A 57,671-nucleotide genomic window follows, 5' to 3' on the forward strand; every position below is an offset into this window, starting at 1 on the left:
CGCCCTCGGCACCATATGCGCCCGTAGCTCAATTGGATAGAGCGTTTGACTACGGATCAAGAGGTTAGGGGTTCGACTCCTCTCGGGCGCGTTCTCTTTCGGGAAGTGGCTCAGCTTGGTAGAGCACCTGGTTTGGGACCAGGGGGTCGCAGGTTCAAATCCTGTCTTCCCGATACTAAAAAAACATGGGGCCTTAGCTCAGCTGGGAGAGCGCCTGCCTTGCACGCAGGAGGTCAGCGGTTCGATCCCGCTAGGCTCCACTTTATATGAGTTTTATGGCGGTGTAGCTCAGCTGGCTAGAGCGTACGGTTCATACCCGTGAGGTCGGGGGTTCGATCCCCTCCGCCGCTACCATAAAGGACCTTTAGCTCAGCTGGTTAGAGCAGACGGCTCATAACCGTCCGGTCGTAGGTTCGAGTCCTACAAGGTCCACCACTTAAATTAAATTATATGGAGGTATACCCAAGTCTGGCTGAAGGGATCGGTCTTGAAAACCGACAGGCGGCGAGAGTCGCGCGGGGGTTCGAATCCCTCTACCTCCTCCATTTTCATATTATATATCATCGCGGGGTGGAGCAGTCTGGTAGCTCGTCGGGCTCATAACCCGAAGGTCGCAGGTTCAAATCCTGTCCCCGCAACCAAGGTCCCGTGGTGTAGTGGTTAACATGCCTGCCTGTCACGCAGGAGATCGCCGGTTCGACCCCGGTCGGGACCGCCATCATATAAAGGCTCGGTAGCTCAGTCGGTAGAGCAGAGGACTGAAAATCCTCGTGTCGGCGGTTCGATTCCGTCCCGAGCCACCATTTTGAAATAGCAAGCCGGCTTAGCTCAATTGGTAGAGCAACTGACTTGTAATCAGTAGGTTGGGGGTTCAAGTCCTCTAGCCGGCACCATTTTCAAAATGAGCCATTAGCTCAGTTGGTAGAGCATCTGACTTTTAATCAGAGGGTCGAAGGTTCGAGTCCTTCATGGCTCACCATTTACAATTTTATGCGGGTGTAGTTTAGTGGTAAAACAAGAGCCTTCCAAGCTCTGGTCGAGAGTTCGATTCTCTTCACCCGCTTTTTCTTCTGTGGGCCTATAGCTCAGCTGGTTAGAGCGCACGCCTGATAAGCGTGAGGTCGATGGTTCAAGTCCATTTAGGCCCACCATTATTCCGCAGTAGCTCAGTGGTAGAGCTATCGGCTGTTAACCGATCGGTCGTAGGTTCGAGTCCTACCTGCGGAGCCATTATAGAGAAGTACCCAAGAGGCTCAAGGGGCTCCCCTGCTAAGGGAGTAGGTCGCTAACGCGGCGCGAGGGTTCGAATCCCTTCTTCTCTGCCAGAAATTTGGCCCGTTGGTCAAGTGGTTAAGACACCGCCCTTTCACGGCGGTAACACGGGTTCGAATCCCGTACGGGTCATATGAAAGAGATAGCATTATGCTATCTCTTTTTTCATGTTTCTGAAATAGTAAAAATATAATAATGGTTAATAGTATAAAACATATACTACTTAATATCATACAAAAGATCATTATGCTAAGTTTTTTGGCTTTAACTGCTAAGAGTGAAGCGATGATACATCCAACATCGATTATAGAAAATAAAGTAAAACTTTAATCAGTGGGGGGGCTTCATCCCTCGCTGATTATGGGCCCTCACCAATCGGGCTGTTACGGGCAGCCCTACTCCCACCTATCTTCCTTGCTGCTCTCTGAATCTTGAGGTGGGAGTCTTACTACCCTGAAATAGCGGGATCAAATAATTAAGGTCCATAGATTTAATCTTGTTATAAAAAATATTAGCAATGTAGCAATTATTAAAGAAATACTCCAAAGAATAGGAATGGTTATTGTTTTGCTCTCTTACGAATTCCTCATTATTTCACCTCATTTTTATTGTATCAAATCTAATTACTTGCAGACTATTGAGAAGAAATGGAATATCAAGTAGGGATTCCATAAAGAACATAAGCTTTGGAAGGTATCGAGATCGTGCAGGTAAGGAGAAAAAGAAGTATATGTATATACTAATTGTTTTTTTACAATTAGCAGGCAGATCGAAAAAATGGAATTGATTTCATGGGTAATAGTATAACTTTCTACTATGTGTGAAAAAGTTCACAAATAGGTCATAATTTGTGAACTTTTTCACAATTACTTATGCTACAATATGAGTGTAAGGAAGTTAAACAACATTAAATTAGTACTTTAATTAATTATTAAAACAACAATAATAAATGTTAGTCATAGAGAGGGGAATTCACAATGAAAAAAGGCATTAATCGTGTAGTATTAGTAGGAACAGGAGCTGTAGGTTGTAGTTACGCTTATTCCATGATTAACCAAGGTGTAGCTGAAGAATTCGTGCTTGTAGATGTGAATGAAGCAAAGGCAGAAGGAGAAGCGATGGACTTAAGCCATGCGGTACCATTTGCTCCATCACCAACAAAGATTTGGAAAGGTAGCTATGAAGATTGTAAGGATGCTGACATTGTCTGTATCACAGCTGGATTACCACAAAAACCAGGTGAAACTCGTTTAGATTTAGTGGAGAAAAATGCAAAAATCTTTAAGCAAATTGTTCGTAGTATTATGGATACTGGTTTCGATGGGATTTTCTTAATCGCAACTAACCCAGTTGATATTTTAACTTATGTAACTTGGAAAGAATCTGGATTACCAAAAGAGCGTGTAATTGGTTCTGGTACAACTCTTGACTCTGCTCGTTTCCGCTACATGTTGGGTGATTACTTCGATGTGGATCCACGCAATGTTCATGCATATATCATTGGGGAACATGGTGATACTGAACTTCCAGTTTGGAGTCATGCGACAATAGGTGTTCAAAAAATTGAAAAAATTATGTCTGATAACAAAGAAAAATACAGCCAAAAAGATTTAGAAGATATCTTTGTCAATGTTCGTGATGCTGCTTATCATATCATCGAGCGTAAAGGCGCAACTTACTATGGAATCGGTATGTCACTACTTCGTGTAACAAAAGCAATTTTAAACAACGAGAACAGCGTATTAACTGTATCTGCATACCTTGAAGGCCAATATGGTGAGAAAGATGCTTATGTAGGTGTTCCTGCTATTATTAATCGTCAAGGTGTACGTGAAATTGTTGAGCTCGAGTTGAATGAAGAAGAAAAAGCAAAATTCGCTCATTCTGTAAAAGTATTGAAAGAAACAATGGCACCAGTATTATAAGATAGTTAATAACTGATTTAGAAGCGGGGAACTGCTTCCTGCTTCTAAATTTTATATAAATTCCTTTTCTAGTTCTTGTTGTATATCCCCAAAATATATCCCTTTTTGCTGGAGAAGGATAAAAAAGAGTCCGCCCAAAAGTTATACTTTTGGGCGGACTCTTTTTTTAATAGTTAATGAAGTGACGCAATTTGTTGAAATTGCCGATATATCCTAATCATTTCTTCTCAATCATTAAAGCGTTTTCGGAAAATGTTCGTCAAATTTCGATATATTTCCTTATAAGGTGATGTTTTTTCTCTCAAATGTTATGAAAAAACGGATATTTATTTCAAAAGGAACAAGGATATTTCATCCCTATAGCGAATGTTGAATGTATTGAAAAATTCTGTCATCTTCGTGAGGTGAACATATTGCGTGCCATACATTGTTTAGAAGAAAGGTTAGAACAATTTCATACAGAGAAATGTTATGAGAGCTATCAAATATTTGGAGCACATCTTGCAGTAGAAAATGGAGTGCATGGTGTAAGTTTTACTGTATGGGCTCCTCGTGCTAAAAATCTAAGTGTTGTTGGAGATTTTAATGAATGGAATGAAAAGCAACATAGGATGCAAAAAGTGACAGAAGCGGGGATTTGGTCGCTATTTATTCCTCAAATAGAAGAAAAAGAAATATATAAATATGCTATTGAGACCATCAATGGCGAAGTGATTTTGAAAGCAGATCCTTATGCAACATATGCAGAAGTAAGACCAAATACGGCATCTGTTATTTTGGATATAGAGGGATACGAATGGAATGATAAAAATTGGTTTCGTAAAAAGAAAAAAAAGTCAGTTTATAAAGAAGCAATGGCAATTTATGAATTGCATTTTGGATCATGGAAAAAGAAAGAAGATGGTTCTTTATACTCATATCGTGAAATGGCAGAGGAATTGATTCCTTATATGGTAAATCATCATTTTACTCATATTGAGATTATGCCGCTTGTTGAGCATCCATATGATCGGTCATGGGGATATCAAGGGACGGGATACTATGCAGTGACAAGTCGTTTCGGCACGCCGCATGATTTTATGTATTTTGTCGATGAATGTCATAAATATGGAATCGGTGTCATTTTAGATTGGGTACCAGGGCATTTTTGCAAAGATGCTCATGGCTTATATTTATTCGATGGAACACCAACCTATGAATATAGAGATTTAGATGTACAAGAAAATCGTGTTTGGGGAACGGCAAACTTTGATTTAGGAAAGCGAGAGGTAAGGAATTTTTTAATTTCAAATGCACTATTTTGGATGAAATATTATCATATTGATGGTTTTCGTGTTGATGCAGTTGCGAATATGCTGTATTGGGAGAAAGAGGGGAAAGCACAGAGTAATGAATATGCAGTTTCTTTTTTGCGTGAATTAAATGAAGCAGTATTTGCAGAAGATGGCGAATTTCTAATGACTGCTGAAGATTCAACAGCTTGGCCTCTTGTAACTGCTCCAACTTATGAAGGGGGATTAGGATTTAATTATAAGTGGAATATGGGTTGGATGAATGATGTTTTGAAATATATGGAGTGTGCTCCAGAGTATCGAAAATATATTCATGAAAAAATGACATTTTCTTTATTATATGCTTACTCAGAAAATTTTATTTTACCTCTTTCACATGATGAGGTCGTTCATGGAAAGAAATCATTGCTGAACAAAATGCCAGGAAACTATTGGGAGAAGTTTGCACAACTTCGTTTATTATATGGATATTTCTTTACACATCCAGGAAAGAAATTATTGTTTATGGGAGGCGAATTTGGACAATTTGATGAGTGGAAAGATCTTGAAGATTTAGATTGGAATTTACATGAATTTGAAATGCATCGTCATATGCATGATTACTTTAAAGAACTCATAGCATTGTATAAGCGTTCTAAACCACTTTGGCAGCTCGATTATTCTCATGAAGGATTCCAATGGATTGATGCTGATAATAAAGAGCAAAGTATTTTCTCGTTTATTCGTAAAGGAGATAGAGAAGATGATGTTCTGATTGTGATATGCAATTTTACTAGCATTGTGTACGAAAAGTATAAGGTTGGCGTACCAGAGTTTCAATATTATAACGAGATTTTAAATAGTGACGCGATAGCATATGGTGGTTCAGGAAAAATAAATAAAAAGCGTTTAAAAAGCATTTCACAGCCATATCATAATCAAACTGCTCATGTAGAAATTACAATTCCACCATTTGGCGTCTCTATTTTAAGACCAGTGAAAATGAGAAAGGGGAGCAAAAAACAAGATGGTAAAAAAGCAGAATTGCGTAGCAATGCTACTAGCCGGAGGAAAAGGTAGTCGCTTAAGTGCATTAACAAAAAACTTAGCGAAGCCAGCTGTTCCTTTTGGTGGTAAGTATAGAATTATTGACTTTACATTAAGTAATTGCTCCAACTCTGGAATTGAAACAGTGGGGATTTTGACGCAATATCAACCATTAGAGCTTCATAATTATATAGGGATTGGAAATGCATGGGACTTAGATCGAGTGAATGGCGGAGTAACGGTTTTGCCTCCATACGCAGAAGCGTCTGGAGTGAAATGGTATACGGGCACAGCGAGTGCCATTTATCAAAATATGAATTTTTTACGGCAATATAATCCTGAATATGTCTTGATTTTATCAGGGGATCATATTTATAAGATGGATTATAGCAAAATGCTAGATTACCATATTGCGAAAGAAGCGGATGTTTCGATTTCTGTTATTGAAGTGCCATGGGATGAAGCAAGTCGTTTCGGTATTATGAATACAAATGAAGAGATGGAAATTGTCGAGTTTGAAGAAAAACCACAATTTCCGAAAAGCAATTTAGCTTCAATGGGTATTTATATTTTTAATTGGGCCATTTTAAAAGAGTATTTAGAGATGGATGCACGAAACCCGGACTCTAGTAATGATTTCGGAAAAGACGTACTGCCACTTTTATTAGATGAAGGGAAAAAATTAATTGCGTATCCATTTCAAGGATATTGGAAGGATGTTGGTACAGTAAAGAGCTTATGGGAAGCAAATATGGACTTACTTCGTGATGAGTCTTTATTACAGTTAAATGATCATGAATGGCGCGTGTATTCTGTTAATCCAAATGAACCACCGCAGTTCATTTCTGAGACAGCCAAAGTAGAAGAATCACTGATTAATGAAGGATGTATTATTGAGGGAGAAGTGAGGCATTCTGTGCTTTTTCAAGGTGTAACAGTAGATGAAGGAAGTAAAGTGATCGATTCAGTTGTGATGCCCGGGGCTCATATCGGTAAAAATGTTGTCATTGAAAAAGCAATTGTTGGGCCCGGTATGGTCATTGAAGATGGAGAGGTGATTCGATCAGAGAAAAATACCGACGATGTTGTATTGATTGCAGAAGGAATATAGATAAGGGGATGAGATGGATGGGAGAAACAATGTTAGGAATTATTAATGCAACAGGAAGTTTTCCTTCTTTAAGGAATGTGACAGGACATCGTTCGCTTGCAGCATTACCGTTTGGAGGACGTTATCGTCTGATTGATTTTATGCTTTCTAATATGGTTCATTCCCATATCCATAGTGTAGCGATTTTTACAAGTCATAAAAATCGTTCCTTAATGGATCATCTCGGATCAGGGAAACAATGGGATTTAGATAGAAAACGTGACGGCCTATTTTTATTTCCCCCGAATTGCCAATGTGATCAAGAGGAATTTGGGTCTTTTGCACATTTTCGGAGACATATTGATTATTTTCTGCGCAGTAGACAAGAATATGTGGTGATTACAAATAGTCATCTTGTTACGTCTTTCAATTTTCAAGCAGTGTTAAAGAGGCATATACATATAGGGGCAGATATTACTGAAGTATGCCACGAAGGTATTTCTTTGCAAACTTACGTGCTGAAGAAACAGCTATTAGTAGATTTATTTGAGACATATAAAGGTAAAGAACATTATAGTTTATTTGATGTAGTGAAAGAGAAACGAGGAAAATCATTATATATAGCCACATATGAGCATACCGGATATGTCGCGATCATTGATTCAATTGAAAGTTATTATAAACATAGTTTAGAAATTTTACAGCCTGCTATTTGGAAACAATTATTCACAAAGGAGGCTCCAATCTTTACGAAAGTAAAAGATGAACCGCCAACACGGTATTTAAAGGGAGCGAAAGTGAAAAATACAATGATTGCAAATGGCAGTATGATTGAAGGAGAAATTACGAATAGTGTCGTATTTCGTTCTGTAAAGATTGGAAAAGGTTCAATCATTCGTAATAGTATTATTATGCAAAAGAGTCAGATTGGAGATAACTGTATATTAGATGGGGTTATTATCGATAAGGATGTTAAAATCGAGGATGGTGTAATATTAACAGGGGCGTCTGGTTCTCCACTTGTTGTGGAGAAGGGACAAATAAGAAGTCAAACAATGAAGAGCTATTCGTAAATAGTCTGGCAAGTAAATCCCTATGAAATAGGGATTTACTTGCTCATAAAGAATGGAATGAAAATGTGAAGGGAGGAAGCTGCTAGAAGGGCGAAATCAATAGATGCTTTTTGGCAGTGGATAACACGTGAATATTTTATTTGCAGTATCAGAATGTGTACCGTTTATTAAATCGGGAGGATTAGCAGATGTTGCAGGGGCGCTCCCAAAAGAATTAAAGAAGCTTGGAGTAAATGTTCGGATTATGCTTCCAAATTATAGTCTCATCCCTGCAAACTTACGAGAATCTTTCAAACTTCATAAAGTGATTCATGTGCCGCTTGGATGGCGAAATCAATATTGCGGTATTTTAAAAGGGGAACAAGACGGGATTACGTATTATTTAATCGATAACGAATACTATTTTAAAAGAGATTCTCTCTATGGACATTACGATGATGGAGAGCGATTTTCTTTCTTTTCAAAAGCCATATTAGAAAGTATTCCATATCTTGATTTTGAAGTAGATCTTATTCATAGTCATGATTGGCATACTGCGATGGTCAATTTTTTACTTCATGAAAAATATAAAGATAACCCGTTATATGAAAAAATCAAAACAGTGTATACCATTCATAACTTACAATTCCAAGGGGTGTTTCCGCGGGAAGTGATACATGATTTATTAGAGCTTGGTGATGAATATTTCAATAGTGAACAGCTTGAGTTTTATGGGAATATTAATTTTATGAAAGGCGGCATTATTGCAGCGGACCATATTACAACAGTTAGTTCGACGTATAAGGAAGAGATTCAATATGAATTTTTTGGTGAAAAGTTAGATGGTTTATTGCGTAAATATAATGATAAATTAAGCGGCATTGTAAATGGAATTGATACGAGTGTATATAATCCACGTCTAGATTCTTATATTACAGCCACATATGATGTGGATACTTTATATGCCAAACGGGAAAATAAATGGGCATTACAGCATTATTTCGGTTTACCAGAAAAAGAGAATACACCGATTATTTCAATGGTAACACGGCTGACAAAGCAAAAAGGTCTGGATTTAGTACGCGCTGTTTTTCAAGAAATCATGCAAGAAGATGTGCAGTGTATTATTTTAGGGTCAGGAGATTCAGAATATGAGCAATTTTTTGAGTGGATGGCGTATGAATATTCAGAAAAGGTAAAGGTGTATATCGGATTTAATGAAGAATTAGCACATCAAGTATATGCAGGCAGTGATTTATTTTTAATGCCTTCGTTATTCGAACCATGTGGACTTGGACAACTTATTGCATTGGCATATGGTGTTATTCCAATTGTACGGGAGACGGGGGGATTAAATGATACTGTAAAGTCGTATCATGTGGAGACGAAATCTGGGAATGGTTTCACGTTTACAAACTTTAATGCACATGACATGTTGTATACAGTGAGGCGTGCACTGCGGTACTACGAGGATCCAGCAGTATGGAATCAGCTTGTTAAGCAAGCGATGACAGAAGACCATAGCTGGAAAACATCAGCTCTTGCCTATAAGGATTTATATAATCGTTTGCTGAAACTTTCTTAGGTGGTGAAAACATGTTTACTCATGTGGAAAGCTTTAAGGCAGCGTTTTTAGAAAAACTAGAAACGATGTACGGAAAAAGTTTCAAAGAGTCTACAAGTCGAGATCAATATAATACACTTGGTCACATGGTACGTGAGTATATGAATCAGCAATGGATTGCGACGAATGAAAAATATCGAACAGCAAATCAAAAGCAAGTGTACTATTTGTCCATTGAATTTCTTCTTGGACGCTTACTTGGAAGTAATATGCTTAATCTAGGTATCCGTAATATATGTGAACAAGGACTTAAGGAACTTGGTATTTCATTAAAGGAGTTAGAGGAAAGCGAAGCAGATGCAGGGTTAGGAAATGGAGGATTAGGACGCCTTGCCGCTTGTTTTCTTGATTCATTAGCATCGTTAAATCTTCCAGGACATGGATGTGGCATCAGGTATAAGCATGGTTTATTTGATCAAAAAATTGTTGATGGTTATCAAGTGGAATTACCAGAACAATGGCTTCTTCATGAGAATGTGTGGGAAGTGAGAAGGTATGATCAAGCGGTAGAAGTGAGTTATTTTGGACATGTAGAGCCGATAGAACAAAATGGTCGTCTCGAGTTTCGACATACAGGTGCTGAAGTGATTATGGCTGTTCCTTACGATGTTCCAGTCGTAGGGTATGAAACGGATACAGTAAATACACTGCGGCTTTGGAATGCAGAGCCAGTTCCGTTTCCACAACATTGTAAAGATGTTTTAAAGTATAAGCGTGATACTGAGGTTGTCTCAGAATTTTTATATCCCGATGATACTCATGATGAGGGAAAAATATTACGGTTGAAACAGCAATATTTTTTAGTATCAGCAAGTTTACAAAACATTATTCGTATGCATAGGGAACGCAATGGAACGCTCCAGAATTTGCATGAAAAAATTGCAATTCATATTAATGATACGCATCCCGTTTTAGCAATTCCAGAGCTTATGCGTATATTGTTAGATGAGGAGAAGCTTTCTTGGGAAGAGGCATGGTATATTACAACACATACTATTTCTTATACAAATCATACTACATTATCAGAGGCGCTTGAGAAATGGCCCGTTCATATTTTTAAGCCACTATTACCACGGATTTATATGATTATTGAAGAAATTAATGAGCGTTTTTGTCACGAGCTTTGGGAGCGATATCCATATGAATGGAAGCGGATTGAAGATATGGCGATTATTGCGCATGATCTTGTCAAGATGGCTCATTTGGCGATTGTTGGAAGTTATAGTATAAACGGTGTAGCTAAAATTCATACGGAAATTTTAAAACGGCGTGAAATGCGTTTGTTTTATGAATTTTATCCAGAGAAGTTTAATAATAAGACAAATGGGATTACACATCGGCGCTGGCTTATGAAAGCAAATCCAGAGCTGACTACCCTTATTTCAGAAGTGATTGGAACAGGATGGAAAAAAGAACCGATTCGGTTAGAAGCATTACAAAGCTTTAAAAATAATACTGTTTTTCAAGAAAAATTACATGCGGTTAAGCAGAAGCGTAAAAATATTTTGGCAGAACGTATTCAAAATAAAATGGGGATTCTTATTGATCCACATTCTATTTTTGATGTGCAAGTGAAACGATTACACGCATATAAAAGGCAGCTTTTAAACGTATTACATATTTTATATCTATATAATCGTTTAAAGGAAGATTCTAGTTTTTCATTTTATCCGCGCACATTTATATTTGGAGCAAAAGCATCACCAGGTTATTACTATGCAAAAAAGATTATTAAATTAATAAATGAACTTGCTAGAAAAGTAAATGATGACCCTTATGTTAGTCAATATATGAAAGTTATTTTTCTAGAAAACTATCGGGTTTCCTTAGCAGAAGACATATTTCCAGCAGCAGATGTAAGTGAACAAATTTCTACGGCGAGTAAAGAAGCATCAGGAACAGGAAATATGAAGTTTATGATGAATGGTGCGATTACAATCGGAACATTAGATGGTGCCAACATTGAGATAAGAGATCGTGTTGGTGATGAGGCGTGCTTTATTTTTGGGTTAACAGCAGAAGAGGTACTTCATTATTACCAAAATGGTGGATATCGTGCGAACGATTATTATCATCATAACAGGCATATTAAAAAGGTAGTTGATCAGTTAACAAATGGCTTCTTTGCAAAAGCTGGAGCAGAGTTCGAAGTGATTTACGACTCTCTTATCATCCAAAATGATGAATATTTTGTTCTTCGTGATTTTAGCCCGTATGCTGAAAGACAAGAAGAGGTTGGAAAAGCGTATGAAAATAGAAGAAAATGGCTTGAAATGTCGATTATGAATATTGCACAATCAGGACATTTTGCAAGTGATCGTACCATTTTACAGTATAGTAAAGAGATTTGGGGAATAGGAGATCAAGTAAAACAATCATAAGAAGTGTATGATACTTGTACTTTACTATTTAAGTGCATTTTAATCGTTTGACTCGTTCTTATAAATGATAAATAAAACCAGCTTTAGAGTTACAAAGCTGGTTTTGTATTGTTTACTATGGAATATAATATACCAGTACCACTATATTCCTCTGTAGCAAAATATGAGAATGTAAAGAAACCTGTAACAACAAAAATGAAGATTAGAAAAAGTGCGAAGAAATATTTAACCATGCGTAATCCCCTCATCCCAAAGTAGTTGCATATATTATTATAATATACTGACTTCTCATTTCCAATTATCACCTAGTTAGAAATGAGAAGTCAGACAAGTTTTGTATGTCGTGATAGAGTGATTATGTGTAATAGATTTTGTATTTTTAGTAAATGTCATATTGTGATGAACATGTGTATATTCCCAATCTTGTTCATTAAAATGTACTTTTCGTGGGGGAAGAAGAGGGACTACATCAAATAAATTTACGAATCGAAAGCTGCTAGCCACTTGTAATTTATAGTAGTTGCGAAAAGCCATATCACCAACTTTTGGTGAGGCAAAGCTATAGAGACCATACTGGGAAAAAGCGGTGTTCATGCGCGCATCTAATATGTGTAGTGTAGCAAGTGCTGCTCCTAGACTATGCCCTGTAGCGAGAAGTTTTTTATGTGCCGGTAAGGAAACAAGCATATCCATAATAGTATCGCGGCAAGATTCATAAGTAGACAAGAAACCATGATGAACATTTCCACTATTTAGTGCATAGGGATATGGTTTTTGATGGACAAGTGAGTCTGTAATCCAATCTGTTTCTGTTTGTGTCCCTCGGAATGCCACGATAATCGTATCCTCAGATTCTATTATGAAGCCGAACCATTCTGTCGTTTGAAGCGCTTTCGCTTGAATGCCTTGTACATATTGAAACCCGTCAGGTATTTTGAAAATGCCATTATATTTATATTGCTCATATGCTAGCTCACAGCAAGAGGCTAACAATATAGCAGTATCTTTGTCGAAGGATAAAGGAGCTCGCATGTAAGAAGCCCTCCTTAAGAAGAAGTATAATTCAATATATGAGTGGGAGAGGTAAATCATTCTTTGCGTGCTTTAAGGTAAGGTGAAACTTTCATCAGTGTGTTTTTTTTATCCCACTGACTATGACCCCTCACTAATCGGGCTCTTATGTTTACTTTTTTCCATCTAAAAGTCGTCCTATTCCACTTAAAACGCTACCTTCACCGCTAGTTTGAACTGCAGGGCTTTCAATTCGTCCTGTTAAGCGGCTAAGTGTTAAGGATTGAATCCAAACTGTTCCTGGGCCTTCTAGTGTTGTGAAGAATAGACCTTCTCCACCAAATAGTGCTGTTTTTACGTTACCAACAAATTCAATATCATAATGAATATCTTTTGTCATTGCAACAAGGCAACCTGTATCAATACGTAATCTTTTGCCAGGCTGTAACTCTCGCTTATAGATCGTACCTCTTGCATGCATGAAAGCTAGGCCATCACCTTCAAGTTTTTGCATGAGGAAACCTTCACCACTGAAGAAACCGCTTCCTAGTTTTTTGTAAACTCAATTCCGATGGAAACGCCTTTCGCTGCACAAAGAAACGCATCTTTTTGACAAATTATTTTTCCTTGATATTCTGTTAAATCGACAGGGACAATTTTTTCCGAATATAGTGCAGCAAATGATACGTGACGCTTACCATGACCAGTATTGGTAAATACAGTCATGAACATGCTTTCTCCTGCAATAAGACGTTTACTAGCGCCCATTAGTTTGTCGAATAAACCGGGAGAAGGACCGGAACCATCACCGAAAATTGTTTCCATTTCAATATGATCTTTCAGCATTATCATTGCACTAGCTTTTGCAATGACGCTTTTTTTGGAGCTAATTCAATTGCTACAAACTGCATATCATCGCCGTATAGTTTATACTCAATTTCATGAGACCTCATTCTTTTCACCTCTGTAATGGATAGTACTATTGCACAAAAAAATAAGGCGATAATAAAAATTGGGAGTTTACAGAAAATACATATGCGCACGGAGCAATCTGCTGCGTAATGTAGAAAAAAGTTTGAGAATGAAAGTGTTGTCATTTGACGTTTTCGGTATAGCGTGATATAGTGAAATCACTATTGAGCTACATAATGTGGTACGGAAATAAAGCACGTGGAATTCTAGCTTTACGCTTGTTATGCATTCATGTCCTTTATATCCACCTTTTCATGTGGATTCATAGTTTCATTTTTAATTAGGAGGTACATGAACATGCAAACTGGTAAAGTTAAATGGTTTAACAGCGAAAAAGGTTTCGGTTTTATCGAAGTTGAAGGTGGAGACGATGTATTCGTTCACTTCTCAGCGATCCAAAGCGAAGGCTTCAAAACTTTAGAAGAAGGTCAAGAAGTATCTTTCGAAATCGTTGAAGGTAACCGTGGACCACAAGCTGCTAACGTTACAAAAAACTAATTAGCTAGCGAAGAAAAGCATTCCGACTCTCGGAATGCTTTTTTATTATTCTTTAAAGTGCGATTCATTAATAGATAATTCCCCTTTAAAAGTACGCTCTTCAAAATCATCCAGCATCTGTTCATATTCTTCATGTTCTTCTGTCGCAAAAATTTGTGGGTTTTTCCCATGTATATCTGTTCCGATGAAATTTTCGAAATCCTCAACATATCCGACGTGTTCTTCACCATTGATATACATTTCATTATAGTTTTTGGAATCTCGTCTTTCTAAATCAGCAGGTGTTTCGGATGTTCCATAATTGGCGACATCTTGCCAAGCATCTTCCGCGTCGTATTGGACAGAACGATCTTTGTCGTGTCTACTAAATGACGGTTTTAGAATTTCTTCTTCAACTGGCCGTGTTCTTGTATTGAATTGATTTGTTGTGTGCTCGATGCATGCTGTGGCAGTAGGCATTGCTTCTAGCCTTTCAAGCGGAATAGGTTCGCCCGAAACTTCGCAAATACCATATGTGCCTGCTTCGATTTTTTCTAAAGCATGCTTTGTATCTTGGAGCTGTTTGTTCCAAAATTCAATGAGCCCAAAATCTTTTTCACGTTCATACAATTCTGTTGCCATATCCCCTGGATGATTATCATAAGCGGATAGTTCGCCAACTGATTCCCGCTCAGAAGCACGATCTTCATTTTCATGATTTTGCAACGTTTGTTCTAATTCTTGTTTTTGCTTTTCTAATATGGCTCTAAAATGATTGATTTGTTGTGGAGTTAACATCGTATCCACCTTCCTACAATTCGGTTTCCTTATGTAGTATGAGCCTTGCATGTAGGAATTATGAGGTGGATTTTTATGTTGAAATTTGTCGGTTGGTCGATAAGTGGTGTCGAATCGCCGATAAATTGCCCCGAACCGCCGATAAGTAGTGATGAATCGCCGATAAATTGCTCCGAACCGCCGATAAATAAAAAATGAGCCGCATAAGCAGCTCATTTTTTATAAGAAATATCCAAGTAGTAATCCAATTCCCATTAAGAAACCGAAAATTGTATTTGTTTTCGCTGTTGCTACCATTGCCGGTACCATTTCCATTGGAATGCTCTTTCCAATAAAGCCTTTTGTTGCTTTAAATGCTTTCGGGACACTTAAGAATACAATGAGCATCCATGGAGATACGATTCCAACGATGATAAGTGCAACTGTCCAAATGTAAGAAACGATAAACATCGAAGCAAGAACACCAATTGCTTTTTCACGTCCCACGATAATTGCTAATGTGTTACGACCGTTTTCTTTATCTCCATCTAAATCGCGAATATTGTTTGAAAGTAAAATAGCACCAATTAATATTGCATTTGGGATAGATAAGAGAACAACTTCTGATGTTACAGTTCCAGTTTGAATAAAGAATGAAATTCCAATAATAATAACGCCCATAAATAATCCAGCTGTTAATTCCCCAAATGGTGTGTACGCAATTGGAAGTGGACCACCTGTATAAAGGTAGGCAACAGCCATACAAATAAGGCCGATTGCTGCAAGCCACCAGCTAGAATTCATGCAAATGTAAACGCCTAATAGAATGGAAATACCAAAAAATCCAAAGGCTAAGTTCAATACAGTTTTTGGTTTAATACCGTCGCGGACAATCGCTCCGCCAATCCCAACTGAACCTTCATGATCCAATCCTCTTTTGTAATCAAAGTATTCATTAAACATGTTTGTTGCTGCTTGAATGAGAAGACAAGCAAGAAGCATGATAAAGAAAAGAGGAAGGTGTATTTGATTTATACCGCCGACTTGCATTGCATAAGCTGTTCCAATAAAAACAGGAACAAACGCAGCAGTTAATGTATGAGGACGCAATAAACTCCACCAAATGCGCCAACCTGTCTGTTTCTTCGGTTTTGGCGCCATAGGAGAGGAATTCGTTTCGACTTTCATTTCCATTTTGATTCCTCCTTGGTCACATAATGTACACACTTAAGTGTAGAAAAAAGCATTATATAGTGTCAACGTTTATTTTTTAGGAAGAGCAGACGAATTTCTCAGAAATGCTAATCGTTGACATGACTTTCGTTTGAGGTGTATCTTAAAATCAAGCGTATTTATGACTATTTTTCGCCCATAGGGGGGAGACTTTGTGATTCAAACGAAACAAAAAGACTTGCAAGAAGTACTCACTACAGCGATTGAAAAGAGTACAAATGAACAGACATTGGTTAGTTTTGTAAAACAAATAGATTGGATAGATCCGTTGCTGTTTTATGCGGCAGGAAAAAGGATTGCATCCGAGCATAGATGTTATTTTGCAGATCCAGCAGAGCGCGTTATATTTGCGGGGATTGGTTCTGTTTTCAACATAGTAAACTCTTCAAATGCACGCTTTCAAGATGCTCGTCAGCAGTGGAACAGAGTACAAGAGAAGGCGGTTATTCAAAGAGAAGCGTATGAATTTGGGACAGGTCCGCTTTTATTTGGCGGTTTTTCATTTGATCCAGAAAAGGAACAAACGGAGCTTTGGAAGGAATTTAAAGATACAACATTTTCATTGCCAGCCTTTTTATTAACAGTAAAAAACGAAAAAGCATGGCTTACGATAAATACTTTTGTTTCGGCTAAAGATTCTGCGGATAAGAAATATGAAGAAATTTCTTCTTTAGAGGAAAGAATTTTACAAGAAAGTGAATATCCGCTTGAAGAATCGCGATTAACGGTTACTTCTAAAGTGGAAGTAGACCCGCAAGGATGGATGCATGCAATTGAAAAAGTACAAGAGGAAATGAGAAAGGGAAACATACAGAAAGTGGTATTAGCGCGAGAACTTAAATTAGAAATAGACCAACAAATTGATTCTGCTCGCGTGCTAGAAGCACTTCGTATTGGACAGCCGGATTGCTATGTATTTTCTTTTGATTATAAAGGAGCGTGCTTCTTAGGAGCGACACCGGAACGATTAATCCGTAAAGAAGGGAATAAGTTCACTTCTATGTGCCTTGCTGGATCAATTGGGCAGGGGAATTCTATAGAAGAGAGTCAAAAAAATGGCGAAATGCTCCTTCATGATGAAAAGAATTTAGTAGAGCATGGTTATGTAGTAAATATGATCCGTAGTGTATTACAGGAACATTGCGAATTTGTTAATATTCCAGAGAGTCCAGGATTATTAACAACGAAAAATTTAATTCATTTATATACACCTGTTGAAGCGGAGGGGGATGCTTCCCTTTTAACATTGGTAGAAGAATTGCATCCAACGCCAGCTCTTGGTGGCACACCTCGTCACGTAGCGATGAAATTAATTCGTGATGTTGAATTATTAGATAGAGGATTGTACGGGGCACCAATCGGTTGGATGGATGAGCAAGGGAACGGAGAATTTGCAGTGGCATTGCGCTGTGGATTATTAAATGGTGAAAAGGCATCCTTATTTGCGGGCTGTGGCATTGTAATGGATTCTGTCCCACAGCTTGAATATGAAGAGACAAGTTTGAAGTTTAGACCGATGCTTGGTGCTTTGGAGGAATTGATGAAATGAATAATCATATAGAAGCATTATCATATTATTTAGGCGCGTTTGTTGACGAACTAGCGCGTCTAAATGTATGTGATGTTGTCATTAGTCCAGGCTCGCGATCAACACCGCTAGCCTTATTAATGGAGCAGCATGAACAAATAAAAACATATTTACACGTAGATGAACGATCCGCGGCCTTTTTCGCGCTCGGTATGGCGAAAGCGAAAAAACAGCCTGTGGCGATATTATGTACGTCGGGAACAGCCGCAGCAAATTATTATCCAGCTGTTTGTGAAGCGTATCATGCAAGAGTACCCCTACTCGTTTTAACTGCAGATAGACCGCATGAATTGAGAGATGTAGGAGCACCGCAGGCAATGAATCAATTCAATTTATACGGCTCATTTGTGAAACAATTTATGGAAATGGCACTTCCAGAAGCGAGAGAGCCAATGTATCAATATGTTCGCATGGCAGCTGGACGTGCTGTGGCAAGTGCATCTTTTGCACCAATGGGACCTGTCCATATGAACTTCCCACTTCGCGAACCACTTATTCCAGACTTTTCGTTAGATGGATTGTGGGAACAAGGGTGCGGAGAATATACGAATAGGGTTCAACAAGGAAGCATGACGCTAACGAGTGAATATATCCGTTCTCTTATAAAGCGCCTTTCACGTCTAGAAAAGGGGCTTATTGTTTGTGGAGACGATAGTCACCTAGAGCTTGTAGAAGTGATTGCGGAGTTTGCGGAGAAAACAGGATACCCAGTTTTAGCGGACCCACTTTCAAATCTTCGGACTGGAAGCCATAATCAAACAATGATTATCGATTGCTATGATACCTTTTTGCGAAATGAATTATTAAAAGATACGTGGAAGCCAGATATCATCATCCGTTTTGGTGGTATGCCTGTATCAAAAGCATTAACGCAATATATAAAAAAACAAGAGAGTGCTGTTCATATCATTGTAGATGAATCTGGAAAGTGGCGAGACCCAGCTTTAATGACAACAGAAGTTGTTTCTGCAAGCGATGTGGCATTTTGCAAAGCGATGACAGAACATATGCAAAAACGAGAACAGAATGACTGGTTCAAAAAATGGAAACATATAAACGATAAAACAAAGGAAACACTTCGTGAAGTTGAAGCATATGATACTGCTTTTGAAGGAAAAGTGATTACAGATATTGTTCGTATATTACCAGAAGGTGCGACATTATTTGTAAGTAACAGTATGCCAATTCGTGATGCAGATACATTTTTATTTACAAACGAGAAAAAAATACATGTGATGGCCAATCGTGGTGTGAATGGTATTGATGGAATTATTTCCACTGCATTAGGAGCAAGCACTGTTTGTGAACCACTTGTATTAGTAATTGGTGATTTATCATTTTATCATGATTTAAATGGTCTTTTAGCAGCGAAATTACATGATTTAAATATAACTATTGTTGTTGTGAATAATGATGGTGGAGGTATTTTTTCATTCTTACCACAATATGAGTCAAAAGAGCATTTTGAATCGCTATTTGGAACACCGCTTGGTCTTGATTATGAGCATGTTGTAAAGATGTACGGTGGTTCATTTGTTCGCGTAAGTGGCTGGGAAGCATTTCGTGAGGAAGTACAAAAAGGAATAATAGAAAGAGGATTACATGTTGTGGAAATTTGTACGAATCGAGAAGAAAATGTACAGTTGCATCGTAAATTGTGGGCAAAATCCGTAATAGAAATCAAAGACATGTTGCAAGGTGACACGGAATGAAAGTAACACTAGAAGGTGTGGCGTATGAATATGAAGTGGCTGGAAGTGGGGAGGCATTATTGCTCCTTCATGGTTTTACAGGAAGCATGGAAACATGGCGGTCATTTCTTCCTTTATGGAGCAAACAGTTTCAAGTGATCACTGTTGATATTGTAGGACATGGGAAAACGGAAAGCCCTGAAAGCCTAGTTCATTATGATATTCAAAATGTGGCGGTGCAGATGACAAAGTTGCTCGATCACTTGCAAATTGAAAAGGCGCATATACTTGGATATTCAATGGGCGGAAGACTTGCCATTACAATGTCGTGTTTGTATCCGGAGCGCGTAAAATCACTTATATTAGAAAACTGTACAGCTGGGCTCGAAACAGAGGCGGACAGAAAAGCACGCCGCATGAAGGATGAACAATTGGCAGAGCGAATTGAATTAGAAGGAATCGAAGTCTTCGTAAATCATTGGGAAAACATACCTTTATTTGCAACGCAAAAAACATTGCCACAAGCCATAAAGCAGGCAGTAAGAAAAGAGCGGCTCGCAAATCATCCGAGGGGACTTGCAAATAGTTTAAGAGGTATGGGGACAGGCGCTCAGCCTTCTTGGTGGAATGAGCTGGCAGGACTGAAGATGCCTGTTCTGTTACTAAGTGGAGAGTATGACAAAAAGTTTTTTTTAATCTTAAAAAATATGCAAAAACGCATCCGAAACGCGAAATTTGTCAAAATTGATAAAGCAGGCCATGCAATTCATGTGGAACAACCGCAAAAGTTTGGTACAATAGTAGAGGGATTTTTAAAAACCATACGGTGATGCTTTCTTTTTTTAGAGAAAGTTGAACTTATATTAGCACAACAAAAAGGAGGTAAGAGTAATGGCTATCGAATGGATAAAAGAAGGCAATTACGAAGATATTATTTATTCCACATACAATGGTATCGCAAAGATTTCGATTAATCGCCCTGAAGTACATAACGCATTCCGTCCTGAAACGGTAATGGAGTTAATCGATGCTTTTGCACATGCGCGTGATGATGAAAATATCGGCGTTATCATTTTAACTGGTGAAGGTGGACGTGCATTCTGTTCTGGCGGCGACCAAAAAGTTCGCGGTCATGGTGGATATGTAGGAGGAGACAAAATTCCTCGATTAAACGTATTAGACTTACAACGTTTAATCCGTGCAATTCCGAAACCAGTTATCGCAATGGTAGCAGGTTATGCAATTGGTGGTGGACACGTACTTCATATTGTATGTGATTTAACAATTGCGGCAGACAACGCAGTATTTGGACAAACTGGTCCGAAAGTAGGAAGCTTTGATGGTGGATACGGTGCTGGTTATTTAGCTCGCATGGTAGGTCATAAGAAAGCTCGTGAAATTTGGTATTTATGTCGCCAATATAACGCACAAGAAGCGCTTGATATGGGCTTAATTAATACAGTTGTACCACTAGATCAATTAGAAGAAGAAACAGTAAAATGGGCAGAAGAAATTTTAGAAAAGAGCCCAATGGCATTACGTTTCTTAAAAGCTGCATTCAACGCAGACACGGACGGCCTAGCTGGTATTCAACAACTAGCGGGAGACGCAACGTTATTGTATTACACAACTGACGAAGCAAAAGAAGGTCGTGACGCGTTCAAAGAAAAACGCCGTCCAGACTTCGGACAATTCCCTCGTTTCCCTTGATCAAAAGCGGAATCGAATGTCTATCCCTGACGGCTAATGTTCTTTCGCATGAAGAGTAATTTTTACTTTCCCATGCGGAAGTAGCTCGTTCAGAATAAGAGACTTGATACACATCAAGTCTCTTTCTTTCATGGAAGGAGAATTGGAAATGGAGACAATGCCCAATTGGCTAATGCAACGTGCATTTTTAACACCGGATCGCATCGCAATTGAAACAAAAGAGGAGAAAATTACTTTCTTCGCATTACATGAAAAAGTAGTATCTGTTTGTGAAAACCTTGCTTACTTACAAATAAAAAAAGGTCAAAAAGTGGCTGTTCTGATGAAAAATGGTATGGAAATGATTGCAGTGATTCATGCACTATCTTATATAGGAGCTATAGCTGTATTACTAAATACACGTCTTTCAAGAGAAGAGCTACTTTGGCAAATGGAAGATGCTGAAGTGATTTGCTTATTAACTGATCAAATATTTGAACCAGAGCAGGTGCCTGTCTACACATTTGAGGAAGTGGAGAACGGACCAAAGCAGTCTGTGGTGATTCAAGAGGAATTTTCTTTAGCAGAGGCAATGACAATCATTTATACATCTGGAACAACGGGCAAGCCAAAAGGAGTTATTTTAACATATGGGAACCATTGGGCAAGTGCTGTGGGTTCTTCGCTGAATTTAGGGCTTCGCGATGATGATTGTTGGTTAGCATGTATGCCAATGTTTCATGTAGGCGGATTATCTCTTTTAATGAAAAACATTATGTACGGTATGCGAGTATTGTTAGTTCCCAAATATGACCCAGATTTTATTCATCAAGCCATTCAAACAAAAGGGGTAACCATTATATCAGTTGTTGCAAAGATGTTGACAGATTTGTTAGAGAGACTGGGAAATGAAACATATCCAAGCTCTTTACGCTGCATGTTATTAGGCGGAGGACCGGCACCAAAGCCCCTTTTAGAAGCATGTGTACAAAAAGGAATTCCAGTATATCAAACATATGGAATGACAGAAACATCTTCACAAATTTGTACGCTTTCTGCTGATTATATGTTAACGAAAGTTGGTTCTGCAGGGAAACCTCTTTTCCCATGTCAACTTCGCATTGAGAAGGACGGTAAGGTTATGCCTGCAAATGTAGAAGGAGAAATTGTTGTGAAAGGTCCTAACGTCACACGAGGATATTTTAAGCGTGAAGATGCAACGCGTGAAACAATTGTAGATGGTTGGCTTCATACTGGTGATCTTGGTTATGTAGACGACGAAGGATTTTTATATGTATTAGATCGTCGCAGTGATTTAATTATTTCAGGTGGCGAAAACATTTATCCTGCGCAAATTGAAGAGGTATTACTTTCTCATCCGCTCGTTTTAGAAGCAGGTGTCGTTGGAAAGTCTGATGAAACATGGGGACAAGTACCTGTTGCATTTGTTGTAAAAGCGGGGCAGGTTACCGAGGAAGAAATGATTCATTTTTGCGAAGAGAAATTGGCAAAGTATAAGGTGCCAAAAGCGGTTTATTTTTTACATGAGTTACCGCGTAATGCTTCAAAAAAATTATTAAGACGTGAACTAAGGCAGCTTTTGGAGGAGAAATAAATGAGAATTAACAAGGCAACGCTCTATGTAACAGAAATGCCGCTTGTTATTCCTTTTGCTGCGAGTTATGGCACATATGAAAGACGGGAAAGCATTGTAGTTGAATTGGAGGATACGGACGGATATATCGGGTTTGGAGAAGTTGTCGCCTTTTCAGAACCGTGGTATACGGAAGAAACAATCACAACAGCACTTCATATGCTTCGAGATTTTTTATTGCCAGATTTGCTAAAGCTTGAAATTATGCACCCAGATGAAATTCCTAGTCTCTTTCAACATATAAAACGGAACCATATGGCGAAAGCAGGAATAGAAGGGGCTGTATGGGACTTATATGCGAAACGTCATAATCAGTCATTAGCAACTTTACTTGGGGGAACACAGCCAGAAATTGAAGTAGGGGTTGTAGTCGGGTTAGATACAGTTCCCAATATGTTGAAACGAATTGAAACGTACGCAGAAGAAGGGTATCAGCGCTTTAAAGTGAAAATTAAGCCGGAACTTGATTATGAATTGCTAAAGGAAATACGAAGAGTTTTTCCAAAGATACCACTTATGGCAGATGCGAATTCTGCGTATACGTTAGCGGATATTGAGCGGTTAAAAAGGCTGGATGAATTTCAATTAATGATGATTGAGCAGCCGTTAGCGGATAACGATTTTTTGGATCACGCCAAGCTTCAAAAACAAATGGAAACCCCCATTTGTTTAGATGAAAGTATTCATAGCTTGGAAGATGCAAGAGTAGCAATTACACTTGGAAGTTGTCGCATTATGAATATTAAGCCGGGCCGAGTGGGAGGACTTACGGAATCCATTCAAATTCATGATTATTGTAGGAATCATAACATTCCAGTTTGGTGCGGCGGTATGGTTGAAATGGGAATTTCACGCGCACAAAATATTGCATTAGCATCGCTTCCAAACTTTACGATTCCAGGAGATATTTCTGCTTCTAATAGACATTGGGAGAAGGATATTATTTTGCCAGAAGTAACGCTTCAGAATGGAAAAGTGATTGTTCCGAAAGCTACTGGGCTTGGATATGCTGTGAACCGCGAGAGATTAGAGGAAATAACAAAGCAACATATTATATATAAGAGATAAAAAAAGGATTCATATAGCGGATCCTCTTTTTCTTTGTACATAAGAGCACAAGCCCGTTTTTGTGCCAAACAAGCTTCCCATTTGCCCCAAAAACATAATATAAATTGAATCCCCTCATTTAGAGCAAGATTGGAGATCTTGTTACGAATGATAGTAAAGGAGGAATAGAGCAAATGAGTGAAAAGTGCGATAACAGACATGGGCATGGACATCATGGTTGCGGAGGCGGCTTTGCGCTTTTAATTGTATTGTTTATTCTGTTAATTATTATCGGAGCTAGCTGCTTCGGCGGCGGCTATTGCGGATATGGCGGATATGGTTACGGCTGCTAACAAAAACTATTAAAAATAGCCTTGTGTGTGACGCACAAGGCTATTTTATTCATAATCTAATAGGATGTGATAATTTTTGCATAGAGAGAGAAGTAAAAAGAAAAAGAGAATTTCAACCGATCCAAAAATCGTTAGCACAACTGTGATTTCAGCAGATAAGGATAAGCCTAATATATCTTGCAGCATCTTTGTTGCAAAAAATGTATGAATAGAAGCCATAATATATGGAACAAAGAATAAGATGGCAAGCTGAATGGTAACAGATTGTTTCATCTCGTATTCTGTTAAACCGATTTTGGTAATGGTAATATATTTTTCATGTTCAGTTGCTAAATCGGTGTACATACGGAAATAAAGAACACTTCCAGCACCGATGAAAAAGATTACACCAAGGAATGTACCAATTAAGAAAAAAGAGGCAACTCCTAATTGATACAGTGAATTGCTGGTCTCAGTAGCATGAAATGGAGGATGCTCCGTCTGAACGGATTCGAGATCATGCTGAACGTTTTTCATGTATGAATTGTTTTTGTGATGTTCCTAAAACAGTTAAGATGCCAAATTGTTTCTTGCGTACTTTTAAAAAGGTACCAATAGAATATAGCAAAAAGAAAAAGGAGAGGAAGAGAATGACAACTTCGGAAGTAGCTATCAAGATGTTAAGGGCTTGATTGAGTTCACTATTTTTAAGTTTAGGATGAAATAAATACACAGCAAAGGAAAATGCACTACTTACAAAGTAAGCAAAATAAGCTCTCGAATTGCGCGTTACATTTTTAAATGCAAATTGCAAAAACGTCATCCGCGTCTTCCGCCAAGCAATGCTAATACATCTAATATTTCTTGATAGAACTTCTCACGATACAATCCGCGATGTAATTCATTATAAAGCTCTCCATCTTTAATGAAGATAACGCGATTGCAATAACTTGCGGCAAAAGGATCATGCGTTACCATTAAAATCGTAGCATTCTCTTCTTTATTGAGTTTTGTAAACAATTCCATAACATCGATGGCTGCTTTTGAATCTAGGTTTCCCGTCGGTTCATCTGCAAGTAGAAGAGATGGATGATGAATGACCGCACGAGCTACTGCAGTTCGCTGGGCTTGTCCACCAGAAACCTCAAAAATTCGTTTATCTAAAATATGATCAATTCCAAGTTTCTTTGAGATACTATCAAGTTTTTCATCCATTTCTTTTAAAGGAACATTGTCTAGCGTTAATGGTAAGACAATATTTTCTCCAATTGTTAATGTGTCTAAAAGATTAAAGTTTTGAAAGACAAACCCTAGTTCTTGACGGCGGAATACAGCAAGCTTTTCACGCCGGAACGTATGCGGCTGTTTGCCATTAATAAATACTTCACCAGCAGTAGGAGAATCAATCGTTGAAATTACATTTAAGAAAGTGGACTTTCCACTCCCAGAAGGCCCCATAATGGCAACAAACTCTCCTTTATCTACATGTAAATTAATATTTTTTAAAGCAGTATGAGGGACCTTACCCTCATACACTTTTGAGACATTTTTTATATGCAATACTTCTTCCATAAGAATTCACCTTTCTATTTTTTAAAGCTTAATGTGCTGCGATAACTTTTGTATATACAAGGAACGAATTAAGAAGAAAAAGAGAATCTCGACCATTCCAAATATAATGAGAACAACTGTAACTTCAGTAAATAATGATAAGTTTATCACTTCTTGTAGCATTTTCGTTGCAAACATTGTATGGATGGAAGCCATAATATAAGGAACAAAAAACAAGATAGCAAGTTGAATCGTAGCCGATTGCTGCATCTCTAATTCGGTTAGACCAATTTTGGTAATGGTAATATACTTTTCATGTTCATTTGCTAAATCGGTGTACATACGGAAATAAAGAACACTTCCAGCTCCGATAAAGAAAATGACACCAAGGAACGTACCAATTAAGAAGAAGGAAGCAGCACCTAATTTAATTTGATATAATGTATCACTTGCTTCTTCCATCATATATAAAGGCTCTTCCGATGCAATACTTTTTCGATCTGCCGTTAATTTATCAAGGTATTCCCTAGCGATTACGTGTGTCCTTTCCCAATCTTGTACAGCAAAGTTATATAGTGTCATATGCTTCATATGGCTGGATAATGCATGGACAGTATCATCAGATAAAATTAGTAATTGTGATGTTAATCCAGTCGGTATTACACTGAATGTTTCATATCCTTTTATTTGTAATGTAAGTGAAGCCTGGGACAGCGTAATGTTTGTTTGCTTGAGATCTTTTTGCAGAGGGCTCAATACATTTTGATAACCATGCCCAGGTAGTACATATGTTTCATTGTCTTTTACAAAAAGGTGTTTCAAGCCTAAAGCATCTGCCAGTTTATTATAATCACTTTCCTTTAGTACATATGCAGTTCGGTCGTATGAGATGGTTTCGTCTTTTTGCAATGAAATTTCATATAGATCAGTTTTCAATTTTTTATAGGAAAACTGTTCTTCACTAAGTCGTTTTTCTAGCCAATTCATATGCTGTGAGGCAAATGGATTGGCATCATATGAAATATAAGTGAAAGGAAATGGCTTATTGTTTGCTACATCAAATTTCATAAATTTTCCTAATCCATATATGAATGTAATCATTGTAAATGCAAGGGCGGAGAGCATTGCTACAATAAAGAGCATATTAATATTGGTTCGAATACGACTTGCTAAATCAGAAATCCACAGCATATTAATCCGTTTCATATAAAATTTTCTTTGTCTTTTTAATATACGAATCAGCAGGAAACTAATTTGAGAAAAGAAAAGGTATGTTCCAATCGTAACGAGTGCTGGAATAACAAAAACGCTAGAAGCAATGTATATGGTTCCGATTTCTAAGCCGAGTGATAGAAAGTATTTTGGATTGCCAGCTAATATATATCCTAAAAGTAAACAAGTAATACCAAAAAGAGAAATAAATATAGAAGGCTTACGTTCCTTCTGCTTCATATTCCCTTCTTTTAGTAAGCGTACTGCTTTTCTTGTTCGAATAAGCATAGGAGTAAAAGTTGAGACAACAATAAAGAGACCAAGAAAGATTGTTATAGTTAAAATAATCGCACCAGTGGGCCAATATAAGTATAGACCAGATGCGTGTGTGATTTTGGCTGTTACAAGCAAGAAAAATTGTGAAAAAACGAGTCCGAATTGTATCCCAAAAAAGATAGACAATCCTCCAATTAACATATTTTCCATAAATATAAGACGCTTTAATTGTCTTTGTGAGATCCCTAAGACGGTTAAAATACCAAACTGTTTTTTGCGCACTTTTAAAAAAGTACCGATGGAATAAAGCAGGAATAAAAATGAGAAACCGACAATAATCACTTCTGATAAAATCATTAAGCTTGTTACGGCATCTGATGTACTCATATTTTGTAATCGAGGATGAAATAAATACACTGCAAATGAAAAGAAAGTGGCAATGGAAAACGCACTACTTACAAAATAAGCGAAATAAGCTCTTGAGTTACGTGTTACATTTTTTAATGCGAATTGCCAAAATGTCATGCTGTATGCCTCCTTATAAAAGAACAAAAAATCTTGCTGTAAAAAGTGTATGAGAATGAATCCTCATACACTTTTGTGAAATATGCTATTGTCATGTACTTATCACCGTCTTATTTTCATCAGATACGTTATTTACAGCATGATGGAAAATAATTTTAATAGAAGTGCCTTTGCCTACTTCAGAATCGAGCGTTACGGAATGGCCTAAATAATCACAAATTTTGCTTACAATATAAAGGCCCATGCCGGTAGACTCTCCGAATGTGCGACCATTTTTTCCAGTATAAAATGGTTCGAATACTCTGCGAATATCTTCTTTTGGAATACCGACACCTTCATCGCGCACTTCTAAAACAATGTTTGTCCCATTAGAATAGGCAGATAAGAAAACTTTTTTCCCATGCTCTCCCGAATAGCGGACAGCATTTGTCATTAATTGATAAATGATGAAATTCAACCATTTCGCGTCAGAAGCAACTTTAAAATCAGAGTGCACTTCTAACACGGGGAAGACTCCATTGCGAATCAATAGCTCTTTTAATCCATTAATATTTTTCGTTACAATCTCTTTCAATGATATGGTTTCAACATGGAAGTCTTCGTGGAAGTTATTTAATCTTGCCATATATAATGCCATATCAAGTCCTTGATTTAATCTATCGAGTTCCTTTTTAAACTTAGGAATTAATTGCTCATCTTCCATTTCTAGAACCATAAGCTGCATAACAGAAACGGGAGTTTTCATTTGATGTACCCAGTGATTAATAAATAATTGATGTTCCTGTTGTTTTACTTCATACGTTTGCAATTCTTTTTGAAACAAACGATATTGTGTGCGAACAAGCTCGTTTACACTATGAGGCATAGGAGCTGTTGCTCTTTCAATAAATGCATCTTCCAGTTTATCGGGTGGTTCACTTAAACGATGATACATTCTCCGATTGCGAACATAGCGATAAGCAAGGAAGCAAATAAATAAATATAAACTTAGTACGATAAAATAAAATTTGTTATTTTGAAATCCATCGACAGCGTCATATAATATGAAAATGATACCGAAATTTAAAGCATATAGTAGAAAAAATGCAAAATGATCACGTAAAAATAACCTCATGCTTATTCACTCCAAGTTGCATTTAAGCGATATCCCAATCCGCGCACAGTTTCAATTCCATTTTGAATGCCAAGTTCATTAAACTTCTTACGAAGGCGTGTAATATTTACATTTAATGTATTTTCTTCCACGAAGCTTTCATCATCCCAAAGTGCAGCTAGTAAATCTTCACGGCTTGCTGTGCGTGGGAACTTCGCTAGAAGCATTTCTGCCAAAATGGCCTCTTTTTTTGTAAGAAGAACTTGCTCAGCTTTAAAGTGCATTTCTGGTCGTTCCGGGAATAATTTTAATCCTTCTACTTCAACGATTCGTTCAGAAATATTTGGTGCATAATCGCCATAAATCCGTCGTAATTGTCCCTTTATTTTTGCCATCACAACGTCATAGTGGAATGGTTTTGTAATGTAATCATCCGCACCGCTTTCAATTGCCATAATTTGTTCCATCTCACCTGCACGAGCAGAGATGAAAATGATAGGACAGGTTGATTCATGACGAATTTGACGACACCAGTAAAAACCATCGAATTTAGGTAAATTAACATCAAGTAAGACAAGATGTGGATTTACAGCGTTAAATGATTCTAGAATATCATCGAAATTTTCCGCAATAACAGCTTCATAACCATATTTTTGAATATGAGATTGAAGCAAAGATGAAATATTTGGATCGTCTTCAACGATTAAAACTGTATACATATGTATATTCCTCCTCCAAAAGCCATTGTAGCTATAGTGTAACATGTGTTTCTTGTCTTTTCATTATGTTGCAATAAGTGCTACTAAACAGTATAGGACAAAAGTGGAAAAAGTAAAAAGATACATGTGAATCATTTACAATTATTTATTGTTGGTTAGATATTTAGATAAATATCTAAATGTCTAATTATTGATTCGCATCACTTAAAACTGCTGAATTTATTCAAGATGAAAAAAGAGGACAATTCGTTGTTTACTCTTTAAACACGACTGTATTTCCAGATTTATTAGCGTGGGTGTTTACGTTTACGACTAAAGGGGGAGAGGGAAAATGAAAAGCTGTTTTTCCTTCTAGGGGAAGAACAGCTTTTTTACTTTTACAAAGTTTGGATTCTAGAGTAGCAGGAAGGAAATAACCGCATTTAACATTCCATGTACAATGATATAGGTGCTGTTTAATCTTACAGAAATGTAATGTTCCTGTAAGAAGAATGAATGGATGGTTCTTGATCCTTGGTGTTACAGTAGTAAAGTAGTTATTTCGCAAAGCTGTATTTCGTTTTCTTCTACTAAAAGCCCTTACATAACTGACCTCTTTTTGTAAGAAACATCGATAGTGGCAAAAGTAGAGAGTAGATAGAGTGGAAAGAAAGAATAGAAGAAACGAGGAATGATAGATGAAAACAGTGCTAGAAGCAAGAAATATAAAAAAAATATATGATACAGGTGGAAATCAATTTGAAGCGTTAAAGAGCATTCATTTGGAAGTAAAAGAAGGTGAGTTCGTTGGAATTATGGGACCATCTGGTTCCGGTAAGACGACTCTTTTAAATGTTCTTTCTACAATTGATCATGCGACGAGCGGTGAGATTTTCATTGATGGAAGTGATATTGTAAAGATGAATGATGATACATTGGCTTTATTTCGCCGCAATCATTTAGGTTTCATTTTCCAAGAGTATAATTTACTAGATTCGTTAACAGTAAAAGAGAATATTGCGTTACCACTTGCATTATCAAAGATAAAAGCAAATGAAATTGACCGACGCGTACTTGAAATTGCGAAGAAGTTTGGAATTGATCATATTTTAAATCAATTTCCTTATCAAATATCTGGCGGACAAAAGCAACGCTGCGCAGCTTCTCGTGCTATTGTTACAAATCCAAGTATGATTTTTGGAGATGAGCCAACAGGGGCGCTTGATTCAAAAGCAGCGACTGATTTATTAGAAAGTATGAAATCATTGAATGAATATGATCATGCAACAATTTTAATGGTTACACATGATGCCTTTGCGGCAAGTTATTGTAAACGTGTTATCTTCATGAAAGATGGACAATTATATAAGGAATTACACCGTGGTGAGTTAGATTGTAAACAATTTTTCCAACAAGTTGTAGATGTAATGTCTGCTATTTCTGGAGGATCGGCCCACAACATTATCTAGCGTCGCTTTTTATAACATACAGCGGAAATTTAAAGGAATGAACAAATAGGATCATTCCGTTTCGATTCAGTTGATTCATACTATTAAATATTTGGTTTATAAATGGAGAAAGACTTTGCGGGTGTGCGCAAAGTCTTTTTTACTTCTTCATAAAATCTTAAGAATTTTTGATGCTATTTTTTAAAAAATGATTGATACACTTTGGCTATATGAAATGATATTGAAACAATTGTAGAAATGGCGACGAAGTATGGAATTTATTTCGGTGGTATTATTTTTAGCATTGCTAGTATTTCGTATTTGTGTATACAGAAAAAAAGTACGGTAGTAAATAAATAGGAATGAAATGTTTAAAACTACGTATTTTGTGATATCCTTCATAATAAACTAGCTCCTTTCGTAATGTAGCTCTGATTTGGTTTGTTTTTTATAGTTATTCAGTGTAACCAAATTAACCTACGAAATTACGGGTAAGGAGCTAGTTTCGTTCATGATAACTTTATCGCACGGTATTAGAGTTATAAATCATTGTAAAATGCCCAGGTAACAATTCAATGTGGCATGGTGTGTGCAGGGCACTTTCTCCATCTGTATCCACTTCTTTTTCCTCTTTCGTTTCAATGCGAATAGATTTTGCTTGTGCATGAAAAATATCATTTTCATCAGTGTCTTCAAAGAGTTTCTTGTTAATATAATCTCTAAATGCTTGGAAACCTGTTGATCTTACAGCAAAAATATCAAGGGAACCATCATCACATTGTACATTCGGAATGAAGGAAGGAATTCCACCAAGATATTCTCCATTTCCTATCATTACTAAGACAGCTTCATCCTCGTATATTTGTCCATCATACGTAATCTTGACAGAGAAAGTATCAGCATTTTTAACGGTACGAAGTGTACTTAAATAGTAACCAATTTTCCCAAGCTTTGCTTTTTCCTCTGCGTCAATGTTATGAGATACTTCCGAAACAAGTCCAATTCCCCAAAAATTTAAGAAGTATTGGTCATTTGCTTTTGCAACATCAACTGGCTTTGTATCTCCTTTTACAATCACATTTGCTGCATGAGCAATATTTTGTGGAATGCCAAGTGTACGAGAGAAGTCATTACAAGTTCCTCCTGGAATAATGGCAAGAGTTGGTCTTATTTCAAGAGGAGCTAGTCCATTTGTACATTCAAAAACGGTTCCATCACCGCCAAAGACAATGATTAAATCAACTTCACTTGCAAATTCTCTACAATATTTTGTCGCATCTCCTTGCTCTTTTGTATGAAGGATTCGTAAGTCGGGAAAAGTGGCTGCTAGTGGCGGGACAATTTTTTCTAGATTTGTATGTAAATCACCTTGTCCTGCTTTTGGATTGACAATGAGTAGAACTTTTTCAAACTCTGTCTTATTCATTTGTATCTCTCCCTTTGCCTCTTTAGTAATAATGCATGATAGAAATACACTTTCTGGAAGTGTCAACTTACTTTTCTGTTACAACGGAAGCGATGTATGGCAAGTTACGATATTTTTCTGCGCAGTCAATACCGTATCCAACAATGAATTCATCAGGGATTTGGAATCCTACATATTCTGCTTGTAAGTCTACTTTACGACGTTCTGGCTTATCCAGTAATGTACAGAATTTCAATGTTTTTGGTTTATGCATGAAGAAGTGATCTTTTAAGAAATGAAGTGTTAAACCAGAATCAATAATATCTTCTACAACAATGACATTTTTCCCGGTAATATTGACATCGATATCTTTTAGTAATTTAACTTTCCCCGTTGTTTCCGTTTGGTTACCATAGCTAGATGCAGAGATAAAATCAATAGTTACATCGTTTTTAATATGACGAATTAAATCAGCGGCAAAGACGAAAGAACCTTTTAATACAGCAATAATAATGATTTCTTCTCCAGCAAAATCACGCTCAATTTGGCTTGCTAATTCTTTGACTTTTGCCTGTAGTGTTTCTTCGGAGATTAATGTATCTTTTATTTTAATATTCATGAGAAGCCTCCTACGTTATAAAACTTATGAACATTTCGACTGTAAAGGATAGAGAAAGAAAAGTCAAAACATGATGATGAGAAGTGAAAATTCAATATTTTTTAACAAAATCCTCCGTAAAAGGTCTGATGATATGATATAATAGTGGTAAGGAAAACGTTTTCATGAAAGGTGAGAGTCATGAAAAAGAAACAGTACACAAGTGTTACATTTATAAAAGCATTATTTCTAACAATTGTTCTTGGGTTGCTAGCTTATATAATTGATATTCCTGTGCTTCGAGTTTCGTTAATTGGAATGACTTTAATTCTTGGAGCTATTTCTCATGGAATGATGCGTCAATTATATGAAGCGGGATTAAATAATAATAAAAAATAAAGTATAATGTAAGGCCTTCATTTATAAGAGATGGAGGTTTTTTTATCCCGCTATTTTAGGGCAGCCCGATTGGTGAGGGCTCATAATTAGTGGGGGATGAAGAAAACCACTACTGATTAAAGTTTCACTTTATTTCTTACAAAAATGTAAGGTGAATTGTAAGAATAATCGATAGTTGAGTAATATTATTTCGGGTACTATAAAAAGTGTAAGGAAAGAGACAAACCCATTTTAGGTAAATGTAGTTTTAGGCATTCTATGCGAAAAGGAGTAGGAGGGAATGAAGAAACGTTGGACAAACTTTGCTTTTCTATCTACTAGTAATACTATCATACTAGATGGAGAGATGACTCTTTCTCACTTATTTGATCAATCAGATGATGAAACTTCTTCAACATTTACAATGAGATGGTGTAAATGGGGCGAACATTGTAATTTGGAAGAAGGGACCCCTAATCAAGAGCAAAGAATCATCTTTACTAACCCTATTAAAGCATGGATTGTCCAATATCAGAAGTGTAACGTCAAAAATCACTTAAAGAAAACTGAGCCAAGACAATTTTCTTCGGATACTCCTATTCTAGAATTGCATGAAAGTAACAATTAAGTACTGAGACACGAAAAGGCACTGTAGAGAAAATCTACAGTGCCTTTTCCATTCTGTTCATAAAAAAGGTTGTAGAGAATTCTTTCTCTACAACTTAAAGAATAGCGTTTAGGCGCTCTTATTTTTTGAATGAATAGGATAAGCACGAATGCTTTGGAATAAACGTGGTGACGTTGTATATAGAAGCAATAGCAATACTGTACATAATGCAAAAGAAGCAAGCATTATACTACCATTTACAATGAAAGAGTATAGAAAGGCTGATTGTCCTTTTGGTGCGTATTGTCCCCAGAAAATAATTCCCGCAATAAAATGGCAGAAATAGCGTGCAAAACTGCCGATCAATGTTCCCAAGATTATATACAAGAGAACTTTTTTTCCTTGGTTATTTGAAATGGCTTTTTGAATTGAGCGATAAAATAAGCCAGCAAATCCAATAAAAGCAAAAGCAATGAAGTATTCAATAACCGCTTGTATTGGCGTTAAAATATAGGCATCTCCGAAGACAATTTGTAATAACCCCCAAATAAGCCCTCCTAAAAAGGCCATTTTGAATCCCCAGCGATACGCAATAATAAAAATAGGGATCATAGCAAATGAAACAGAACCGCCTGTTGGGATTTTAATTGATAATGGTAAAATGTCGATGATTAAGGCGAAGGCTGCGAGAATTGCAGATTCAATCATCGCTTGTAAATTGGTGTTACGCATGTTGACATTCCCCCTAAATCCAAGTTGCACAAAAAAGAATTATGTACCATAGGGAGATATAAAATACGTAATGAAGAAGAGGAGATGTATTTTAACGTTTGCACAATCCCTACATTAGCATTAACTAACAGGTTCTAAGGGTCGGAACAAATTGTTCCCTCTCAGCCATATAGCTCCCCCTGTGATAACGAAATTCTTTATTTGTTAAATTTATTTTAATCGAAATGGATGAGAAGGGCAAATGAATCTTGTATTGCCACTATTTCAATATAAGTGTACGAAAATGTTAACAAATAGAATAGAAAAGCTATAGTGTATGATTTATACAGTATGCTATAATTTATTGAAAATAATTATCATTATCTTTTAAGGGGGGAGATTATGAGTTTGGTTGATATTCAAATAGGTGAAAAAGTATTAGTGAAAAGTATGCAGGCATTAGATAAATTGTTAAAACGGAGATTAGTTGCATTTGGTCTTTCAGAAGGAAGTGAATTGCGTGTGAAACAAAAGGCGATGTTCAAAGGGCCGTTTACACTAGAGTGCCGCGGACAATTCATTAGTATTCGTCATTGCGATGCGAAAATGATAAAGGTGGAATTAGTGTGAATAAGGTTGCTTTGTTAGGGAATCCAAATACAGGAAAAACATCGTTATTTAATGCATTAACAGGTTCTTATGAATATGTAGGAAACTGGAGCGGGGTAACGGTAGAAAAAAAGATAGGGAAATTGAAAGATAAACAAGGAACATTAATTGATCTACCAGGTGTATATGATTTAAATCCTGTTTCTCGAGATGAGGGAGTCGTTACTCACTTTTTATTAACAGAGGAATTTCATTATATGTTAAATATTGTTGATTCTTCTCAATTTGAGCGCAATATGCATTTAACATTACAGCTTTTGGAATTTGGAAAGCCTATGTCTATTGGTTTAAATATGATTGATGTGGCAAAGCAACGCGGAATTGTGATTGATGTAAAAAGATTATCAGAAATATTGGGAGTAACAGTTGTTCCTGTTGTTGCAAGAAACGGGAAAGGTTGTGATGAATTACTAGCTACTCTTCATGAAAATAATAGGAAAGAAATGAACTCATTTATTCTTTCATATGGTGAACAAGTAGAGACAGCAATAGCAAGTATCATGACACTTTTTATGAAAGAAAATTATGAGCATTTAAGATGGCTAGCGCTTCAATTTTTAAGCAATAATGAAGTGGTGGAACAAGAGGTAATGGGATTATCTATTTATCATGAATTAGTAACAATACGCTCTCAGTTAGAGAAAAAACTGGATTGTACGTTAGAAGAGCATATGTATAACACGCGTGCAACGTATATTGAAAAGTTAAAAACAAGTGTCATTCAACATAAACAGGAAGGGAAAATTCCTTTTTCAGAAAAAATAGATAAGTTGATTGCACATAAAATTTTTGGACTGCCCATCTTTTTAGCAGTCATGTTTTTCATTTTTCAGGTTACGTTTACGTGGATTGGCACACCATTATCGGATATACTTGATGAATTTTTTAGTGGACAGCTTACAGATTGGGTTACAGCTGGGTTGATTCATATAGGAGCTTCTGATTTTATTCAAGCGCTTATTACGGAAGGAATTATTGCTGGCGTTGGTGCTGTATTAGTATTTGTCCCACAAATCTTTGCTTTGTTCTTTTTTATTTCATTATTAGAGGACTCCGGATATATGGCGCGAATCGCAGTTGTGATGGATAGAATTATGGAGTTCTTTGGTTTAAACGGAAAAGCGTTTATTCCAATGATTATCGGTTTTGGTTGTAACGTTCCGGGAATTATGGCAGCAAGAACAATTGAACAAGAAAAAGAACGACTGTTAACGGTCTTCGTAACACCATTTATGTCTTGTTCAGCGCGTCTACCTGTATATGCATTATTTGCAGGAGTTTTCTTTCCTCATAGCCAGGCGACTGTTGTATTTTCTTTATACATCGCCGGTATTATACTTGCATTACTTGTTACGAAAATCATGTCCATGACGATTTTAAAAGAAGAAAAGTCTATTTTTGTTGTGGAATTGCCACCTTATCGCATGCCGCAAGCGAAAACATTATGGCTTAGCACATGGGAAAAAGGAAAAGGCTTTGTCCGTAAAGCGGGTACGTTTATTTTTGGTGGATCGGTTGTGATTTGGTTATTAAATTATGCTGGTCCATCTGGGTTTGGTGTTGATATGGGAGATAGTTTCTTAGCGATGATTGGTGGAGTCGTTGCACCGCTGTTAGCACCGCTCGGTTTTGGAACGTGGCAAGCAGCAGCATCACTGTTAACAGGGTTTTTAGCAAAAGAGGTCGTTGTTTCGACCATGGCAATTATTTATGCAGTAAAAGAAGATGCATTAGGAAATATTATGGGAGCGCACTATACAGCGTTATCAGCATATGCATTTATGTTCTTTCTTTTGTTGTACGTTCCATGCCTTGCAACAGTAGCTGTGATTCGCCGGGAAACAGGTTCGATAAAATGGACGATTTTCTCTGTTGTGTATCCACTTATTGTTGCTTATGTATTAACATTTGTCATATATCAAGTTGGGGCGTTACTCGGATTCTAGAAGGAGATGTATAATAATGATAGTCAATATTGTTATTGGTGCTGTCATTTTTGGTTATGCAGGATATACGTTATTTCGTTTTGTAAAGAGAAGTAAAAAAGGAAAATGTGCGGCATGTTCTTTAAATCAATCTTGTCAGTCGAAAACTTGTAGTCCGAATAGGAATCATACTGTGAATAAATAAAAAGCTTTGCGAAATTTGCAAAGCTTTTTTTATGTATCATTTCATTTTAACAAGCTACGCCGCGTCTACTCCATTTCTTCCTGAAAACTCTTTGCTAAGGTCTTTATCAAATTTCAGCACACCTACAGTTTTTTCTTCTCCTTTTACGGTGTCATATGCAGCATTCTCTACAATTGTAAACATATCTGCATAGCTACGGTTATTACCAATACTTGTGTTGCCTTCATATTTTTGTTTGATTCATTACAAGTACTTTCTTTCCGTCTAATGTTACAAGTTTCATTTTATATGAACGATTGATTTTTCTTGCAGTAACATGACAAATATGTAATGGAGTAACAAAAAGAAGGAGTGGGAAATTCGAACATAGGGAATTGTATACACATATTGTAATCAGAATGTAAGATTATTCTTTTTATATTTGAAAAATAAGATGTAAGGGCATGTTGGGTTTGATATAATGTACACAAGGTTATAAAAATGAATATTTTTACTGTGAAGGGAGATTTTTTAAGGCTTCTAAGTAGGGGATTTGAAATTAGATGTAAATATATAGGAGGAATTGAAATGTCTTTATTTAAGCGATTAAGGGATCTAACGATGTCAAATGTGTACGCACTCATTGAAAAAGCGGAAGATCCAGTTAAGATGACGGATCAATATTTACGTGATATGCAAGAGGATGTACAAGAAGCTGAGAAGAGTGTAGCAGCTCAAATTGCGCTTGAGAAAAAGTTTAAATTATTATTTGAAGAGCAAGAAGCACTTGTTAAAAAACGTGAAGAACAAGCGCATATGGCTGTTCAAGCAAACAATATTGATCTTGCGCGTCGCGCTTTAGAAGAGAAGCAAAGTGCAGAGCAAAAAATGAATGAATATAAAGCAAGTTATGAACAAAATAAAGCGGCTGCGGATAACCTTCGTGCTAAATTAGAAGAAATGCGCAAGCAATTAACAGAATTGAAAAATAAACGTGAAACGCTTGTTGCGCGTGTAAATGCAGCCAAAGCACAAAAAAGTATCAATCAAGCAATGTCTGGATTCGATGCTAATACTGCAAAAGCGGGGCTTAGCCGCATGGAAGAAAAAGCTCTTCAATTAGAAGCAGAAGCAGAGGCAAGCGGTGAAATTTATAAAAAAGAAAAGTCGTTAGATGAGGAATTTGCAGCTTTAAATAAAAACTCAGCTGTAGAGGACGAATTAGCGCGTATTATGAAGCAGTACGAGAAGTAATATAGAAGAAAAATCTTTCTTTTTTAGGAGAAAGAGTGTTTAGCTGTATATAGACGCAGCATTTTATGCTGTAAAAAAGTAATTTACTTTATTTGTATTTCGATACAGGGAATGAACATAGATATAAAGATAAAAGAACCGACATGACATGAAAAGTAATCATGTCGGTTTTCTTATTATGTTCTTAGAGGAGGTTTTTGTATGACGTGGATGAATGTGTTAGCGATGTTTGTCTGGACAGGAGCAAGCGCTATTCTTTTATTTACACTGATGTGGATTGATTCTATTTTTACAAAATATAATGATGTAGCAGAAATGAAAAAAGGAAATATAGCTGTGACAACACGATTTATTATGAAATTATTTGCACAAGGATATATTTTGTCGCAATCGATTACAAAATCAAATGATTTATGGCAAGCACTTTTAGCCTCAGTTGTATCATTTGTCATTTTATTAGTTGTAGAGATGTTGATTGAATTGATCTTAAGAAAAATAATGGGATTAGATTTAGAAGAAGGAACAAAGCAAGGGCATGTTTCGCACGCTTTATTAGCGGGCTCATTACATATTGTTGGAGCACTTATTTTAGCAGCTTGTCTATAACAGAAAGAGGAGGGATAAAGCATGAGTTTATTTAAGCGAATTAAAAATATAATAAAAAGTCCAGAACCTGCTAAACCAGAACGATCGTTATTAACGTTAGCTCCTGGAGATATGATTGAAGTTTCATTAATAATGTATGAATTAATTGGAAAAACAAGCATGCATTCTCGTAATGAAATTGTATTAACGTTGCAGGATGGGAAAACGATTCGTTATTTAAAAATTGAAAATCGTGAAAGTACGTATTATAAATTATATACACCGATTGACGGGCGTTTAGATTCGATAGATGAGATTCCAACAACAATTGAAATGGATGGTATCGATTATCATCTAGAAGAGCACTATAGTGGACGTGCTGTTGTCATGGGAAAAACACCGTTTGCTGTTTCAGATGAGCAATATGTATGGGAATTTCAATCCGATAATCGAAAATTACTTCGTATTGAATGGCAAGATGGACGCACAATGATGTATGAGGGAGAAGCAATTCTTTCTGCGGATGTACAAATTATAAGGGCAACATAAGGAGGCGATAATCATGTCAAACCGATTGTTTACCATGATTAAATCGCTCGGTATTGCTACTTTTGTAATTATTGGAATACTTATAGTTGCTGGCTACATATTATTGGGAGAGGGAAATGAACAGTCCATTCAAGACCGCTACCCATTAGAATCAGTTGCAAAAGATGGTAAGCAAGAATCATATGTATATAGGGCTGCAAACAAAACAGTTCCTCAGGTTGCAAAGGAATTGGTAGATGAAAAAGAGCCAAAGCAAGTGTCAAAAGAAGACGAAAATCAAATGTTTCTTGTGTATTCTGATGAGATTTATAACCTTCAAAAAGATAAAGAAAAACCATCGGATACACTGATTGAAATTAGCAATAAAGAATTTGTTCGCCAAAATTATCAACCATCTTTTTTACAAGGGTATATTGTCGGAAGTATTTTAAATGATATATTTGGTTCGTATAAATCGTCGCGTGGTGATTATCGCGGATATAATGATAGACAAAATCATAAGCCAGTTATCCCGGAAAGACCGCCTACAAAAGAGGAAAAGAAAACACCACCGCCTATTACAAAAGAGGGAAAAGGGTCGATTATTAAAAGAAGTGATAAAATTGATTCCAAACCATCTGTAGGAGATCAAGGAAGTATTACGAAAAAAGAGAATAAGAAAGTTCCACCATCTACAGGAAAGAAAGGAACAATTACAAAATCACCAGGTGGTAATAGCTCAGATGTGAAGCCCAAATCATCGATTAAAACTCCGCCAAAGAATACATCTCCCCCTAAAACACGGGTTGGTGGTGCAGGGAAAATTACGAAAAGAAGATAGTGAGAAAGGCCCAAGAAGAGTGGTATCAATTTCTTGGGCCTTTTTTGCGTGTAATTAATTATCGAGCATTTCATAGGATTACAAGCAATAAGGAAGCCAAGGCTATTCTTCTGCTTTTAAGAATAGTCTTGGCTGTATATTAATGAAATATAAAACTTAGAACAGTCAAGAATATCGCAAATCCTAAAATAACCCCTACAACTTTTATATGGCGCTTTTTCCCCATGACAACAATTGCGATATATTCACGAATCAATGCGTTTGGCCAATAATAAAAAGCCGTTTTTGAACCAATTCCTTGGCTATTTAGACCAGCTTGTTTGGCATATAAACCAGCGCGAAATAGGTGGAAGTTATTTGTTGCAAAGATGCTGTTGTAATTTCCGTCTGGTTTTAATGAATCCATAATTTGCTTTGAGAACAGCATGTTTTGGTACGTATTAACTGATCGGTTTTCTTGCACTGTATGTTCAATCGGAATTCCTTGTTCCACAGCATATTTTTGCATTGCTTCAGCTTCAGGAAGGTTTTCATCAGGTCCTTGTCCACCGGAGAAAATAATTGTAGGTGGTGAAGCAACTGCAGCTTGCTTATGATAGAAATCAATTGCTTTATGAATACGGCTTGCTAGTAGTGGTGGAACTTTATCACGAATTAACCCACTGCCGAGAACGATAATGAAATCTTGATTGTATTTTGGCCTATTAAATTGATAAAGAAGATAGGCAGTGAAGAAATTTAGAACATGTATAAAAAAGTACAAAATAATGAGCGAAATTGCGCCGAATATAGGTTGAAAATGAGAAGAAAACAAGCTTGCCGGGTCAAAAATAGCCAGTAGTATCCATAGTAAAATGAATATACCTAAAAAGAGTGTTAAACAATTAGAAAAGCGTCGTCCTTCTTTTTTCATTAATGTTTTTGCATTAAGAAATAGTCCTATTACTAATGCAATTATGCCGAAAGGTAACATCAGTATAAAAGCTAAAAAAGGTATTACAAGAATCCAATGTATGTTTTCATTATCAAATTGAAAAGCGACAATAAGACAAAAAACGAGAAATGAACAGAAAAAAGTATTAAATAAAAAGCCGTTTATTATTTTTCTTGGATCTTTTAAATAAGAATAAAGAAAAATAATGAATAAAATAAGAGGAATCATCCCAAAAATAATCAAGTAATATACACCTCATTTTTATAATCTTTGTGTTAATTGATCCGATATTTCATGGCAACCTCATTAAAGAGGAGCCATAATCAGTGCTGATGAAGAAAGTCCCACTACTGATTAAAGCTTCGCTTTATCACAAAGATTATATTACATGATGAAAAAGATAGTTCTTAGAAAAAAGAGGATTTAGAATTTTCTCAATAAATAGTATGGAATAATATGATACAATGTATTCAAAGCGATATATTAAAAGTAAAATGGTTTTGGACACTCTACGGAGTGTCTTTTCTATTTATATCGCGGAAATGATATTGCTTATCTCACTATTTTAGGGCAGTAAGACTCCCACCTCAAGATCCAAAGAGAAGCAAGGAAGATAGATGGGAGCTCATAATCAGTGGAGGATGAAGAGAAAAAACTTGGATTTGTAGAAGTGCTATAAGGCAGAATTGTTCCTGATAGGCTATTTATTAGATTCCGTGCCAACTCATTCTGGGTTAATAGGAAGGGGGACAAATAGAGAATAGAGCATCTCGATAAGAGGTGCTTTTTTCAATTTTAGATTAAGGATGCTATTCATTTTTCACTATAATAATAGGAATAAATATTTATACTAAACATTAGCAATCTTCCGTATAAATATTATCAATTTACTATATCTTCCATTAATGTTACATTGAATTTGAAAAGACTTTCTTTTTCAAATTACTACCCCTAACAAACTTTTGAAAAAGTTAGCTGTCTCCATACTTGTCATTTATGCCTTAACAAAAGAGGGATCATATGATTCCTCTTTTGTTTTTTTCGACAACATATGACAAATAACATATGTATAATTTATTATTATGTTAAAGGGATATAATAGTGCTTTTTAGTAAAGGAGACGTAGAAATGAACTTCAAAAAAATATTGATGACAGGTGCAATTGTTGCCGCAACGACATTCACATCTATTGGAAATGCACAGGCACAAATTACTTTTTCAGATCTTCCGAATCATCACTGGGCGTACAAAGCGATTATCGAATTAGCAAATAAAAATATTGTTTTTGGATATGGAGATGGAAATTTTGGATTGGGAGATGAGGTAACGCGTGAACAAGTTGCAGCTCTTATGTTCCGTCATTTCAAACCAGCGGAAAAAGAATATTATCATAACCCTTATAAAGATGTGAGCAATCATTCAACTATATTTAAAAAAGAAATTTTAGCTTTAACAGAAATGGGTATTTTTGCAGGAGACGAAAAAGGAATGTTTAGGCCCAAAGACTCGCTAACTCGTGAAGAAATGGCGCAAATTTTAACAAGGGCGTTTCAATTAGACGTAAGGTCAGAGCATACTTTTTCAGACGTAGATAGAAAATCATGGGCAAATGATGCGATTAGTGCTGTGCAGTCCAATCGTATTACTAATGGAACAGGCAATGGTATGTATGCACCAAAAATGCATGTAAGTCGTGAACAATATGTGCAGTTCTTATATAATGCGACATTACCCTTTGAAAAAAGACCAGTTGCAAATCCAGTCGTGAAACCAGAAACAAAGCCGAACCGCTTTGCGAACTGTAAAGAAGCAAACGCTGCTGGTATTTATGATATTACGAAAGAGAGCCCGTATTACGGCAAGCATTTAGACCGAGATGGTGATGGCATTGCTTGTGAACGAAAGAAAGCAGGAAAATAATAGAACCCGTACTGCACTGTTTAAGGAATTCGGTTTATTTTTGTAATCTAAATATGTAAAATTGCATAGAATTGATAAGGATTGTGTATGATATAATCATAATGAAAGCTGTTGGTAATTTTCTTTGTCATAGTTGTTAGGTTTTAACACATAACTTCTAATCGAAAATCATACGTGTAGGCAGAAAAAGACACTCTTTTTAGAGTGTCTTTTTCATATTTTAGTGATATCCTTTGGCAGAGTCTTTATGGATTTTTTCTTTAAAGATACTATAGCTCCAAAGTTGATATCCAATAACAATTGGTACCATGATTAAAGCGACGAAGAACATAATTTTTAAGTTTAATTCACTGCCAGCTGCTTTATATAGCGTTGTGCTGTATGCGTCATTAATGCGCGATGGTAACATGCGCGGGAACATGCCAATAAAGCCAGTTGCCATAAACATCGCAATTGTTAAGCAAACCGTTGTAAAGGCAAAACCAATTTTATGTTTGTATACCATAGCGATTGTTATAATGCTTAATATCATAGCAAGAGCTGGGACAATGAATAGTACGGGATATTCTGTGAAGTTTTGGAATAAGTTTGTCCGATTTGCAGTTGCTACATAGAAGATTGCTAGTAAGATAGCTGCTGTCATTGAAAATGGTTTTGCAATTTTATAAGCGCGATCTGCTACTTCTCCAGACGTTTTAATCATAACCCAAAGCGATCCAGAGACAACGAAGATTGCTGTGAAGAAAAGACCGCCTAAAATACCATAATGATTTAGTAAAGTAAATAATGTTCCTTCATAACCATCCTTACCAATTTGTAATCCATAGTATAGGTTAGCGAATGTAACACCGAATAAGAAAGCGATAAGAAAACTACCGATGGTAAAAGCCCATTTACAAGCGCTTTGCCAAACTGGTGAATCATCTTTATGCATAAATTCAAGCCCTGCTGCACGAGCGAAAAGAGCAAGTAATACTAAAAATAACGGTGTATATAAGTAGCTAAACATATTTGCATAAGTGATTGGAAAGGCAGCGAAAGTAGCTCCCCCGGCTGTAATTAACCAAACTTCATTGCCACCCCAGAAAGGGCCGATTGCTTCTTGCATTTGGTTGCGTTCTTTTCGATCTTTTGTAACGAAAGGGAAGATCATGCCGTTTCCAAGTGCATAGCCATCGAGAATAAAGTAAACAGTCCAAATCACGCCCCATAAACCGAACCAAATCACTGCAAGCATATCATGAGACATGAGCTGCACCTCCCTTAGTAACAGGTTCTTCTAACGCAGCTGGCCCTTTCTTAGCAAATTTCAACATCAAGTATACATCGGCAATTAAAAGTAATGTATAGAATAAAACTAAGCTAAGAAGTGAGAACCAAATTTGTGGTACAGAAATTGGAGAAACAGCTTCGGCTGTTCGCATTAATTTATATACTGTCCACGGTTGACGGCCTGCTTCGGCAACAATCCATCCAGCATTAATTGCAACATATGGAAGTAAAACAGACCACATTGTAATCTTTAAGAATCGTTTTGAGTTTTCTAATTTTCCTTTTCGGTTTAAATAGAAACCAAACCAAGTTAATGCCATGAAGAATATGCCAAGTGCAACCATTAAGCGGAAGCTATAGTAAACAAGGTTTACGTTAGGACGATCTTCTTTTGGAATATCTTTCAGGCCAACAATTTCCCCATCAAATGAATTTGTATAGAAGAAGCTTCCAAGTTTTGGGATTGTGAATAATTCAAAATTCTTTTCATTTTCTACATCAGGAATTTGAATGATAGAGAATCCTTGTCCTTTTCCAGTCTCCCAAACCGCTTCCATTGCTGCACCTTTTGCAGGTTGCATTTTTGCCGCATAAACACCGGATTGATGACCGATGAAAGGTGTTGCAGTTGCTGCAAATAAACCTAAAATAAGTCCAAATTTAAATGATTTTTTAAAGAAGTCTACATCGTTTTTACGTAATAAATGATATGCGCTAATTGCCATAACAAAGAAAGAACCAACGATATAACAACCAACAACTGTATGGAAGAACATATGCCATGCATATGGATTTGTAACGAGAGCCCAGAAATTATCTAATTCAGCACGACCATTGCGTACTACATAACCAACAGGGTTTTGCATAAAACCGTTTGCTGTGATAATCCAAAGTGCAGAAATATTTGTTCCAAGTGCAACCATCCACATACAGAAAGCACGGAATTTTGGTGATATTTTATCTTTACCAAATAACCAAATTCCCATAAAAGTAGATTCTAAGAAGAAAGCAACAAGTGCTTCAATTGCAAGTGGTGATCCAAATATGTCGCCCATGTACTTAGAATACTCGGACCAGTTTGTTCCAAATTGGAATTCCATTGTAATCCCAGTTATAATCCCCATTACGAAATTTATCGTAAATAGCTTACCCCAGAAATTTGCCATTTTACGATATGTTGGGTTTAATGTACGTGCATACTGTGTTTCCATACACGCTACTAAAATAACAAGTCCGATTGTCAATGGTACAAATAAGAAATGATAAAAGACTGTAATTGCAAATTGAAAACGACTCAGTAACAAAACGTCGGACATAATAAGAGTTCACTCCTTTTTAAACATTATCTACATTTAGTTTATAGTGAAAACATGAGAAAAATAGGGAAGAGTTGTTACAAAGCTGTGTGTATATTTTGAAAGAATTATGTCGATTATCTGAAAAAATCTTATTTTTAATATAAGACGATATTCTTTTTGTGTTTTTTAGATTTTGGTAAACTAAATATGTAGTTTAAATGAGAGAAAAGAGGGGCTTTTTACTATGAAGTCATTAGAAGAGATTTTGAGGTACAATGAAAAATTTGTAGAAGAGAAAAAATATGAGGAGTATGAGGCAGGGAAGTTTCCAAATAAAAAAATGGTCATTGTCTCTTGCATGGATACTCGTCTTGTTGAATTATTACCAAAAGCAATGAATATGCGAAATGGTGATGTGAAAATTATTAAAGTAGCAGGGGCTGTTATTTCTCATCCATTTGGAAGTATTATGCGTAGTATTTTAGTTGCTGTATATGAACTTGGTGCTGACGAAGTATGTATTATTGGTCATCATGATTGTGGTATGGCAAAAATTCAAGCAAGCAGTACAATTGAAAAAATGAAAGAGCGCGGTGTATCAGAAGAGAGATTAGATGCACTTCGTTATTCTGGAATTGATTTAGAAAAATTCTTACAAGGTTTCTCAAGTGTAGAAGAAAGTGTAGAACATAGCGTATCAGTTCTTCGTAATCATCCGTTACTTCCAACAGAAGTACCTGTCCATGGTCTTGTTATTCACCCTGACACGGGGAAATTAGATTTAGTTGTGAACGGCTATGAAGCTTAAAAATTTCATTTGTCATCCTTTTTGTCTGGGACGGGATCAAATCCTCCGGGATGAAAAGGGTGACATTTTAATATACGCTTTAGTGTGAGCCAAAAACCTTTGAGAGCACCGTGTGTTTGAAATGCCTCTAAACCATAATGAGAGCAAGTCGGATAAAAGCGGCATGTAGGTGGTGTCATCGGCGAGATGAATTTTTGATAAAAACGTATAATACCAATAAAAATCTGTTTCATAACGGTCTCCTTTTCAGCATATTCTTCTAGTATTATAGCACGGACCATACTTAATACTTTACTAATTCGGATTTCCGTTATATCATATTGGATATAACGGAATTAAAAATAAAAGCGGGAGAGATGATTTATGCCATCAGTAGAAAGCTTTGAATTAGATCATACAATTGTAAAGGCTCCTTATGTAAGACATTGTGGTGTTCATCAAGTAGGTAGCGACGGTATTGTAAATAAGTTTGATATCCGTTTTTGCCAACCAAATAAACAAGCGATGAAACCAGATGTGATTCATACGTTAGAACATCTATTAGCGTTTAACTTACGTAAATATATCGATCGTTATCCACATTTTGATATTATCGACATTTCACCAATGGGTTGCCAAACAGGATATTATCTTGTTGTAAGTGGTACACCGACAGTTCGTGAAATCATTGATTTATTAGAACTAACGTTAAAAGATGCAGTTCAAATAACAGAAATCCCAGCTGCCAATGAAACGCAATGTGGGCAAGCGAAACTTCATGATTTAGAAGGAGCAAAACGCTTGATGAATTTCTGGTTAAGCCAAGATAAAGACGATCTTGAAAAAGTATTTGGTTAAAATGAAAGGAAGCTGCCTGTGAAAGGCAGCTTCTTTCTTTAGTATACGAGGTTCCTCATATCCCTTCTTTTCTTTATTTTATTATGAAACAAAGAGTGCTTTTACATAATTTTGTAATTGTTGAAAACAATAGAAAATAAAAAGAGAGAAAGAAGGGCGCTATATGGAGAATAGAAAAACATACTATATATCAGTTGGAAATGGACAAATTTCGCAAGTGAAAACAGCGGATACATATAGCTTTGAAATTCGAGCAACGGATGAGGAAATTATCCAGCTCCGAGAATACTTTGACCAAGCGTATCGCGAAGACCTTGGATCATTTGTACGTTCTCATGTCCCGTTCGTTGAGTATCATCATGACTCGAATAATGATCGATATGATGCAGAACTACAAAAGGCATATAAGATGATTTATGATTTAGGGAGTCATGAAACGAAAGAATTAGTCGCACAAATGGGAATAATCAATGGATTATAGTTGGATAACATTATGCAGGAAAGCGAGAATATGCTACAATTTGTGGTAGGAAAAACTTGTAACCATCAATAGGGGAGTAATGGCATGTACACATTTAAAGATTATTACCACAACACTGTACAATTATCGTTTGAACGTTATCCATTTTCTCCTGAGCCAAAGCATGTTTGGGTTGTATGCCGGTACAGGGATCAATGGTTATTAACGCATCATTTGCGCCGTGGTCTTGAATTTCCAGGTGGAAAAGTAGAAATGGGAGAGACACCGGAAGAAGCGGCAGTTAGGGAAGTTCATGAAGAAACCGGCGGGATTGTTTCTGATTTAACTTACTTAGGGCAATACAAAGTGTCAGGAAAAGATAAAATTATTATTAAAAATATTTATTTCGCAACCATTAGTGCGGTGGAAGAACATACGCATTATGAAGAAACAAAAGGATCTGTGTTATTAAAAGAAATTCCTGATAACATTAAACATGATAGAAAATTTAGTTTTATTATGCGCGATGATGTATTAGCGCGTACGATGAAGCATATAGAAGAACTCGGCTGTTTTATAAAGTAAAGTGGCCGAGTTCTTTTATCATACGGGATTGTTCAAACTCACCTCAAAATAAATCTCTCTTTCTTTAAAAATAAGTATCGCATATTTTAGAAAGAATGCGTATGATATTTTTGTAGAATCGAATGATGGAGGTTTTTATGGGGAAGTTTTATAGTAAGTTTGTAGGCTTTATTATAGCAATGGGACTACTGATAGCGGGATGCAGTAAAGAAGTAGAGGTTGCCGAAACGAAAGAAATATGTCATACAGAAGAAGAATGTACGAGAATTGGAGATCGGATGGTTGAGAAAGTATACAAAAAGATGGAAAGTCTATCTCAATTGGAAGAGCCAACAGACTATGTAAAGGAATCGAAAGAAATAGAAAAGAAAGATGTACAGTTAGATAGCATGAGGGGAACTGAAAAGAAGCAAGATGATGAAAACTATTTCTTTTTAGCATCTTATTACATAGATGAAGAGGAAATTATCGATCCATATTTTGAAAAACTAGATAAAAAGCGTTTCAATAAAGCATTTGCTGATGATCAGGAAGCAAAGAATGAGATTATGGAACAACATGAAGATAGCGATTATCATGAAATGCTGTGGGATATGTATCGTACATTAATTCCTTCTAAATATCGAAAGAACATTGTAGAGTTTGATATTGTGACAGATGGATATGAAGGGATTGTTGCTCACGTTGCTCCTAGTATGGACGATCCGAAAGATTGGGTGTTAAGTTTAGATACACTTGATTCAGGCGTCAATATAGACGAAGTAATGAAAACATTAATTCATGAGACAGCCCATGTATTGACACTTAATGATAGACAAATCCCAGTGAATGAAAAGTATATAAAGTCATTTGAAGAAGGTAAAGATATTTCATCCTATCAAAACAAATGCAAAACTCTTTTCTTACAAGAAGGATGTGTGAAGAAAGGTTCGTATATTCATACATTTTATGATTCGTTTTGGAAACCGATTGAACGAGAATGGAAAGAGAAGCAGATTGAGACAAATGAAGAAGCACGAATTACATTTTTTGAAGAGAAACATGATCAATTTGTTTCAGAATACGGAACGACGAATGTCGCTGAGGATATAGCAGATACATTTACAGCATTCATTTTACAAGATTCAAAGAAGGTGAAAGAAGGAACAGAACTGAAGTATCAAAAAATTGCATTCTTCTATCAATTCCCTGAACTTGTGAAAATGAGAGCAGAAGTATTATCTGGACTATATGAAATTTCGAAGGGAGTAAAAGAAGCGTAAGTGATCCAAGCAGCCAAAATAGTGGTTGCTTTTTTTTATGAGGAAAAAGGAATAAAAGGTTTACGGTCGAATAAATATAAAATTGACACAAAATTGACACATTTTAAATATACATACTATAGAGATAATATATTATTCTCAAGGAGGTAGTAGAGCGGATGAAAACGGTTCTTGCAATTGCTGGTCTCATTTGGGTAATGTCTCATAGTATTCCGATTTTTGAAGGTGAACAAATTCGTACAGCATTAAATAAACATTTTAGTGAGTATCGTATGATTGATCGACAATATAACGTTGTAAAAGTACGTGTGAAAGATTGTTTTCATACGGTTACAGTTGAAGGAAATATGGTGGTGAAGGATACAAAAGTATGCGATTCAAAATAAATGATATATGTAGAAAGAAGCTGAGCCCATCATATAGTTTGGGATCAGCTTCTTTTACGTTTTCCAATTATTAATTTTTCGAAGCCTTCTACAAACACATACATGAGAGTAGCAAGAACGCATGTTAATAATACGCTAAGCAGTATGAGTGTAAAGTTAAAGACTTGAAAACCGTAGCTAATTAAATATCCTAGACCTTGTTTTGAAACGAGAAGTTCTCCAAAAATAACCCCAACCCATGATAATCCAACATTTACTTTTAGTGTTGAAATAATAGTTGGGAAAGAAGCGGGTAAAATCACTTGTTGATATGTTTGCCATTTATTTGCGCCAAATGTATGCATTACTTTTATATAATTTGCATCGACTTCTTGAAAGGCACTATAAATAACGAGAATAGTAATAATGATGGAAATAATGACTCCCATCGCAATAGAAGACGTAATATTTGGACCAAAAATAACGATGATAATTGGACCAAGTGCTACTTTGGGCATTGCATTTAGGACGACAAGGTATGGGTCAAGGACACGGGCTACAAGAGGAATCCACCAAAGAATCGTCGCAATAATGGTACCGAGTACAGTGCCGAGAATAAAGCCAACGCCTGTTTCAAGAAGTGTCGTCCAAATATGGGCCCAAAGAGAGCCATCGATCCATTTATTCAGAAATAACTCCCAAATATTTGAAGGGGAACTAAATAGTAAAGGGTCAATCCACTCTTGGTTACTAGCAATTTCCCATAAGACAAAGAAAAGACTTAAAATACATAGCTGTAAAATGTGAGTAATCCATGTGCGTGTTCGTTCTTTTTTTCGAAACTGTTCATGTAGTTGTTTTATATTATCCAAGGCGTTCCAGCTCCTTCCATATATCTTGAAAAAGGGCTGGGAAATCGGGATGACGTCTTGCTTCTAATGGTGATAAAGAACGAATGTTTTTGGGAATATGAAAGGTTCTTGCAACTTTGCCAGGCTTTGCTTGAAGTAAATAAATTTTATCGCTCATCGCAATAGCTTCTTCAATATCATGTGTAACGAGAAGGGATGTCTTCTTATACGTTGGGAGTAAAGAAAAAACAAGTTCTTCTAGTTTTAATTTTGTTTGATAATCAAGTGCGGAAAATGGTTCATCTAGCAAAAGAATTTTCGGATTTGTTGCGAGCGTTCGAACGAGCGCAGCACGTTGGCGCATGCCGCCTGATAGCTCACTTGGGGACTGTTTTTCGACTCCATCTAATCCAACTTGCTTTAAAAGTTGCAATGCATGCTTTTTTGTCTCCTCTTTATAGGTGTTTGTAATACGCAAACCAAGCATAATATTTTCTTCAATCGTTTTCCATGGGAATAAATAGTCTTGCTGGAGCATGTAACCCATGGAATCTGTTGATTTTGTCACAGGTTCTCCTTCTAAAAAGACGAGGCCGTCAGTTGGCTTTAAAAGGCCAGCAATAATGGATAGAAGAGTTGTCTTTCCACAGCCACTTGGTCCAAGAATGGAAATAAATTCTCCTTCTTTTACGTGTAAGTTCATACATTCCAGAACAAGCTTTGCATGATCTTTGGCAAAAAAACAGTGAGAAACATTAGATATTTGTAAGAAACTCATTGAATTCGCCTCTATTTCTTAATAACGCTCTTAGCAATATTTGTATTCACAAGCGCTTGATGTGGAACTTCTTTTTGTAATTCGCCAGCTTCTTTCATGATTGCTTGTAGCTGTACCCATTCTTTTTCATCTAATAAAGGATCCGTTGCATAAGAATGTTGTTTTTTATAGCGCTCAATGACTTTTACGGTAATATCTTTTGAAGTGTCTTGAAAAAGAGGAGTAACAACATCGGCTATTTCTTCAGGTGTATGTGTATCAACCCATTGTTGCGCTTTATATAAGGCACGTGTAAACTTTTCGGCTGCGGCTTTCTCTTTCTTCAAAAAGCTTTGCTTTGCCATAAATGTTGTGTAAGGAACAGTTCCTGATTCAGCTCCAAAAGAAGCGACGATATATCCTTTTCCTTCTTTTTCAAAAATGCTTGCTGTTGGTTCAAAAAGTTGAACAAATTCCCCTGTACCAGATGCAAAAGCATTTGCGATATTTGCAAACTCAATATTTTGAATAAGATTCGTGTCTTTATGCGGATCGATGCCGTTCTTCTTTAAAACGTATTCTCCGACCATTTGTGGCATACCGCCTTTCCGTTGCCCTAGGAAAGTGACACCTTTTACATCATTCCAATTAAAAGAATCTAACTTTTTACGTGATACTAAAAAAGTCCCATCAGTTTGTGTAAGCTGAGCAAAGTTAATAATCGGATCTTTAGCTCCTTGCTGGTGAACATAAATGGATGTTTCAGACCCGACAAGTGCAATATCAATTCCGCCAGATAATAAGGCGGTCATCGTTTTATCGCCACCTGCTGTTGTTTGTAAATCAATATCTAGCCCTTCCTCTTTAAAAAAACCTTTTTCCATACCGACATATAACGGTGTATAAAAAAGAGAATGTGTTACTTCGCCAATTCTAATTTTGTGCGTTTGTTGGTTCGTATTTTCCGTTTTACTGCAGGCGACAAGCGTTACAACAGTAAGGACAAATATACAGAAAACCGCTAACAATTTTTTCAATAAAAAAACACCTCCTAGAAATCAATCTACTGTCATGATATGTAGGTAAGTGCCTAGATGTGAGTGATATAGGAGGAATTTTTTTATTCGCTTTGTGATGAAAAAAATGAGGTGGGCAAATGTATATAGAGCGTAGAATGAAATGTTAGGGATTTTTTCGACAAAAAACGACAAAATCATATTCGTATATTTGTTATTCTAAACAAGTTCGTTATTTTTTTATAGATAGGAGGATCTTAATGGAAAAGAAATTATTTTTACTATTGCTTATGAGTTTCTTTGTAATTGTGTTAACTGCATGCCAGGGTGTCCATGGTTCTGAAAAGAAGGAAGCGCAAGAAGAGCAGCGTATAGAAGAAGAAAAACGCAAGCAAGAAGAGCAGCGTATAGAAGAAGAAAAACGCAAGCAAGAAGAGCAGCGTATAGAAGAAGAAAAACGCAAGCAAGAAGAGCAACGTATAGAAGAAGAAAAACGCAAGCAAGAAGAGCAGCGTATAGAAGAAAAACGTAAGCAAGAAGAGCAGCGTATAGAAGAAAAACGTAAGCAAGAAGAGCAGCGTATAGAAGAAAAGCACAAACAAGAAAAACAAAAGCAGCAATCTACACAGGTACGAGGAGGAAAACCGACAAGATCACAAATTTCGATTGGAACTCATGTGGAAATTATATTGGATAAGGATCGTCGTACGCGTGTCAGTGGCGTTGTAAAAGATATTTTAACTCATACTGAAACGCATCCTTATGGCATTAAAGTGTGTTTACAAGATGGACAAATTGGTCGCGTTCAAAGGATCGGTTGATAAGAGAGCAGTAATCTATTCTTGTGGATAACCTCTGTTTGTTAGAGAGTACATTACATAAAAGTGAATTTGAAAAGATGTAAGTATGTAATTAAATTCAAGAGGTTGTCCATTTTATTCGGACAACCTCTTGAATTAAGCGCGTTTTACTTTGAAAAACGGGAGCTTTGTTGCAATATAAATAAGTCCATATGCAAGAATTAAACACATAAGCGGGTTAATGAAAAATCCATAGCGATTAATTGCTAGGAATAAATTTGAGAAGATGATGTAAATAACAGAGCTTGCTACTAACATCATAACCCGCTTATGTTTAAATGAGTTCAGCATGAAGCAGAAACTGCTTAAGAAGGTACCGATAATAAAGACTCTATGACAAAGTTGGATAAAATGATGAATGCGATATTGGTCTACAGCAGGAGCTGTTTTAAATAACTCGATTGTTTTTCCGACAGTAAACCAAGAGAACCAATATGTGAAATCCGTTTTAAATCCATTTTTAATGAGTTCTTTCGCGTATTCCCCTTTATCAGTGAGTCCTTTTGCCTTCATTTCATTTACAACGTTTTCGTAGCCGATCTTATTGAATGGATCAGCACCTGCAATTAATGGATCGGCGCTTTGTGTTGAGAACAAAATGAATTTATGGAATGCCAAATAGTTACGAAATACCCATGCACCAATAATAAAGAATGGTCCAATAAACCACAGTAGCCCAATTCGAATGGAATCTTTGATTCCATATGTGAACAAGACAACAAGAACCGGAATGAGTAACATAGATACGACGATTCCAAACCAAATATGGAATTTTGTTTTATTGTACTTCCAAGCAAGAATAAATATATATACACTGAAACATAAAAAGAATATGGAAGGAACTTCTGTTAATAATGTACGGAAGTATGTATAGTTACTCGGATAAATTGCGTATAAAATACTTGCAACAATTCCATAAATATTTTTCTCAAATAATTCTTTTCCGATTAAAAATACTAAGAGCACTGTACCAAGATTAAGTAGCATATTGATAACAGTTGCTACGTAGTAGTAAGGAAGGTGTGTGACATCAGATATAATCATTGCGCCCGCTAATAATAACGGTTGACCAGGTGTGATATATGCATTTTTTCCAGGTACCTCGCTTGGTTCTAAATACACATAACCAAATACACCGTGTTTTAATAACTGTTCGGCTGTTAACGAATAGTTAAATGCATCATTCGCGCCATATGTTACTTTTACTAACTCTCCGTCAAGTCCCGGTTGTTTTACTAAACAAAAAATATGCAGAAGGAAAGAAAGCGTTAAAATTACATATACCGCTTTAGGCAAACTTTTAAATTTGGCTAACAAAAATAAGCATCTCCTTTTTTGTTTCTTTCTTTATTTATTTCGTGATAAAGTCCTAATCTCATTAAGCCTATCCAAAACATAATTGCATTATATCATAAAGTAAAAATTACATCAGTGTGGATTTTACAATAATATTTTATAAAGCAAAACTTGTGAGGAATTTAGCTCACACCTGTTATAAGTCTTCATCAATCGAGATGCTACTGCCTTAAAATAGTGGGATAAAATGAAATACTTTACTTATTTGTGCAAACAAAACGGTGAAATGAAAAGTTCTAATTATAATTTTGGAGTATAATGCAGACTTCATGTGTATAATAGAAGAAAGCGTACGGGCTCCTAGCTTGAAATATAATATATTTGATTATGAAGAGAATGGTTCTTACTGATGCGGGGTGAAATCAATTGTAAGAAAAGAGGGAGAACATTGAAGTATAAGTTTTCACTTCAGCAACCGAGAAAACATACGAATACATTGATTTCCACTATTCATAGTGGAATGTTGGCATTATTATTGGTAACATTCCTATTTATGATTTTAAAGTTTTTTGAATTCGATAAAGGAAAGGAATTTTTGAATGAAAAACTCCCTTTCACCGTGGTGACGATTGGTCTATGGGTTGGGCTATTATATGTCATACGTACAAGAAATAAAGAGCGAAATGGAATCATGCAGATGATTCAACTGTATGGCTACCTTTTTTTGGTAGCGCATACAATTTGTTTAGCTTTTTTAGCCATACAAAGCCATTTTGATATACTGTATGTATTTAGTTGGATATATTGGCATGTGGGACATTTTGTATTGAGTGTAATTGTTGTTTATGTCCTATATCTTCTTGTATACCACCTGCTTGGAAAACTGTTTTTGAGCACCGTTTTGACAAGTTGTTCGTTAATTATATTTGCGATTGTAAATTATTTGAAAATACTGTTTAGAGGTGATCCTCTTTATCCTGCTGATTTTACGCAAATTGTCCATTTAAAATCTGTCATTCCAATGGTATTAGAACCTTTAGAATGGAAATATGTATTATTAGGGGTTATCTGTATTGCATTAAGTATTCTATTGCTCTTATATATTCGAAAACATACGGAACCTGTCAAAGTACCTATTAGCATGAGGCTTTTTGGAATCATTGCTTCTATTTTTATTTTATATGTGTACAGTAATTATACGAATACATTTATGAGCAAACTGTTTCAAAAGTGGGGCGTAGAATTTATTTTGTGGAATCAAAATGAGAACTATGCAAATAATGGTTTTGTATTAGGCTTTATAAGTAATTTAGATACAACAATTATGGAAGAGCCAAAAGGGTATTCCAAAGAGAAAATGGTTCAAATTGCAAATGATATAAAGAAAAAGTATGGAGAGAATATAGGGGAACAAAACAATGAGGCGAAGCCGAATGTTATATACATTATGAGTGAGGCTTTTTGGGATCCAACGAAATTGATGAATTTATCATTTAGTGAAGATCCAATTCCTCATTTACATCATTATATAGAGAACTTTCCAGGAGGACAAACCATTTCTCCTACATTTGGAGGAAATACAGCGAATACGGAATTTGAAGCATTGACAAGTTATTCGATGAGCTTTTTGAAGCCTGGATCGATACCGTATCAACAAGCCATTACAAATCAAAATGAAGTTCCGTCTATTGTAAGTAGTTTGAAGAAAGAGGGCTATTATGCAACAGCAATTCATAGTTATGGTCGGAGTTTCTTTAAACGAGATACAGTATATCATGTGTTAGGATTTGATACATTTCATGCAGAAGATACGATGAAATATACAGACATTGACGGAGATTATATTAGTGATATATCCATGAGTAAAGAGATAATAGAGGAATTAAAGCGTAGGACACAACCTACATTTATTCATGCTGTAACGATGCAAAATCATTTTCCATTTACTCCAGGAAGATTTGGAGAAAATAGAACGGAAATACATGGTTTAACAGAGGATGCGTCTAAAGCGGAATTAGAGACCTATACGGAAGGAATACGACGTTCTGATGAAGCATTACAATATTTAATAGAAGAGTTAGATAAGTTGGGTAAACCAACCATATTAGTCTTCTTTGGAGATCATCTCCCGTCGTTAGGAACAAATAAATCCCTTTATAAAGAAGCTGGATATATTGAGAATGAAACATCTGTTAAGGAACGGCTAGCAATGGCTGAAACACCATTATTACTATATGCCAACTTTAACTTACCAAATGACAATTTAGGACGAGTTAGTCCGGTTTATTTTTCTAATCTTGTATTTGATTATGCAGAGTTGAAGAAACCAGCGTTTTATCAATTTTTATCTAAATTATATGAAGAAATACCAGTTTTAAGGGACGAATTAAAAGTGAATCAAGATGGAACACATATTAAAAAATTAACAAATAAGCAAAAAGAAATGTTAGAACAATATAAATTGATTCAGTATGACTTATTAGTTGGCAAACAATATAGTAAAAAAATCATCTTTTAAATGATATATAC

General features: G+C 36.3%; 52 protein-coding genes, 16 tRNA genes, 4 pseudogenes and 1 riboswitch. Of the genes and pseudogenes, 50 read left to right on the forward strand and 22 right to left on the reverse strand.

The features are described from left to right. The first annotated feature begins 17 nt into the window (after window positions 1-17). The 22 genes from MR056_RS10365 (at window position 18) to MR056_RS10470 (ending at window position 11,662) form a co-directional block, all read left to right on the forward strand. Window positions 18-91, forward strand: a tRNA-Arg gene (locus MR056_RS10365). Between the two features lie 8 nt (window positions 92-99). Further along, window positions 100-173 (forward strand) — tRNA-Pro (locus MR056_RS10370). 14 nt (window positions 174-187) lie between these two features. Then, a tRNA-Ala gene (locus MR056_RS10375) sits at window positions 188-260 on the forward strand. Between the two features lie 17 nt (window positions 261-277). Continuing rightward, a tRNA-Met gene (locus MR056_RS10380) sits at window positions 278-354 on the forward strand. Between the two features lie 4 nt (window positions 355-358). After that, window positions 359-435 (forward strand) — tRNA-Ile (locus MR056_RS10385). A gap of 17 nt (window positions 436-452) precedes the next feature. Further along, a tRNA-Ser gene (locus MR056_RS10390) sits at window positions 453-545 on the forward strand. A gap of 19 nt (window positions 546-564) precedes the next feature. Beyond that, window positions 565-641: transfer RNA gene (locus MR056_RS10395), tRNA-Met, on the forward strand. A gap of 1 nt (window position 642) precedes the next feature. Further along, window positions 643-718: transfer RNA gene (locus MR056_RS10400), tRNA-Asp, on the forward strand. Window positions 719-727: 9 nt separating this feature from the next. Then, window positions 728-803: transfer RNA gene (locus MR056_RS10405), tRNA-Phe, on the forward strand. A gap of 14 nt (window positions 804-817) precedes the next feature. Next, window positions 818-893 (forward strand) — tRNA-Thr (locus MR056_RS10410). Window positions 894-903: 10 nt separating this feature from the next. After that, window positions 904-979: transfer RNA gene (locus MR056_RS10415), tRNA-Lys, on the forward strand. A gap of 13 nt (window positions 980-992) precedes the next feature. After that, window positions 993-1,063 (forward strand) — tRNA-Gly (locus tag MR056_RS10420). Between the two features lie 11 nt (window positions 1,064-1,074). Then, window positions 1,075-1,151: transfer RNA gene (locus tag MR056_RS10425), tRNA-Ile, on the forward strand. 4 nt (window positions 1,152-1,155) lie between these two features. Beyond that, a tRNA-Asn gene (locus MR056_RS10430) sits at window positions 1,156-1,230 on the forward strand. A 4-nt stretch (window positions 1,231-1,234) separates the two neighbouring features. Then, window positions 1,235-1,325, forward strand: a tRNA-Ser gene (locus tag MR056_RS10435). 7 nt (window positions 1,326-1,332) lie between these two features. After that, window positions 1,333-1,404: transfer RNA gene (locus tag MR056_RS10440), tRNA-Glu, on the forward strand. 845 nt (window positions 1,405-2,249) lie between these two features. Continuing rightward, entirely contained in the window at window positions 2,250-3,197 is a 948-nt protein-coding gene (locus MR056_RS10445) for an L-lactate dehydrogenase (RefSeq protein WP_012095961.1), read from the forward strand. A 413-nt stretch (window positions 3,198-3,610) separates the two neighbouring features. Next, window positions 3,611-5,548 (forward strand): 1,4-alpha-glucan branching protein GlgB, encoded by a 1,938-nt coding sequence (gene glgB, locus MR056_RS10450; RefSeq protein WP_048721575.1) that lies wholly within the window; start codon window positions 3,611-3,613, stop codon window positions 5,546-5,548. Next, window positions 5,496-6,626 (forward strand): glucose-1-phosphate adenylyltransferase, encoded by a 1,131-nt coding sequence (locus tag MR056_RS10455; protein WP_012095959.1) that lies wholly within the window; start codon window positions 5,496-5,498, stop codon window positions 6,624-6,626. The genes glgB and MR056_RS10455 overlap by 53 nt, the downstream gene beginning before the upstream one ends. 17 nt (window positions 6,627-6,643) lie before the next feature. Continuing rightward, a complete protein-coding gene (locus MR056_RS10460; protein WP_041810097.1) occupies window positions 6,644-7,678 on the forward strand; it encodes a GlgC family sugar phosphate nucleotidyltransferase in 1,035 nt (344 codons plus the stop codon). Window positions 7,679-7,805: 127 nt separating this feature from the next. Then, window positions 7,806-9,242 (forward strand): glycogen synthase GlgA, encoded by a 1,437-nt coding sequence (glgA, locus tag MR056_RS10465; RefSeq protein ID WP_048721580.1) that lies wholly within the window; start codon window positions 7,806-7,808, stop codon window positions 9,240-9,242. A gap of 11 nt (window positions 9,243-9,253) precedes the next feature. After that, window positions 9,254-11,662 (forward strand): glycogen/starch/alpha-glucan phosphorylase, encoded by a 2,409-nt coding sequence (locus MR056_RS10470; RefSeq protein ID WP_048721583.1) that lies wholly within the window; start codon window positions 9,254-9,256, stop codon window positions 11,660-11,662. A gap of 309 nt (window positions 11,663-11,971) precedes the next feature. Here MR056_RS10470 and MR056_RS10475 read toward each other — a convergent pair whose 3' ends face one another. Both MR056_RS10475 and MR056_RS10480 read right to left on the reverse strand, forming a co-directional pair. Continuing rightward, on the reverse strand, window positions 11,972-12,694 hold the full coding sequence (locus MR056_RS10475; protein ID WP_048721586.1) for a lipase family protein: 723 nt from the start codon (window positions 12,692-12,694) through the stop codon (window positions 11,972-11,974). Between the two features lie 151 nt (window positions 12,695-12,845). Next, window positions 12,846-13,626: pseudogene (locus tag MR056_RS10480) on the reverse strand (TIGR00266 family protein). A gap of 316 nt (window positions 13,627-13,942) precedes the next feature. Between MR056_RS10480 and cspD the strand changes: the two are divergent. Then, window positions 13,943-14,143 carry a cold-shock protein CspD gene (cspD, locus tag MR056_RS10485; RefSeq protein ID WP_012095952.1) on the forward strand — a complete coding sequence of 67 codons (201 nt, stop codon included), beginning with the start codon at window positions 13,943-13,945 and terminating at the stop codon, window positions 14,141-14,143. Between the two features lie 45 nt (window positions 14,144-14,188). Here cspD and MR056_RS10490 read toward each other — a convergent pair whose 3' ends face one another. Both MR056_RS10490 and MR056_RS10495 read right to left on the reverse strand, forming a co-directional pair. Next, entirely contained in the window at window positions 14,189-14,920 is a 732-nt protein-coding gene (locus MR056_RS10490; protein WP_012095951.1) for a yteA family sporulation protein, read from the reverse strand. Between the two features lie 219 nt (window positions 14,921-15,139). After that, window positions 15,140-16,093: a 1,4-dihydroxy-2-naphthoate polyprenyltransferase gene (locus tag MR056_RS10495; RefSeq protein WP_012095950.1), complete on the reverse strand. Its 954-nt coding sequence runs from the start codon at window positions 16,091-16,093 to the stop codon at window positions 15,140-15,142. Between the two features lie 193 nt (window positions 16,094-16,286). On the opposite strand from MR056_RS10495, the gene MR056_RS10500 reads away from it, so the two are divergent. The 7 genes from MR056_RS10500 to MR056_RS10530 all read left to right on the forward strand — a co-directional run bounded on the left by MR056_RS10500 (window position 16,287) and on the right by MR056_RS10530 (window position 24,154). Next, entirely contained in the window at window positions 16,287-17,681 is a 1,395-nt protein-coding gene (locus tag MR056_RS10500; RefSeq protein ID WP_012095948.1) for an isochorismate synthase, read from the forward strand. Then, window positions 17,678-19,432, forward strand: coding sequence for a 2-succinyl-5-enolpyruvyl-6-hydroxy-3-cyclohexene-1-carboxylic-acid synthase (menD, locus tag MR056_RS10505; protein WP_012095947.1), 1,755 nt, complete (start codon window positions 17,678-17,680; stop codon window positions 19,430-19,432). The genes MR056_RS10500 and menD overlap by 4 nt, the downstream gene beginning before the upstream one ends. After that, complete coding sequence (gene menH / locus MR056_RS10510; RefSeq protein ID WP_012095946.1) at window positions 19,429-20,241, forward strand: 2-succinyl-6-hydroxy-2,4-cyclohexadiene-1-carboxylate synthase; 813 nt, start codon at window positions 19,429-19,431, stop codon at window positions 20,239-20,241. The genes menD and menH overlap by 4 nt, the downstream gene beginning before the upstream one ends. Window positions 20,242-20,302: 61 nt before the next feature. Next, the gene (gene menB / locus MR056_RS10515) at window positions 20,303-21,121 is read left to right on the forward strand and encodes a 1,4-dihydroxy-2-naphthoyl-CoA synthase (protein WP_012095945.1); all 819 of its coding nucleotides are present in this window, start codon (window positions 20,303-20,305) and stop codon (window positions 21,119-21,121) included. A gap of 148 nt (window positions 21,122-21,269) precedes the next feature. Then, window positions 21,270-22,715 (forward strand): o-succinylbenzoate--CoA ligase, encoded by a 1,446-nt coding sequence (locus MR056_RS10520; protein WP_012095944.1) that lies wholly within the window; start codon window positions 21,270-21,272, stop codon window positions 22,713-22,715. After that, window positions 22,716-23,822, forward strand: a complete 1,107-nt coding sequence (gene menC / locus MR056_RS10525) for an o-succinylbenzoate synthase (RefSeq protein WP_012095943.1) — start codon at window positions 22,716-22,718, stop codon at window positions 23,820-23,822. Window positions 23,823-23,995: 173 nt separating this feature from the next. Beyond that, entirely contained in the window at window positions 23,996-24,154 is a 159-nt protein-coding gene (locus MR056_RS10530; RefSeq protein WP_210351834.1) for a YjcZ family sporulation protein, read from the forward strand. Between the two features lie 45 nt (window positions 24,155-24,199). Here the strand turns inward: MR056_RS10530 and MR056_RS10535 are convergent. The 6 genes and pseudogenes from MR056_RS10535 to MR056_RS10560 form a co-directional block, all read right to left on the reverse strand. Further along, window positions 24,200-24,637: pseudogene (locus MR056_RS10535) on the reverse strand (ABC transporter permease); the annotation flags it as partial. Between the two features lie 13 nt (window positions 24,638-24,650). After that, window positions 24,651-24,956 carry an FtsX-like permease family protein gene (locus MR056_RS10540; RefSeq protein ID WP_041810093.1) on the reverse strand — a complete coding sequence of 102 codons (306 nt, stop codon included), beginning with the start codon at window positions 24,954-24,956 and terminating at the stop codon, window positions 24,651-24,653. Continuing rightward, entirely contained in the window at window positions 24,953-25,705 is a 753-nt protein-coding gene (locus MR056_RS10545; RefSeq protein ID WP_012095942.1) for an ABC transporter ATP-binding protein, read from the reverse strand. The genes MR056_RS10540 and MR056_RS10545 overlap by 4 nt, the downstream gene beginning before the upstream one ends. A gap of 21 nt (window positions 25,706-25,726) precedes the next feature. After that, complete coding sequence (locus tag MR056_RS10550) at window positions 25,727-27,697, reverse strand: FtsX-like permease family protein (RefSeq protein WP_012095941.1); 1,971 nt, start codon at window positions 27,695-27,697, stop codon at window positions 25,727-25,729. Between the two features lie 91 nt (window positions 27,698-27,788). Then, window positions 27,789-28,811, reverse strand: coding sequence for a sensor histidine kinase (locus MR056_RS10555; protein WP_012095940.1), 1,023 nt, complete (start codon window positions 28,809-28,811; stop codon window positions 27,789-27,791). A gap of 2 nt (window positions 28,812-28,813) precedes the next feature. After that, a complete protein-coding gene (locus MR056_RS10560; protein ID WP_012095939.1) occupies window positions 28,814-29,509 on the reverse strand; it encodes a response regulator transcription factor in 696 nt (231 codons plus the stop codon). Between the two features lie 200 nt (window positions 29,510-29,709). On the opposite strand from MR056_RS10560, the pseudogene MR056_RS10565 reads away from it, so the two are divergent. Together MR056_RS10565 and MR056_RS10570 are read left to right on the forward strand one after the other, a co-directional pair. Further along, window positions 29,710-29,844 (forward strand): annotated as a pseudogene (locus tag MR056_RS10565) (transcriptional regulator); the annotation flags it as partial. Between the two features lie 342 nt (window positions 29,845-30,186). Continuing rightward, on the forward strand, window positions 30,187-30,957 hold the full coding sequence (locus MR056_RS10570; protein WP_012095938.1) for an ABC transporter ATP-binding protein: 771 nt from the start codon (window positions 30,187-30,189) through the stop codon (window positions 30,955-30,957). Between the two features lie 499 nt (window positions 30,958-31,456). Here MR056_RS10570 and MR056_RS10575 read toward each other — a convergent pair whose 3' ends face one another. Together MR056_RS10575 and hpt are read right to left on the reverse strand one after the other, a co-directional pair. Further along, window positions 31,457-32,362: a diacylglycerol/lipid kinase family protein gene (locus MR056_RS10575; protein WP_012095937.1), complete on the reverse strand. Its 906-nt coding sequence runs from the start codon at window positions 32,360-32,362 to the stop codon at window positions 31,457-31,459. A gap of 67 nt (window positions 32,363-32,429) precedes the next feature. Continuing rightward, window positions 32,430-32,960, reverse strand: coding sequence for a hypoxanthine phosphoribosyltransferase (gene hpt / locus MR056_RS10580; protein ID WP_012095936.1), 531 nt, complete (start codon window positions 32,958-32,960; stop codon window positions 32,430-32,432). A 180-nt stretch (window positions 32,961-33,140) separates the two neighbouring features. Between hpt and MR056_RS10585 the strand changes: the two genes are divergently transcribed. Both MR056_RS10585 and MR056_RS10590 read left to right on the forward strand, forming a co-directional pair. Next, the gene (locus tag MR056_RS10585) at window positions 33,141-33,338 is read left to right on the forward strand and encodes a hypothetical protein (RefSeq protein ID WP_012095935.1); all 198 of its coding nucleotides are present in this window, start codon (window positions 33,141-33,143) and stop codon (window positions 33,336-33,338) included. A gap of 280 nt (window positions 33,339-33,618) precedes the next feature. Beyond that, window positions 33,619-33,945 (forward strand): hypothetical protein, encoded by a 327-nt coding sequence (locus MR056_RS10590; protein WP_041810091.1) that lies wholly within the window; start codon window positions 33,619-33,621, stop codon window positions 33,943-33,945. Between the two features lie 108 nt (window positions 33,946-34,053). Here MR056_RS10590 and thiT read toward each other — a convergent pair whose 3' ends face one another. Continuing rightward, the gene (gene thiT / locus MR056_RS10595) at window positions 34,054-34,656 is read right to left on the reverse strand and encodes an energy-coupled thiamine transporter ThiT (protein ID WP_012095934.1); all 603 of its coding nucleotides are present in this window, start codon (window positions 34,654-34,656) and stop codon (window positions 34,054-34,056) included. 88 nt (window positions 34,657-34,744) lie between these two features. Then, window positions 34,745-34,846, reverse strand: a riboswitch (TPP riboswitch). Between the two features lie 191 nt (window positions 34,847-35,037). Here thiT and MR056_RS10600 point away from each other — a divergent pair. The 3 genes from MR056_RS10600 to MR056_RS10610 are packed head-to-tail and all read left to right on the forward strand — an operon-like array spanning window position 35,038 to window position 37,434. Next, window positions 35,038-35,265 (forward strand): FeoA family protein, encoded by a 228-nt coding sequence (locus tag MR056_RS10600; RefSeq protein ID WP_012095933.1) that lies wholly within the window; start codon window positions 35,038-35,040, stop codon window positions 35,263-35,265. Beyond that, window positions 35,262-37,250 carry a ferrous iron transport protein B gene (feoB, locus tag MR056_RS10605; RefSeq protein WP_012095932.1) on the forward strand — a complete coding sequence of 663 codons (1,989 nt, stop codon included), beginning with the start codon at window positions 35,262-35,264 and terminating at the stop codon, window positions 37,248-37,250. Before MR056_RS10600 ends, feoB begins: the two co-directional genes overlap by 4 nt. Window positions 37,251-37,266: 16 nt before the next feature. Continuing rightward, window positions 37,267-37,434, forward strand: coding sequence for a FeoB-associated Cys-rich membrane protein (locus MR056_RS10610; RefSeq protein WP_012095931.1), 168 nt, complete (start codon window positions 37,267-37,269; stop codon window positions 37,432-37,434). A 54-nt stretch (window positions 37,435-37,488) separates the two neighbouring features. On the opposite strand, the pseudogene MR056_RS10615 reads toward MR056_RS10610, so the two are convergent. Continuing rightward, window positions 37,489-37,671 (reverse strand): annotated as a pseudogene (locus MR056_RS10615) (lipoprotein BA_5634 family protein); the annotation flags it as partial. Window positions 37,672-38,001: 330 nt separating this feature from the next. On the opposite strand from MR056_RS10615, the gene MR056_RS10620 reads away from it, so the two are divergent. The 4 genes from MR056_RS10620 (at window position 38,002) to MR056_RS10635 (ending at window position 40,621) form a co-directional block, all read left to right on the forward strand. Further along, window positions 38,002-38,667, forward strand: a complete 666-nt coding sequence (locus MR056_RS10620) for a PspA/IM30 family protein (protein ID WP_041810089.1) — start codon at window positions 38,002-38,004, stop codon at window positions 38,665-38,667. A gap of 201 nt (window positions 38,668-38,868) precedes the next feature. Next, on the forward strand, window positions 38,869-39,273 hold the full coding sequence (locus MR056_RS10625) for a DUF350 domain-containing protein (RefSeq protein WP_012095928.1): 405 nt from the start codon (window positions 38,869-38,871) through the stop codon (window positions 39,271-39,273). A gap of 21 nt (window positions 39,274-39,294) precedes the next feature. Then, a complete protein-coding gene (locus MR056_RS10630; RefSeq protein ID WP_012095927.1) occupies window positions 39,295-39,801 on the forward strand; it encodes a DUF4178 domain-containing protein in 507 nt (168 codons plus the stop codon). 13 nt (window positions 39,802-39,814) lie between these two features. After that, complete coding sequence (locus tag MR056_RS10635) at window positions 39,815-40,621, forward strand: DUF4247 domain-containing protein (RefSeq protein WP_012095926.1); 807 nt, start codon at window positions 39,815-39,817, stop codon at window positions 40,619-40,621. Between the two features lie 139 nt (window positions 40,622-40,760). On the opposite strand, the gene MR056_RS10640 is transcribed toward MR056_RS10635, so the two are convergent. Beyond that, window positions 40,761-41,798 carry a YdcF family protein gene (locus MR056_RS10640; protein WP_048721643.1) on the reverse strand — a complete coding sequence of 346 codons (1,038 nt, stop codon included), beginning with the start codon at window positions 41,796-41,798 and terminating at the stop codon, window positions 40,761-40,763. 885 nt (window positions 41,799-42,683) lie between these two features. Between MR056_RS10640 and MR056_RS10645 the strand changes: the two genes are divergently transcribed. Beyond that, window positions 42,684-43,475, forward strand: coding sequence for an S-layer homology domain-containing protein (locus MR056_RS10645; protein WP_041810087.1), 792 nt, complete (start codon window positions 42,684-42,686; stop codon window positions 43,473-43,475). 220 nt (window positions 43,476-43,695) lie between these two features. Here the strand turns inward: MR056_RS10645 and cydB are convergent, their stop codons facing one another. Further along, window positions 43,696-44,724: a cytochrome d ubiquinol oxidase subunit II gene (cydB, locus tag MR056_RS10650; protein WP_012095923.1), complete on the reverse strand. Its 1,029-nt coding sequence runs from the start codon at window positions 44,722-44,724 to the stop codon at window positions 43,696-43,698. Then, window positions 44,714-46,063 carry a cytochrome ubiquinol oxidase subunit I gene (locus MR056_RS10655; protein WP_012095922.1) on the reverse strand — a complete coding sequence of 450 codons (1,350 nt, stop codon included), beginning with the start codon at window positions 46,061-46,063 and terminating at the stop codon, window positions 44,714-44,716. The genes cydB and MR056_RS10655 overlap by 11 nt, the downstream gene beginning before the upstream one ends. Before the next feature lie 226 nt (window positions 46,064-46,289). Between MR056_RS10655 and MR056_RS10660 the strand changes: the two genes are divergently transcribed. Continuing rightward, window positions 46,290-46,853 carry a beta-class carbonic anhydrase gene (locus tag MR056_RS10660; protein ID WP_012095921.1) on the forward strand — a complete coding sequence of 188 codons (564 nt, stop codon included), beginning with the start codon at window positions 46,290-46,292 and terminating at the stop codon, window positions 46,851-46,853. Window positions 46,854-46,858: 5 nt separating this feature from the next. Here the strand turns inward: MR056_RS10660 and yidD are convergent, their stop codons facing one another. Then, window positions 46,859-47,086, reverse strand: coding sequence for a membrane protein insertion efficiency factor YidD (yidD, locus tag MR056_RS10665; RefSeq protein WP_012095920.1), 228 nt, complete (start codon window positions 47,084-47,086; stop codon window positions 46,859-46,861). Window positions 47,087-47,216: 130 nt separating this feature from the next. Between yidD and luxS the strand changes: the two genes are divergently transcribed. The 5 genes from luxS to MR056_RS10690 all read left to right on the forward strand — a co-directional run bounded on the left by luxS (window position 47,217) and on the right by MR056_RS10690 (window position 50,383). Beyond that, the gene (luxS, locus tag MR056_RS10670) at window positions 47,217-47,690 is read left to right on the forward strand and encodes an S-ribosylhomocysteine lyase LuxS (protein WP_012095919.1); all 474 of its coding nucleotides are present in this window, start codon (window positions 47,217-47,219) and stop codon (window positions 47,688-47,690) included. A 163-nt stretch (window positions 47,691-47,853) separates the two neighbouring features. Next, on the forward strand, window positions 47,854-48,171 hold the full coding sequence (locus MR056_RS10675) for an HAD family hydrolase (RefSeq protein ID WP_012095918.1): 318 nt from the start codon (window positions 47,854-47,856) through the stop codon (window positions 48,169-48,171). A gap of 84 nt (window positions 48,172-48,255) precedes the next feature. Then, on the forward strand, window positions 48,256-48,735 hold the full coding sequence (gene mutTA, locus MR056_RS10680; RefSeq protein ID WP_012095917.1) for an antimutator 8-oxo-(dGTP/GTP)ase: 480 nt from the start codon (window positions 48,256-48,258) through the stop codon (window positions 48,733-48,735). A 137-nt stretch (window positions 48,736-48,872) separates the two neighbouring features. Continuing rightward, a complete protein-coding gene (locus tag MR056_RS10685; RefSeq protein ID WP_012095916.1) occupies window positions 48,873-49,997 on the forward strand; it encodes a hypothetical protein in 1,125 nt (374 codons plus the stop codon). Window positions 49,998-50,155: 158 nt separating this feature from the next. Then, window positions 50,156-50,383, forward strand: coding sequence for a hypothetical protein (locus MR056_RS10690; protein WP_012095915.1), 228 nt, complete (start codon window positions 50,156-50,158; stop codon window positions 50,381-50,383). Between the two features lie 44 nt (window positions 50,384-50,427). Here MR056_RS10690 and MR056_RS10695 read toward each other — a convergent pair whose 3' ends face one another. Genes MR056_RS10695 through MR056_RS10705 form a run of 3 tightly spaced genes read right to left on the reverse strand, consistent with a single transcriptional unit; the run spans window position 50,428 to window position 53,007 of the window. Next, a complete protein-coding gene (locus MR056_RS10695) occupies window positions 50,428-51,234 on the reverse strand; it encodes an ABC transporter permease (RefSeq protein WP_012095914.1) in 807 nt (268 codons plus the stop codon). Beyond that, window positions 51,227-51,991, reverse strand: a complete 765-nt coding sequence (locus MR056_RS10700; RefSeq protein ID WP_012095913.1) for an ABC transporter ATP-binding protein — start codon at window positions 51,989-51,991, stop codon at window positions 51,227-51,229. Before MR056_RS10700 ends, MR056_RS10695 begins: the two co-directional genes overlap by 8 nt. Window positions 51,992-52,002: 11 nt before the next feature. Continuing rightward, window positions 52,003-53,007: an ABC transporter substrate-binding protein gene (locus MR056_RS10705; RefSeq protein WP_012095912.1), complete on the reverse strand. Its 1,005-nt coding sequence runs from the start codon at window positions 53,005-53,007 to the stop codon at window positions 52,003-52,005. A 239-nt stretch (window positions 53,008-53,246) separates the two neighbouring features. On the opposite strand from MR056_RS10705, the gene MR056_RS10710 reads away from it, so the two are divergent. Beyond that, entirely contained in the window at window positions 53,247-53,807 is a 561-nt protein-coding gene (locus tag MR056_RS10710; protein ID WP_242136553.1) for a YwbE family protein, read from the forward strand. Between the two features lie 135 nt (window positions 53,808-53,942). Here MR056_RS10710 and MR056_RS10715 read toward each other — a convergent pair whose 3' ends face one another. Further along, the gene (locus tag MR056_RS10715) at window positions 53,943-55,163 is read right to left on the reverse strand and encodes a glycosyltransferase family 39 protein (RefSeq protein WP_242136554.1); all 1,221 of its coding nucleotides are present in this window, start codon (window positions 55,161-55,163) and stop codon (window positions 53,943-53,945) included. 427 nt (window positions 55,164-55,590) lie between these two features. Between MR056_RS10715 and MR056_RS10720 the strand changes: the two genes are divergently transcribed. Beyond that, window positions 55,591-57,660: an LTA synthase family protein gene (locus MR056_RS10720; RefSeq protein ID WP_012095909.1), complete on the forward strand. Its 2,070-nt coding sequence runs from the start codon at window positions 55,591-55,593 to the stop codon at window positions 57,658-57,660. The last annotated feature ends 11 nt before the right edge of the window (window positions 57,661-57,671 follow it).

This window comes from Bacillus cereus group sp. BfR-BA-01360 (genome assembly GCF_022663595.1).
GTDB lineage: Bacteria > Bacillota > Bacilli > Bacillales > Bacillaceae_G > Bacillus_A > Bacillus_A cytotoxicus.

What these genes read in the sequence shown, in the direction of transcription:
- MR056_RS10445 (WP_012095961.1), top strand. Translation starts at nt 2,250, where the DNA reads ATGAAAAAAGGCATTAATCGTGTAGTATTAGTAGGAACAGGAGCTGTA.
- MR056_RS10455 (WP_012095959.1), top strand. Translation starts at nt 5,496, where the DNA reads ATGGTAAAAAAGCAGAATTGCGTAGCAATGCTACTAGCCGGAGGAAAA.
- MR056_RS10460 (WP_041810097.1), top strand. Translation starts at nt 6,644, where the DNA reads ATGGGAGAAACAATGTTAGGAATTATTAATGCAACAGGAAGTTTTCCT.
- MR056_RS10470 (WP_048721583.1), top strand. Translation starts at nt 9,254, where the DNA reads ATGTTTACTCATGTGGAAAGCTTTAAGGCAGCGTTTTTAGAAAAACTA.
- MR056_RS10475 (WP_048721586.1), bottom strand. Translation starts at nt 12,694, where the DNA reads ATGCGAGCTCCTTTATCCTTCGACAAAGATACTGCTATATTGTTAGCC.
- cspD (WP_012095952.1), top strand. Translation starts at nt 13,943, where the DNA reads ATGCAAACTGGTAAAGTTAAATGGTTTAACAGCGAAAAAGGTTTCGGT.
- MR056_RS10490 (WP_012095951.1), bottom strand. Translation starts at nt 14,920, where the DNA reads ATGTTAACTCCACAACAAATCAATCATTTTAGAGCCATATTAGAAAAG.
- MR056_RS10495 (WP_012095950.1), bottom strand. Translation starts at nt 16,093, where the DNA reads ATGGAAATGAAAGTCGAAACGAATTCCTCTCCTATGGCGCCAAAACCG.
- menD (WP_012095947.1), top strand. Translation starts at nt 17,678, where the DNA reads ATGAATAATCATATAGAAGCATTATCATATTATTTAGGCGCGTTTGTT.
- menH (WP_012095946.1), top strand. Translation starts at nt 19,429, where the DNA reads ATGAAAGTAACACTAGAAGGTGTGGCGTATGAATATGAAGTGGCTGGA.
- menB (WP_012095945.1), top strand. Translation starts at nt 20,303, where the DNA reads ATGGCTATCGAATGGATAAAAGAAGGCAATTACGAAGATATTATTTAT.
- MR056_RS10520 (WP_012095944.1), top strand. Translation starts at nt 21,270, where the DNA reads ATGGAGACAATGCCCAATTGGCTAATGCAACGTGCATTTTTAACACCG.
- menC (WP_012095943.1), top strand. Translation starts at nt 22,716, where the DNA reads ATGAGAATTAACAAGGCAACGCTCTATGTAACAGAAATGCCGCTTGTT.
- MR056_RS10530 (WP_210351834.1), top strand. Translation starts at nt 23,996, where the DNA reads ATGAGTGAAAAGTGCGATAACAGACATGGGCATGGACATCATGGTTGC.
- MR056_RS10540 (WP_041810093.1), bottom strand. Translation starts at nt 24,956, where the DNA reads ATGACGTTTTTGCAATTTGCATTTAAAAATGTAACGCGCAATTCGAGA.
- MR056_RS10545 (WP_012095942.1), bottom strand. Translation starts at nt 25,705, where the DNA reads ATGGAAGAAGTATTGCATATAAAAAATGTCTCAAAAGTGTATGAGGGT.
- MR056_RS10550 (WP_012095941.1), bottom strand. Translation starts at nt 27,697, where the DNA reads ATGACATTTTGGCAATTCGCATTAAAAAATGTAACACGTAACTCAAGA.
- MR056_RS10555 (WP_012095940.1), bottom strand. Translation starts at nt 28,811, where the DNA reads ATGAGGTTATTTTTACGTGATCATTTTGCATTTTTTCTACTATATGCT.
- MR056_RS10560 (WP_012095939.1), bottom strand. Translation starts at nt 29,509, where the DNA reads ATGTATACAGTTTTAATCGTTGAAGACGATCCAAATATTTCATCTTTG.
- MR056_RS10570 (WP_012095938.1), top strand. Translation starts at nt 30,187, where the DNA reads ATGAAAACAGTGCTAGAAGCAAGAAATATAAAAAAAATATATGATACA.
- MR056_RS10575 (WP_012095937.1), bottom strand. Translation starts at nt 32,362, where the DNA reads ATGAATAAGACAGAGTTTGAAAAAGTTCTACTCATTGTCAATCCAAAA.
- hpt (WP_012095936.1), bottom strand. Translation starts at nt 32,960, where the DNA reads ATGAATATTAAAATAAAAGATACATTAATCTCCGAAGAAACACTACAG.
- MR056_RS10585 (WP_012095935.1), top strand. Translation starts at nt 33,141, where the DNA reads ATGAAAAAGAAACAGTACACAAGTGTTACATTTATAAAAGCATTATTT.
- MR056_RS10590 (WP_041810091.1), top strand. Translation starts at nt 33,619, where the DNA reads ATGAAGAAACGTTGGACAAACTTTGCTTTTCTATCTACTAGTAATACT.
- thiT (WP_012095934.1), bottom strand. Translation starts at nt 34,656, where the DNA reads ATGCGTAACACCAATTTACAAGCGATGATTGAATCTGCAATTCTCGCA.
- MR056_RS10600 (WP_012095933.1), top strand. Translation starts at nt 35,038, where the DNA reads ATGAGTTTGGTTGATATTCAAATAGGTGAAAAAGTATTAGTGAAAAGT.
- MR056_RS10610 (WP_012095931.1), top strand. Translation starts at nt 37,267, where the DNA reads ATGATAGTCAATATTGTTATTGGTGCTGTCATTTTTGGTTATGCAGGA.
- MR056_RS10620 (WP_041810089.1), top strand. Translation starts at nt 38,002, where the DNA reads ATGTCTTTATTTAAGCGATTAAGGGATCTAACGATGTCAAATGTGTAC.
- MR056_RS10625 (WP_012095928.1), top strand. Translation starts at nt 38,869, where the DNA reads ATGACGTGGATGAATGTGTTAGCGATGTTTGTCTGGACAGGAGCAAGC.
- MR056_RS10630 (WP_012095927.1), top strand. Translation starts at nt 39,295, where the DNA reads ATGAGTTTATTTAAGCGAATTAAAAATATAATAAAAAGTCCAGAACCT.
- MR056_RS10635 (WP_012095926.1), top strand. Translation starts at nt 39,815, where the DNA reads ATGTCAAACCGATTGTTTACCATGATTAAATCGCTCGGTATTGCTACT.
- MR056_RS10645 (WP_041810087.1), top strand. Translation starts at nt 42,684, where the DNA reads ATGAACTTCAAAAAAATATTGATGACAGGTGCAATTGTTGCCGCAACG.
- cydB (WP_012095923.1), bottom strand. Translation starts at nt 44,724, where the DNA reads ATGTCTCATGATATGCTTGCAGTGATTTGGTTCGGTTTATGGGGCGTG.
- MR056_RS10655 (WP_012095922.1), bottom strand. Translation starts at nt 46,063, where the DNA reads ATGTCCGACGTTTTGTTACTGAGTCGTTTTCAATTTGCAATTACAGTC.
- MR056_RS10660 (WP_012095921.1), top strand. Translation starts at nt 46,290, where the DNA reads ATGAAGTCATTAGAAGAGATTTTGAGGTACAATGAAAAATTTGTAGAA.
- yidD (WP_012095920.1), bottom strand. Translation starts at nt 47,086, where the DNA reads ATGAAACAGATTTTTATTGGTATTATACGTTTTTATCAAAAATTCATC.
- luxS (WP_012095919.1), top strand. Translation starts at nt 47,217, where the DNA reads ATGCCATCAGTAGAAAGCTTTGAATTAGATCATACAATTGTAAAGGCT.
- MR056_RS10675 (WP_012095918.1), top strand. Translation starts at nt 47,854, where the DNA reads ATGGAGAATAGAAAAACATACTATATATCAGTTGGAAATGGACAAATT.
- mutTA (WP_012095917.1), top strand. Translation starts at nt 48,256, where the DNA reads ATGTACACATTTAAAGATTATTACCACAACACTGTACAATTATCGTTT.
- MR056_RS10685 (WP_012095916.1), top strand. Translation starts at nt 48,873, where the DNA reads ATGGGGAAGTTTTATAGTAAGTTTGTAGGCTTTATTATAGCAATGGGA.
- MR056_RS10690 (WP_012095915.1), top strand. Translation starts at nt 50,156, where the DNA reads ATGAAAACGGTTCTTGCAATTGCTGGTCTCATTTGGGTAATGTCTCAT.
- MR056_RS10700 (WP_012095913.1), bottom strand. Translation starts at nt 51,991, where the DNA reads ATGAGTTTCTTACAAATATCTAATGTTTCTCACTGTTTTTTTGCCAAA.
- MR056_RS10710 (WP_242136553.1), top strand. Translation starts at nt 53,247, where the DNA reads ATGGAAAAGAAATTATTTTTACTATTGCTTATGAGTTTCTTTGTAATT.